The 48,512-nt window shown below is 63.5% G+C and carries 47 protein-coding genes (1 of these 47 running past the window's edge); 42 read left to right on the forward strand and 5 right to left on the reverse strand.

Annotated features, from left to right (window positions below; translation table 11 throughout):
• From AACZ17_RS07370 to AACZ17_RS07545, 36 genes are all read left to right on the forward strand, one after another.
• Window positions 1-234: the final stretch of a CoA-transferase gene (locus AACZ17_RS07370; protein ID WP_290743146.1), read on the forward strand. The gene continues 639 nt to the left of window position 1, outside the view; 234 of the gene's 873 nt are visible here — the last part of the coding sequence; its start codon lies beyond the left edge, outside the window; the stop codon is at window positions 232-234.
• Between the two features lie 21 nt (window positions 235-255).
• Window positions 256-1,059 carry a ketoacid CoA transferase gene (locus AACZ17_RS07375; RefSeq protein WP_290743149.1) on the forward strand — a complete coding sequence of 268 codons (804 nt, stop codon included), beginning with the start codon at window positions 256-258 and terminating at the stop codon, window positions 1,057-1,059.
• Window positions 1,060-1,068: 9 nt separating this feature from the next.
• Window positions 1,069-2,142, forward strand: coding sequence for a nitronate monooxygenase (locus AACZ17_RS07380; RefSeq protein WP_290743153.1), 1,074 nt, complete (start codon window positions 1,069-1,071; stop codon window positions 2,140-2,142).
• 27 nt (window positions 2,143-2,169) lie between these two features.
• Window positions 2,170-2,922: an enoyl-CoA hydratase family protein gene (locus AACZ17_RS07385; protein WP_290743156.1), complete on the forward strand. Its 753-nt coding sequence runs from the start codon at window positions 2,170-2,172 to the stop codon at window positions 2,920-2,922.
• 15 nt (window positions 2,923-2,937) lie between these two features.
• Complete coding sequence (locus tag AACZ17_RS07390) at window positions 2,938-4,101, forward strand: acyl-CoA dehydrogenase family protein (RefSeq protein ID WP_290743159.1); 1,164 nt, start codon at window positions 2,938-2,940, stop codon at window positions 4,099-4,101.
• 2 nt (window positions 4,102-4,103) lie between these two features.
• A complete protein-coding gene (locus tag AACZ17_RS07395) occupies window positions 4,104-5,150 on the forward strand; it encodes an acyl-CoA dehydrogenase family protein (RefSeq protein ID WP_290743162.1) in 1,047 nt (348 codons plus the stop codon).
• Between the two features lie 21 nt (window positions 5,151-5,171).
• Window positions 5,172-6,320 carry an acetyl-CoA C-acetyltransferase gene (locus tag AACZ17_RS07400; RefSeq protein ID WP_290743165.1) on the forward strand — a complete coding sequence of 383 codons (1,149 nt, stop codon included), beginning with the start codon at window positions 5,172-5,174 and terminating at the stop codon, window positions 6,318-6,320.
• Window position 6,321: 1 nt separating this feature from the next.
• A complete protein-coding gene (locus tag AACZ17_RS07405) occupies window positions 6,322-7,209 on the forward strand; it encodes an SDR family oxidoreductase (protein WP_290743168.1) in 888 nt (295 codons plus the stop codon).
• Window positions 7,210-7,219: 10 nt separating this feature from the next.
• A complete protein-coding gene (locus AACZ17_RS07410; protein WP_290743171.1) occupies window positions 7,220-8,386 on the forward strand; it encodes an acyl-CoA dehydrogenase family protein in 1,167 nt (388 codons plus the stop codon).
• Window positions 8,383-9,573 (forward strand): acyl-CoA dehydrogenase family protein, encoded by a 1,191-nt coding sequence (locus AACZ17_RS07415; RefSeq protein ID WP_290743174.1) that lies wholly within the window; start codon window positions 8,383-8,385, stop codon window positions 9,571-9,573. The genes AACZ17_RS07410 and AACZ17_RS07415 overlap by 4 nt, the downstream gene beginning before the upstream one ends.
• A 29-nt stretch (window positions 9,574-9,602) precedes the next feature.
• Window positions 9,603-10,394, forward strand: a complete 792-nt coding sequence (locus tag AACZ17_RS07420) for an SDR family oxidoreductase (RefSeq protein ID WP_290743177.1) — start codon at window positions 9,603-9,605, stop codon at window positions 10,392-10,394.
• Window positions 10,395-10,984: 590 nt separating this feature from the next.
• Entirely contained in the window at window positions 10,985-12,187 is a 1,203-nt protein-coding gene (locus AACZ17_RS07425; protein ID WP_290743180.1) for an acetyl-CoA C-acyltransferase, read from the forward strand.
• Window positions 12,188-12,280: 93 nt separating this feature from the next.
• On the forward strand, window positions 12,281-14,005 hold the full coding sequence (locus AACZ17_RS07430; protein ID WP_290743189.1) for an ATPase, T2SS/T4P/T4SS family: 1,725 nt from the start codon (window positions 12,281-12,283) through the stop codon (window positions 14,003-14,005).
• Window positions 14,006-14,030: 25 nt separating this feature from the next.
• On the forward strand, window positions 14,031-15,233 hold the full coding sequence (locus AACZ17_RS07435) for a type II secretion system F family protein (protein ID WP_290743199.1): 1,203 nt from the start codon (window positions 14,031-14,033) through the stop codon (window positions 15,231-15,233).
• A 58-nt stretch (window positions 15,234-15,291) separates the two neighbouring features.
• Window positions 15,292-15,726, forward strand: coding sequence for a type II secretion system major pseudopilin GspG (gene gspG / locus AACZ17_RS07440; protein WP_290743202.1), 435 nt, complete (start codon window positions 15,292-15,294; stop codon window positions 15,724-15,726).
• Window positions 15,727-15,733: 7 nt separating this feature from the next.
• The gene (locus tag AACZ17_RS07445) at window positions 15,734-16,207 is read left to right on the forward strand and encodes a GspH/FimT family pseudopilin (RefSeq protein WP_339638022.1); all 474 of its coding nucleotides are present in this window, start codon (window positions 15,734-15,736) and stop codon (window positions 16,205-16,207) included.
• A complete protein-coding gene (locus AACZ17_RS07450; protein ID WP_290743208.1) occupies window positions 16,194-16,583 on the forward strand; it encodes a prepilin-type N-terminal cleavage/methylation domain-containing protein in 390 nt (129 codons plus the stop codon). Before AACZ17_RS07445 ends, AACZ17_RS07450 begins: the two co-directional genes overlap by 14 nt.
• Entirely contained in the window at window positions 16,580-17,179 is a 600-nt protein-coding gene (locus tag AACZ17_RS07455) for a prepilin-type N-terminal cleavage/methylation domain-containing protein (protein WP_290743211.1), read from the forward strand. The genes AACZ17_RS07450 and AACZ17_RS07455 overlap by 4 nt, the downstream gene beginning before the upstream one ends.
• On the forward strand, window positions 17,179-17,934 hold the full coding sequence (locus AACZ17_RS07460) for a hypothetical protein (protein WP_290743214.1): 756 nt from the start codon (window positions 17,179-17,181) through the stop codon (window positions 17,932-17,934). Before AACZ17_RS07455 ends, AACZ17_RS07460 begins: the two co-directional genes overlap by 1 nt.
• A 5-nt stretch (window positions 17,935-17,939) precedes the next feature.
• The gene (locus AACZ17_RS07465) at window positions 17,940-18,950 is read left to right on the forward strand and encodes a general secretion pathway protein GspL (RefSeq protein WP_290743217.1); all 1,011 of its coding nucleotides are present in this window, start codon (window positions 17,940-17,942) and stop codon (window positions 18,948-18,950) included.
• On the forward strand, window positions 18,947-19,513 hold the full coding sequence (gspM, locus tag AACZ17_RS07470; RefSeq protein ID WP_290743219.1) for a type II secretion system protein GspM: 567 nt from the start codon (window positions 18,947-18,949) through the stop codon (window positions 19,511-19,513). Before AACZ17_RS07465 ends, gspM begins: the two co-directional genes overlap by 4 nt.
• Entirely contained in the window at window positions 19,510-20,151 is a 642-nt protein-coding gene (locus AACZ17_RS07475) for a hypothetical protein (RefSeq protein ID WP_290743222.1), read from the forward strand. Before gspM ends, AACZ17_RS07475 begins: the two co-directional genes overlap by 4 nt.
• A gap of 66 nt (window positions 20,152-20,217) precedes the next feature.
• Window positions 20,218-22,425: a type II secretion system secretin GspD gene (gene gspD / locus AACZ17_RS07480; protein ID WP_290743225.1), complete on the forward strand. Its 2,208-nt coding sequence runs from the start codon at window positions 20,218-20,220 to the stop codon at window positions 22,423-22,425.
• Window positions 22,426-22,448: 23 nt separating this feature from the next.
• A complete protein-coding gene (locus AACZ17_RS07485; protein WP_290743228.1) occupies window positions 22,449-23,120 on the forward strand; it encodes a hypothetical protein in 672 nt (223 codons plus the stop codon).
• A 76-nt stretch (window positions 23,121-23,196) separates the two neighbouring features.
• Window positions 23,197-23,646 (forward strand): hypothetical protein, encoded by a 450-nt coding sequence (locus tag AACZ17_RS07490; RefSeq protein WP_290743231.1) that lies wholly within the window; start codon window positions 23,197-23,199, stop codon window positions 23,644-23,646.
• Window positions 23,647-23,742: 96 nt separating this feature from the next.
• Window positions 23,743-25,305, forward strand: coding sequence for a hypothetical protein (locus tag AACZ17_RS07495; RefSeq protein ID WP_290743234.1), 1,563 nt, complete (start codon window positions 23,743-23,745; stop codon window positions 25,303-25,305).
• Window positions 25,306-25,385: 80 nt separating this feature from the next.
• Window positions 25,386-26,294, forward strand: coding sequence for a peptidylprolyl isomerase (locus AACZ17_RS07500; protein ID WP_290743237.1), 909 nt, complete (start codon window positions 25,386-25,388; stop codon window positions 26,292-26,294).
• Window positions 26,295-26,330: 36 nt separating this feature from the next.
• Window positions 26,331-27,524, forward strand: coding sequence for a hypothetical protein (locus AACZ17_RS07505; RefSeq protein ID WP_290743240.1), 1,194 nt, complete (start codon window positions 26,331-26,333; stop codon window positions 27,522-27,524).
• Window positions 27,525-27,562: 38 nt separating this feature from the next.
• On the forward strand, window positions 27,563-29,749 hold the full coding sequence (locus AACZ17_RS07510) for a glycosyltransferase (RefSeq protein WP_290743243.1): 2,187 nt from the start codon (window positions 27,563-27,565) through the stop codon (window positions 29,747-29,749).
• A gap of 11 nt (window positions 29,750-29,760) precedes the next feature.
• Window positions 29,761-30,867, forward strand: a complete 1,107-nt coding sequence (locus tag AACZ17_RS07515) for a hypothetical protein (protein WP_290743246.1) — start codon at window positions 29,761-29,763, stop codon at window positions 30,865-30,867.
• 11 nt (window positions 30,868-30,878) lie between these two features.
• Window positions 30,879-32,123 (forward strand): AmpG family muropeptide MFS transporter, encoded by a 1,245-nt coding sequence (locus tag AACZ17_RS07520; protein ID WP_290743249.1) that lies wholly within the window; start codon window positions 30,879-30,881, stop codon window positions 32,121-32,123.
• Complete coding sequence (locus tag AACZ17_RS07525; RefSeq protein WP_290743252.1) at window positions 32,120-32,818, forward strand: hypothetical protein; 699 nt, start codon at window positions 32,120-32,122, stop codon at window positions 32,816-32,818. Before AACZ17_RS07520 ends, AACZ17_RS07525 begins: the two co-directional genes overlap by 4 nt.
• 94 nt (window positions 32,819-32,912) lie before the next feature.
• On the forward strand, window positions 32,913-33,905 hold the full coding sequence (locus AACZ17_RS07530) for a glycosyltransferase (RefSeq protein WP_290743255.1): 993 nt from the start codon (window positions 32,913-32,915) through the stop codon (window positions 33,903-33,905).
• Between the two features lie 9 nt (window positions 33,906-33,914).
• Window positions 33,915-34,703 (forward strand): class I SAM-dependent methyltransferase, encoded by a 789-nt coding sequence (locus tag AACZ17_RS07535; RefSeq protein WP_290743257.1) that lies wholly within the window; start codon window positions 33,915-33,917, stop codon window positions 34,701-34,703.
• Window positions 34,704-34,706: 3 nt separating this feature from the next.
• Complete coding sequence (locus AACZ17_RS07540) at window positions 34,707-35,753, forward strand: phytanoyl-CoA dioxygenase family protein (RefSeq protein ID WP_290743260.1); 1,047 nt, start codon at window positions 34,707-34,709, stop codon at window positions 35,751-35,753.
• Window positions 35,754-35,777: 24 nt separating this feature from the next.
• Window positions 35,778-36,671, forward strand: a complete 894-nt coding sequence (locus tag AACZ17_RS07545) for a glycosyltransferase family A protein (RefSeq protein WP_290743263.1) — start codon at window positions 35,778-35,780, stop codon at window positions 36,669-36,671.
• Window positions 36,672-36,681: 10 nt separating this feature from the next.
• On the opposite strand, the gene AACZ17_RS07550 is transcribed toward AACZ17_RS07545, so the two are convergent.
• Genes AACZ17_RS07550 through AACZ17_RS07560 form a run of 3 tightly spaced genes read right to left on the reverse strand, consistent with a single transcriptional unit; the run spans window position 36,682 to window position 39,608 of the window.
• The gene (locus AACZ17_RS07550; RefSeq protein WP_290743266.1) at window positions 36,682-38,085 is read right to left on the reverse strand and encodes a sulfatase-like hydrolase/transferase; all 1,404 of its coding nucleotides are present in this window, start codon (window positions 38,083-38,085) and stop codon (window positions 36,682-36,684) included.
• Between the two features lie 9 nt (window positions 38,086-38,094).
• Window positions 38,095-39,282 carry an acyltransferase gene (locus AACZ17_RS07555; RefSeq protein WP_290743269.1) on the reverse strand — a complete coding sequence of 396 codons (1,188 nt, stop codon included), beginning with the start codon at window positions 39,280-39,282 and terminating at the stop codon, window positions 38,095-38,097.
• Window positions 39,273-39,608, reverse strand: a complete 336-nt coding sequence (locus AACZ17_RS07560) for an MGMT family protein (protein ID WP_290743271.1) — start codon at window positions 39,606-39,608, stop codon at window positions 39,273-39,275. Before AACZ17_RS07560 ends, AACZ17_RS07555 begins: the two co-directional genes overlap by 10 nt.
• A gap of 154 nt (window positions 39,609-39,762) precedes the next feature.
• Between AACZ17_RS07560 and AACZ17_RS07565 the strand changes: the two genes are divergently transcribed.
• A complete protein-coding gene (locus tag AACZ17_RS07565) occupies window positions 39,763-40,761 on the forward strand; it encodes a phytanoyl-CoA dioxygenase family protein (RefSeq protein ID WP_290743274.1) in 999 nt (332 codons plus the stop codon).
• 14 nt (window positions 40,762-40,775) lie between these two features.
• On the opposite strand, the gene AACZ17_RS07570 is transcribed toward AACZ17_RS07565, so the two are convergent.
• Together AACZ17_RS07570 and AACZ17_RS07575 are read right to left on the reverse strand one after the other, a co-directional pair.
• The gene (locus tag AACZ17_RS07570; RefSeq protein ID WP_290743277.1) at window positions 40,776-41,732 is read right to left on the reverse strand and encodes a phytanoyl-CoA dioxygenase family protein; all 957 of its coding nucleotides are present in this window, start codon (window positions 41,730-41,732) and stop codon (window positions 40,776-40,778) included.
• A gap of 40 nt (window positions 41,733-41,772) precedes the next feature.
• The gene (locus tag AACZ17_RS07575) at window positions 41,773-44,136 is read right to left on the reverse strand and encodes an EAL domain-containing protein (protein ID WP_290743280.1); all 2,364 of its coding nucleotides are present in this window, start codon (window positions 44,134-44,136) and stop codon (window positions 41,773-41,775) included.
• A 226-nt stretch (window positions 44,137-44,362) separates the two neighbouring features.
• Between AACZ17_RS07575 and AACZ17_RS07580 the strand changes: the two genes are divergently transcribed.
• The 5 genes from AACZ17_RS07580 to AACZ17_RS07600 form a co-directional block, all read left to right on the forward strand.
• Window positions 44,363-44,776 carry an FxsA family protein gene (locus AACZ17_RS07580; protein ID WP_290743281.1) on the forward strand — a complete coding sequence of 138 codons (414 nt, stop codon included), beginning with the start codon at window positions 44,363-44,365 and terminating at the stop codon, window positions 44,774-44,776.
• A 226-nt stretch (window positions 44,777-45,002) separates the two neighbouring features.
• Window positions 45,003-45,293: a co-chaperone GroES gene (locus AACZ17_RS07585; RefSeq protein ID WP_290743284.1), complete on the forward strand. Its 291-nt coding sequence runs from the start codon at window positions 45,003-45,005 to the stop codon at window positions 45,291-45,293.
• A gap of 50 nt (window positions 45,294-45,343) precedes the next feature.
• A complete protein-coding gene (gene groL / locus AACZ17_RS07590; RefSeq protein WP_290743288.1) occupies window positions 45,344-46,996 on the forward strand; it encodes a chaperonin GroEL in 1,653 nt (550 codons plus the stop codon).
• A gap of 296 nt (window positions 46,997-47,292) precedes the next feature.
• Window positions 47,293-47,844, forward strand: coding sequence for a hypothetical protein (locus tag AACZ17_RS07595; protein ID WP_290743291.1), 552 nt, complete (start codon window positions 47,293-47,295; stop codon window positions 47,842-47,844).
• A 163-nt stretch (window positions 47,845-48,007) separates the two neighbouring features.
• Window positions 48,008-48,512, forward strand: a 505-nt coding sequence (locus tag AACZ17_RS07600) for a hypothetical protein (RefSeq protein WP_339638033.1), incomplete at its 3' end; no start/stop codon positions are given.

A 48,512-nucleotide genomic window follows, 5' to 3' on the forward strand; every position in this document is an offset into this window, starting at 1 on the left:
TGGGAGCGCGCTGCCACCAGTGCCATCGTGGAGATTCCCGGCGGTGCTCACCCCACGTCATGCAACCCGCTGTACGGTTTCGATGTGGCGCACTTCAAGGCCTATAACGCCTCCGCCAAGGACGGTGGGATAGAGAGCTACCTGAACACATACCTGGGGGCCGATGAGGCCGAATACCAGCGCAACGTGGGTGGGCTGGATGCCATTCGCGCACTTGCGCTGCCCACCTACTGATACGCCCGGGGAGACTATCGCATGTCAACTGTAGCAACCGATTACACCCTTGCCGAACTGTGCATTGTCGCCGCCGCCGAAGCCTTCCGTCACGACGGGGAAGTACTGGCCACAGGTATCGGCGTGATTCCTCGGCTGGCAGCCAGCCTGGCCATGAAAACCTTCAACCCGGATCTCATGATGACGGATTCCGAGGCGTTTCTGCTCAGCGAACCCAACCCGCTGGGCAAGCGCCCGGCCGACTTCCAGCAGGCCAATGAAACATGGATGGGCTTTTCGCGAATATTCGATAACGTATGGAGCGGCAAGCGCCACGCCATGCTCGGGCCGACCCAGATCGATCGCTTTGGCCAGACCAATACGTCGGCGCTGGGTGGCACCTATCAGCAGCCCAAGGTGATGATGCTGGGCGCGCGCGGCTTTCCCGGCAACTCCATTTGCCACGCCAACAGCTTCTTTGTGCCCGGGCACAACACGCGGGTCTTCATGGACGGGGAGTGTGATTTCGTCTCCTCCATCGGTTATAACCCGGCGCGACTGCCGCGGGGTCGCTCGTTGGATGACGTTGACATCCGCCGTGTCGTGACCAACCTCTGCGTGATGGATTTCGGCGGACCGAATCACCAGATTCGCCTGCTCTCCCTGCACCCGGGCGTGACGGTCGAGGAGGTGCAGGAAAACACCGCATACCCCATTGCCGTCCCGGCGGAGGTGCCGACAACCCCGGCGCCGACCGTTGAACAGCTGGCGATCATCGCGGCTCTGGATCCGCACAACCAGCGCGCTGCACAAATCGCTGACAACCCGCCCGGAATCCGGGCCTGAGGCACTGCCATGCTCACCACTCGACTGACCGAACTGCTAGGCTGCCGCTACCCCATCGTGCAAACCGCGATGGGGTGGGTGGCGGATCCCCGGCTGGTCGCCGGCAGCTGCAATGCCGGCGGCTTCGGCTTCCTGGCCGGCGCGACCATTCCGCCGGAGGAGATGGAGCGCGACATTCTCCAGGTCAAGGCGCTTACCGACCGGCCCTTTGGCGTGAACTTCCACATGTATCAGCCCAATGCATCGGACATCATCGACATGGTGATTCGGCACGGGGTGCGCGCCGTGAGTTATTCGCGTTCGCCGGGCCCCGAGATGATTCGCCGGCTCAAAGACGCCGGCGTGATCTGCATGCCGACAGTCGGTCTGCCGAAACATGCGGTGAAAGCCGTGGAGCTGGGTGCGGACGCGGTCACTGTGCAGGGTGGTGAGGGTGGCGGCCACACCGGTGCGGTGCCGACAACGCTGCTGATACCGCAGGTTGTGGATGCCGTCGGCGCCCAGGTGCCGGTGGTCGCCGCGGGTGGATTCAAGGACGGTCGCGGTCTGGTCGCTGCGCTGGCCTGGGGCGCGGATGGTGTTGCCATGGGTACACGCTTCCTGCTGACCCGCGAGTCACCGGTGCCGGAAGCCACCAAGCAGCGCTATCTAGATTGCAAGAACCCGGCGGATATCATCGTCTCACGCGCCATGGACGGTATGCCGCAGCGCATGATCATGAACGAATTGCTGGCCGAACTCGAGCGCGCCTCCAAGCTGCGCAAACTGCTTATCGCCATGCGCAATGGTCTCGCCTTCCGCAAATACACCGGGGCGAGCGTGGTCAGCCTGCTGAAGTCCGCTGTCGCCATGAGTCGCAGTGACGATATGACCGCCGCCCAGGCCATCATGTCGGCCAACGCACCGATGATTATCCAGAAAGCGATGGTGGATGGTGAGCCCGCCCGCGGTGTGCTGCCCAGCGGTCAGGTGGCGGGCGTGATTGACACCCTGCTGACCTGCGAGGAGCTGATTCAGTCCATCGTCGATGAGGCCGAGGCGCGACTGCAGGCGCTCGCAGCCCGAGCCACCGTCAGCGCCTAATCCAACGTACCGACAGGTAGAAGCATCATGAGCAAACCGTTTCACACCACCATCGAGGCCGGCATCGCCGAGATGATCCTGGACAAGCCACCCGTGAATGCTTTCGACAGCGCCGGCTGGTTCGCCATTGCCGACGAAATCGATGCGCTGGGCCGGGACGACGCGGTGCGCGTCATATTGATTGCCGCCGAGGGTCGTGGCTTCTGCGCCGGAGTCGATATCAAGGAACTGGCCGCCGAGCCGACGCGCATCGTCGACGTCAACAAGGGTAACTACGAAACCTTCCGCGCCATCCATCGCAACCCGAAGCCGGTCATTATCGCCTTGCACGGTTTCGTTCTGGGCGGCGGCATCGGCATGGCAGGGGCCGCCGACATCCTGATTGCGTCTGACTGTGCCCGCTTCGGTGTGCCGGAAATCGACCGTGGCGCGATGGGCGGCGGAGCCCACCTGCAGCGCATGTTCCCGGTGCAGAAAGTCCGCTATATGTACTTCACTGGCGAATTCATCGACGCGCAGGAGGCCTACCGCCTGGGCGCCGTCGAGAAGGTGGTCACCCGCGAGGCATTGTTGCCGACGGCACGAGCCATTGCCGCCACCATCGCCAGCAAGTCACCGGCCATGGTGAAGCTGGCCAAGGAGGCGCTCACCGGCATCGAGGACGGCAACCTGGAGGACAAGTATCGCTGGGAACAGGGTTTCACGCTGGAGGCCTACACCGTGGGCGATTCCCAGGAATCCCGCGATGCGTTTGTGGAAAAACGCGACGCCAAATTCTGAACGCAGGACTGACACATGCAACTGGCATTTACTGAACAGCAACAGGCCTTCCGCAGCGAGATTCGCGCGTGGCTCAAGGCCAATGTGCCCGCGGAACCGCTCAGGACTTTCGATACTGAGGAGGGCTTCCAGCAGCACCGCGAATGGGAAGCGACCCTCAATCAGGGGCGCTGGGGTATGGTGACCTGGCCCGAGGCACTCGGGGGCCGCGGGTGTGACCTGATCGAGTGGCTGATCTTCGAGGAGGAATACTACCGCGCAGGGGCCCCGCTGCGGGTCAACCAGAACGGTATCTTCCTGCTCGGCCCCACTCTCATGGAGTACGGCTCCGAGGAGCAGAAGGCACGCTTCCTGCCAGCCATGGCAGAAGGCCGCGATATCTGGGCGCAGGGTTGGTCGGAGCCCGGTGCGGGGTCCGATATGGCGGCCATCCGCTCCACGGCCCAGCGCCAGGGCGACAAGTACATTATCAACGGCCAGAAAACCTGGTCCACGCGGGCCGTGTGGGCGGACTGGCTGTTTGGCATGTTCCGCACGGACCCCGAGTCGGAGCGCCACCGCGGCCTTACCTTTATCCTGGTGCCCCTGAAAACGCCGGGCATTACGGTACGGCCGATTCCCCAGCTGGACGGTCTGCCCGGCTTCGCCGAGATTTTCTTCGACAACGTCGAGGTGGATGTGAGCAATCGGCTGGGCGAGGAGGGCGCCGGCTGGGCGGTCGCCATGGCCACCGCCGGCTTCGAGCGCGGGTTGATGCTACGTTCCCCGGCGCGCTTTCAGGAAACCGCGCGCCGGTTGGTGGAGTTGTACCGGGCCAATGAGGCCAGCGTCAGTCACGATCCACAGGTTCGCGAAGCGGTGATGCGTGCCTATCTTGACGCCGAGAGCTATTGCCTGAGCACCTACCAGACGGCCTGCCGCCTGAGCCAGGGCGGCAAGATCGGCGCCGAGTCGTCTACCAACAAGATATTCTGGTCTGAGCTGGACCAGAATATGCACGCCACGGCCATGAGTATCCTGGGCGCGCGCGCCGAACTCCTGCCGCATGCGCCGGCAGCCAGCGGCGTGGGCCACTGGCTGGACGGCTGGCTGTTCTCCCAGTCGGGCCCCATCTACGCCGGCACCAACGAGATTCAACGCAACATCATCGCCGAGCGCATGCTCGGTATGCCGAGGTAACCATGGATTTTACGTTCAGCGAAGACCAGTTGCTGTTTCAGGATTCCGTCCGCGGCTTTCTGGTCAATGAAATCACGCCCGAGCGGCTGCGTGCCGGCTGGGACACAGACACCGGCCGCGACCCTGCACTCTGGCAGCAGCTGGCGGAGCTGGGCCTCACCGCGCTGACCGTGCCGGAAGAACACGGTGGCCTGGGCATGAATGCGGTGGACTTTGTGCTGCTGGCCCAGGAGTGCGGTTACGTCGCCCTGCCGGAGCCGCTGGTGAATCATGCACTGGTTGCGGTGCCGCTGCTGCAAGATCTGGGTGGGGAACTGGCGGCACGCTGGCTGCCGCTGGCCGCCACGGGAGAAGCCCGCATCGTGGCGGCGGTGGAGCAGAATCTCGTGGTTGAGGATGCCCATGTTGCGGATCTCCTGCTGCTGGAGCGTGATGGGCAGTGGTATGCCCTGGAGCAGGGGCAGTTCAGCTGCGAACGCAACGAGAGTGTCGACCCCGGTCGTCGCCTGTTCTCGGTGGCCGTGCCAGCAGGCGCGACTGCAGTAGCCAGTGGGGCGCAGGCCGGGAGCCTGCGCAGTGCGACCCTGAACCGCGGCGCACTGGGGTGTGCCGCCCAGGCGCTGGGGCTGGCGCAGCGGATGATCGATCTTTCCGTGCAGTACACCGCGGATCGCAAGCAATTCGGCAAGCCGATTGGTTCCTTCCAGGCGGTCAAGCATCACATGGCCAATGTGGCGGTGCGCCTGGAGTACGCCAAGGCGCCCGTGCACCGCGCCGCCTACGCCGTCGCGGAAGACGCAGCGGCGGCCGGACTGGCGGTGGCCCAGGCCAAGCTGATGGCCTGTGAAGCGGCCAATCTGGCTGCCAAGAACAGCATCCAGGTGCACGGAGCGATGGGTTACACCTGGGAGGTGGACCTGCACATCTTCATGAAGAAAGCCTGGGCACTGGCCAACACCTGGGGTGATGCCGGCTGGCACAAACAGCAGGTCGCGGCGGCGATTTTCGCGGATGGCGCGGCACTGGGTGCCGGCGCCACCTTCCAGTAACACAGACGAGGACACAGAATCATGGCGGATGCCTATATTGTAGATGCAGTGCGCAGTCCGACGGGGCGCCGCAAGGGCGGGCTCGCGGGGGTTCACGGGGCGGATCTTGGGGCTCATGTGCTGAAGACCCTGGTGGAGCGCAATGGTATTCCGGACGCGGATTACGATGACGTCATGTTTGGTTGCGTGGATACCATTGGCCCGCTGGCCGGTGATATCGCCCGTACCTGCTGGCTGGCTGCGGGGCTGGATGAAGCCGTGCCCGGCACGACGATCGACCGGCAGTGCGGGTCCTCACAACAGGCGGTGCATTTCGCCGCGCAGGCGATCATGGCGGGTGTCAACGATGTGGTGATTGCCGGTGGCGTGCAAACCATGACGCAGATCCCCATTTCCTCGGCCATGCTGGCAGCGGAGCCATTGGGTTTCTCCGATCCGTTTTCGGGGAGTGAGGGCTGGGTAGCCCGCTACGGCAAGGTACCCGTGTCGCAGTTCAACTCCGCGCAGATGATCGCTGACAAATGGGGCTTCAGCCGCAGCGATATGGAAGCGTTTGCATTGCAATCCCATGCCCGGGCACTGCAGGCCATCAGCGAAGGCCGTTTCGCGCGGGAAATTGCGCCGTTGGCCGGCGTGGAAATGGACGAAACGCCGCGCCAGACGACCATGGAGAAAATGGCCGAGCTGCAGCCGCTGCAGGAAGGGGGGACGATCACGGCAGCCGTCTCCAGCCAGACCTGTGATGCCTCCTCCGCGATGTTGATCGTCTCCGAGGCCGCCCTGAAACGCTACAACCTGACTCCCCGGGCACGGATCGCGCACATGAGCGTGCGGGCAGCGGACCCGATCTGGATGCTCACCGCGCCGATCCCTGCGACGGAGTACGCGCTCAAGCGCGCCGGCATGCGCCTGGCTGACATCGATCTGGTGGAGATCAACGAAGCCTTTGCGTCGGTGGCGATGGCGTGGCTGCAAGACACGGGCTACGACTCGGCCAAAACCAACGTAAACGGTGGCGCCATTGCCCTTGGGCATCCGCTGGGCGCAACCGGTACCAAACTGATGACCACCCTGCTACATGAACTGGAGCGCAGTGGCGGCCGCTACGGCCTGCAAACCATGTGTGAAGGCGGTGGGCAGGCGAACGTGACGATTATCGAGAGGTTGTGACATGAGCAGGATATGTGAAGGACGCGTGGTAATTATCACCGGTGCCGGTGGTGGGTTGGGTGCTGCGCACGCGCGGGTGCTCGCCAGTGAGGGCGCCAAAGTCGTGGTCAACGACATCAATGAGACGGCGGCGCAGGCTGTGGTGGATGATATCCGCAAGGCAGGCGGTGAGGCCGTGGTAAATACATCGGATATCACCCACTACGACGACAGCCTGAATGCGGTGAAACAGGCCATTGAGACCTTCGGTGACCTGCATGCCGTCATCAACAATGCCGGCGTCAACCGGGATCGCATGTTCGCCTCGATGACCGAGGCCGAGTGGGACACGATTATGGCGGTGCACCTGAAGGGGCATTTCTGTATCAGCTCACACGCGGTGCACTACTGGCGTGGTCAGTCAAAAGCGGGCAACACCGTCGATGCGCGCATCATCAACACCACCTCCGGAGCCGGCCTGCAGGGCTCGATTGGTCAGTCAAATTACGCAGCGGCAAAAGCGGGCATTGCCGCGCTGACCCTGAACCAGGCGGCGGAGCTGGCTCGCTACGGTATCACCGCCAATGCTGTGGCGCCGGCGGCGCGCACGGGCATGACCACCGCTGTGGAGGAGATGGCGCAACGTATGGCCAAGCCCGAGGACGGCAGCTTTGACTACTGGGCCCCGGAAAATGTGTCATCGCTGTTTGCCTACCTGGTGTCCACCGAGTCGTCGGCGGTGACCGGCCGCGTGTTCGAGGCCGAGGGCGGACGCATTTCCATCGCCGACGGCTGGCGCTCCACGGAGCCGGTGGACAAGGGGGATCGCTGGCTGCCGGAGGAAGTGGCGGGTGCGGTACAGCAGTTGCTGGCACGTGAGGTGCCGGCGCAAAAAGTCTACGGCACCTGAGGCAGGTCGCATGGAATTTCGTTTTACCGAAGAGCAGCAAATGATCCGCGACACCGCCGAGGCGTTTCTCGCCGAGGTCTCCACCCCCGCCGCCGTGCGCGAGGCGATGGTGACCGAGCGCGGCTACAGCGAAGCGCTCTGGCAGCAGATCAGTCAGGAGATGATGTGGCCTGCCCTGCACATCCCCGAAGCTTTTGGTGGCCTGGGGCTGGGGTTTGTCGAGCTGGCGGCCATGCAGGAGCAGATGGGTCGCACGTTGCTGTGTGCCCCCTTCCTGTCCACCGTGGGTTTTGCGGTCAACGCGCTGCTGGTCGCCGGCAGCGAAGCACAGCAGAGCCACTACCTGGGCGAGATTGCCAGCGGCAAAACCGCCACCCTGGCGTTTATGGCGCCCGGGAGTCGCCCCGATGCTGACGCCATTCAGGCGACCTGTGCCGCCGATGGTGACGGTTTCCTGTTGAACGGTGAGTACCGCTACGTTCTTGACGGACACACCGCCGATATTCTCGTGCTCGCCGCGCGCGACCCGGGGAGCGCGGGTACGGCAGGCGTCAGCCTGTTTGTGCTGCCGGCAGACACGGCGGGCATCAGCCGGCAGTGGCTGCCCACCATGGACCAGACGCGCAGGCAGGCGCGTATCGTGCTGGACAAGGTGCGGGTTGAAGGCGACGCCTGCATGGGCGCAGCGGGTCAGGCCTGGCCCGCGCTGGCGAAGATACTGGACCTGGCCACCGTGGCGCTGGCTGCGGAGCAGGTGGGTGTCGCGCAGCAGTCGCTGGACAGCTCGGTGGCCTACACCACGGAGCGTGTGCAGTTCGGGCGTACCATCGCCTCCTATCAGGCGATCAAACACAAGGCCGCCGACATGATGCTGAAGGTCGAGGCAGCTCGCTCCGCCGCCTATTATGCGGCCTGCATTGCCGATGAGGCGCTGGCCGGCAGGCCGCTGGGTTCCGGCCTGGCGGAGGCTGCGAGCATTGCCAAGGCCTACTGCTCAGAGGCGGCATTTTTCAATGCCGGTTGCGGTATCCAGCTGCACGGCGGCGTCGGGATCACGGCAGAGTACGACATACAGCTGTACTTCAAACGCGCCAAGTCAACCGAAACCCTGCTGGGTGATGCAGCCTGGCACCGTGAGCGACTCGCGCGGCAGCTGCTTGATGGAGGTGTTGCATGAAATTGAGTTTCAGTCCCGAGGACGAGCTGTTCCGCGAAGAGGTGGTGAGCTGGCTGGCCGACAATCTCTGCGGTGAGTTCGAACCCATCCGTTTTCGCGGTGGTCCGGGCGACGAGCATTCCTTTGTCGAGGAGCGCAAGGCCTGGGAACAGAAACTGGCGGAAGGCGGCTGGACCTGTATCGGCTGGCCAAAGCAACACGGCGGCCGCGCTGCCACTGTGGAACAGCAGGTGATTTTCAACGAGGAATACGCGCGCGCCGGCGGCCCGGGTCGTATGGGGCACATCGGCGAGACCCTGATGGGGCCAACGCTGATTGCCTTCGGCAGCGATGCGCAGCGGGAGCGCTACCTCCCGGGCATACGGGCGGGCCGCGAGTTCTGGTGCCAGGGCTATTCCGAGCCGTCTGCCGGCTCCGACCTGGCCAACGTGAAAACCCGTGCGCGGCTGGATGAAAATACGGGGGAGTGGCGCATCAGCGGCCAGAAGGTGTGGACTTCGCTGGCCCATGAATCCCAGTATGTGTTCGTGATCGCCCGCACCGATCCCGAGTCCGTTGCCCACAAGGGGCTCGGCTTCTTCCTGGTTGCCATGGATCAGCCCGGCGTTACCGTGCGCCCGATCGAGCAGCTCACCGGAACCAGTGAATTCAACGAGGTCTTCTTCGACGACGCGGTCTGCGCTGCCGAGGATATCGTGGGCGCTCCCGGCGAGGGCTGGAAAGTGGCCATGGGGCTGCTGGGCTTCGAGCGCGGCGTGTCCACGCTGGGACAACAGATGCTGTTCCAGAACGAACTGGACGAAATCGTCCGCGTGGCCAGGGCGAATGGCGCGGCGCGTGATCCCGCACTGCGCCAGCGCATTGCCGAGGCGCATATCGGCCTGCGCATCATGCGTTTCAACAGCATGCGCATGCTCTCTGGCGGTGGCGATGACGGCAGCCTGCAAAAAGAGGCGATGATCTACAAGCTCTACTGGTCCAGCTGGCACCGCAACCTGGGCAAACTGGCGATGGATGTGCTGGGCGCAGAGAGCGAGATTGTTCCCGAGGCGCCCTACGGCCTCAGCCGCCTGCAGTCGATGTACCTGTTTACCCGCGCGGACACCATTTACGGCGGCACCAACCAGATCCAGCGCAATATCATCGCCGAGCGTGCACTCGGCATGCCCCGCGAACCTCGCGGCTAGGGCCTTGCGGGCCAAAGGAGACAGACAGCATGGCATTGAAAGAACCACCACCCTACGTCGCCGGACACAACCTGCTTGCAGGCAAGTCGGTGCTCATCACCGCAGCAGCCGGTGCCGGCATTGGCTTTGCTGCGGCCACCCGTGCTGCCGAAGAAGGCGCCCGCGCGGTCATGATCAGCGATATTCACGAGGGCCGACTGGCGAAAGCCGTTGAGCAGCTGAAGGCAGACACCGGCCTGCAGGCCGTGTACGGAAAACTGGCGAATGTGACGGTGGAGAGCGACGTGCAGGCGCTGGTGGATTTCGCCGAAGACACCATGGGTGGCGTTGACGTCCTCATCAACAACGCAGGTCTGGGCGGCACCCGGCTGCTGGTGGATATGGCGGATGACGAGTGGAGCCGCGTGCTGGATATCACGCTCACCGGTACCATGCGCATGACCCGCGCCATGCTGCGCAAAATGCAGCCTCGCGCTGCCGGCGTTATCGTCAACAACGCCTCGGTCCTTGGATGGCGCGCGCAGAAAGAGCAGTGCCATTATGCCGCCGCCAAAGCCGGGGTCATGGCGCTCACCCGCTGCGCCGCACTGGAAGCGGCGGATCACGGCGTCCGCATCAATGCGGTATCACCCTCCATCGCCTTCCATGAGTTCCTGAAAAAAACCACGCCGATGGAGCTGCTGGAGGAACTGGCGGCGAAGGAGGCTTTCGGGCGCGCAGCGGAAGTCTGGGAAGTCGCGAACGTGATGATGTTTCTGGCCTCGGACTATTCGGGGTACATGACCGGGGAGATTGTGTCCTGCTCCAGTCAGCGGGCTTGAGGGGGGCGCGTGATGGTGGGTTGTGTCGCTGGTTTATGGTGAGGCGTGCCGGAGGCCGTAGGGCCGGGGCGCCGGTCGGGACTCGCCGTGAATACGTCCCTGTAGGCTCGAAGCAAACATCCCTGTTTGCTACGGTCCCGCCCGGCGCTCCGGCCCCACAGCCTCCTACCGTCCCTGCCAGTTCGTGAGTGTGGTGTTTGGTGGTGTTTTGGGTTTGTTCAGGCGTACGCATCCGCAGCCTTCCTGTAAGTCAGGAGTGGATGCGGGGTTGCCCCTGACAAAACTCTCGCTCGCATGGATGCGAGCGCGAAGCCCCTATGGATGGGTTCACGGCGTGTTTTGTCTGGGGCAACCCCGTAGCCACTCCGGAATGAGGCACCACCAGCCACCCCGGATTGAGGCACTACCAGCCGCTCCGGCTTGAGGCACCGCAACCGCTGCGGATTGAGTCACCACCAGCCCTCCGCTTGAGGCACCATCAGGCGCAACGCGGCAAACACCGGTCGCAAAGCAATTTCAGGCCCGTCGCAGTACAATCGCCAACTCGACACAACAACGTAACAGTCACAACAGAACCAAGGGAGTACATCATGAGAGATGCAGTCATCGTCAGCACCGCCAGAACCCCCATCGGCAAGGCCTTTCGCGGCGCCTTCAATGACACTGAAGCACCCGCGCTGGGTGGCCATGTCGTGCGCGCGGCCGTAGCGCGCGCCGGAATCGACCCCGGCATGGTCGACGACTGCATAATGGGGGCGGCGGCACAGCAGGGTACCCAGGCCTACAACCTCGGCCGGCTCTGTGGCGTGGCGGGTGGTCTGCCCGACAGCACCGCCGGAATGACCATGGACCGGCAGTGCTCCTCCGGGCTGATGACCATCGCGACAGCGGCGAAGGCCATCATGTGCAATGAGTACGACGTTGCTGTTGCCGGTGGCCTCGAGTCCATTTCCCTGGTGCAGAACAAGCACAAGAACAGCTACCGGAATGTGTCCCAAACGGTGCTGGAAGTATCGCCCAAGGCCTACATCCAGATGATTGAAACAGCGGAGATCGTTTCCGAACGCTACGGCGTCTCTCGTGAAGCACAGGACGAGTATTCCTTCCAGAGCCAGATGCGCACCGCGGCGGCGCAGAAAGCCGGGCTGTTCGACGCCGAGATCGTGCCCATGGCATCGACCAAGGCGGTGTTCAACAAGGAAACCAAAGAGACCACCTTTGAGGCGGTAACCCTGGAAAAGGATGAAGGCAACCGTCCTTCCACCACGCTGGAGAGCCTCAACGCCCTGGAGCCCGTGTTCAAGGACGGGCAGTTTGTGAAGGAGGGCCGCTTTATCACGGCGGGCAACGCCTCACAGCTGTCGGACGGCGCCTCTGCGTGTGTCCTCATGGATGGCGCGCTGGCGAGCAAGCAGGGTCTGCAACCGCTGGGGATCTATCGTGGCCTGGCGGTGGCGGGCTGCGGCCCGGATGAGATGGGCATCGGTCCGGTGTTCGCCATTCCCAAGCTTCTGCAGCGCCACGGTCTGAAAATGGACGATATCGGCCTGTGGGAGCTGAACGAGGCCTTCGCCTGTCAGGTGCTGTATTGCCGCGACAAACTGGGTATCGATAACGACCGGTTGAACGTCAATGGTGGCGCCATTTCCATCGGTCACCCCTTCGGCATGAGCGGCGCGCGGATGGTCGGGCACGCCCTCATCGAGGGCAAGCGCCGTGGCGTGAAATATGTGGTGATCACCATGTGTATTGGTGGCGGCATGGGCGCCGCCGGGCTGTTTGAGGTCGCCTGATCCACACCGGGCCTGTGCTACAATCCGGCGCTTGATGGAAGCAGATGGTGGTCTCAACCGTCTGTCATAAATGAAGGCAAGCGGCGGTAGAGCATGATCAGGATTGGTGAGCTGCTGGTCCAGCAGGGCAAGATATCGGAGCGCGATGTCGAACGCACCCTGTTGGCCCAGAGCGAAATGGGCGATCGCTTCGGCCAGGTGCTGGTCAAGCTTGGCCTGGTATCAGAGCTGGATGTGGCGGTGGCGCTGAGCGAACAGCTCGGTATTCCGCTTCACCCGGCTACCGAATACCCCCAGGAACCGGTGCCGCTGGAGGGCGTGGCCCAGGAGTTCCTTGTCAACAACCTCGTTGTGCCGGTGGCCGCCGATGCCGACGGTGTCTGTTTTGCTGCGGCCGTACCACAGGACCCTTTTCTCGCCAAGGCGCTGTCCATGGCGCTGGACCGTCCCGTGCGCATCGTTCTGGGGCTGGAAAGTGACATCGCGAGGGCCCAGCAACTGCGCCTGCAGGGCAGTGAGGACGCCGACGAGGAGGGTGCCCTCGGTGACCAGTTCGCCGGCCAGTCCGACGACGACTTTATCGAGCATCTGCGCGACCTCGCCAGCGAGGCCCCGGTCATTCGCCTGGTCAATCAGCTGATTCACCGCGCCGTGGATATGGGCGCCTCCGACATTCACATAGAACCCTTTGAAGACGGGCTGCAGCTGCGCTACCGGGTCGACGGGGTGTTGCAGGAACACACCGACACGCCCACGGCGGGATTGGGGCAGGCCATCGCATCGCGCATCAAGCTGCTGGCGCAGATGAACATCGCCGAACGTCGGCTGCCCCAGGACGGGCGCATCATGATCCGTGTGAAGGGCCACGAGCTGGACCTGCGTGTGTCCACCATCCCCACGGTGCACGGTGAAAGCATCGTGATGCGCGTGCTGGATCGGGGCAATATCCGCCTCAGCCTGAGTGACATGGGCTTCAGTGCCGATACTCTCGAGCGCTACCGCAAACTGCTGGCCAGCCCCCACGGGGTACTGCTGGTCACGGGCCCTACCGGTTCCGGTAAAACCACCACCCTCTATGCCTCGCTGGCGTCGCTGGACTCAGAGCGTCTGAAAATCATCACGGTGGAAGATCCTGTTGAATACCAGCTGCAGGGCGTGAACCAGATTCAGGTGCAGGCCCAGATCGAGCTCAACTTCGCGCGCGCGCTGCGCGCGATCCTGCGCCAGGATCCCGATATCATCATGATTGGTGAGATGCGCGATACCGAGACTGCACAGATTGGGGTGCAGTCGGCGCTTACCGGCCACCTGGTGCTTTCCACGCTGCACACCAATACGGCCGCCGGGGCCATCACCCGGCTGGAGGATATGGGCGTGGAGCGCTACCTGATCACGTCTGCGGTGAACGGTGTACTGGCACAACGTCTGGTGCGCACACTCTGCACGCACTGCAAGGTCCCGGTGGAATTAACGGCCAGCGCGGTGCAACGCTACGGCCTTGCACCGTTCATCAGCCAGCAACAGGCCACCACCGTGTATCAGGCCCGGGGCTGCGACCACTGCCTGCAGACCGGTTACGCCGGGCGCACGGCGATTCACGAACTGTTCTGCCTCGACGAGGAGATTCATCGCGTCATTATGTCGGGTGCCGACGCCACCCTGCTGCACGCGGCGGCCCGGCGGCAGGGCATGATCACCCTGTACGAAGACGGGCTGCGCAAGGTGGTGCGTGGCGAGACCTCGCTGGAGGAGGTCATGCGGGTCACGCAGGACCAGAGCGAAGCCGGGGCTTCCGCGACCGGCGCGGATGCCGCCTGAGCGGCTGTCGGGTGCGAGGCTAGGCATGGCGCATTTCAGCTACAGGGCCATCGGGCGCGACGGTAAACCGCTGGACGGCACGCTGGAGGCGGAGGGCCTGGACGTGGCCTCCCGGCTGTTGCGCGCCCAGGGGCTGACCCTGCTGGCACTTGAAGAGGGCCAGGGGAAAACGAATCAGCCCGCGGCGAGCAAACCGGTCAAGCGTGACGACGTATTGTCGACCACCAGTGAACTGGCCGTCCTGCTGCGTGCCGGCCTGCCGCTGGACCGGGCATTGAAGGTGCTCATCGATATGGCTTCGGAGCCCGCACTGGAAGCGCTGTTGCAGGACCTGCTGCGCGAGGTGAAGGCGGGCAAGGCGCTGAGTCAGGCGCTGCTGCCCCACCAGGCAGTATTCGGCAACTTCTACATCAATATGGTGCGTTCCGGGGAGGCCAGCGGCCAGCTCTCGGCGGTCCTGGACCGTCTGGTCGAGTATCTGCAGAATGCCAAGGCCAACCGCGACAATGTGGTATCGGCGCTGATCTACCCGGCGATTCTGCTGGTGGTCGCCGTGCTGTCCATCGTGCTCATGCTGGGTTTTGTAGTGCCCCAGTTTGAAACCCTGTTCGAGGACATGGGCGAGGCGCTGCCGCCGCTCACGGCGCTGGTGGTGGGCGCCGCGGATTTCATCGCGGGCTACGGCTGGTTGCTGCTGCTGCTCGCTCTGGGGGTCGGCTGGTGGGTGCGCAACTGGCTGGCGACCGAAGCGGGGCAGGCGAGCAAGGATGCGCGACTGCTGAAAATGCCCGTGGTGGGCGGGATACTGTTCCAGTTTGAAGTGTCCAAGTTTGCCCGCACGGTGGGCACCCTGTTGGGCAACGGCGTGTCCCTGCTCAAGGCGATATCCATCGCGATCGATACGGTGGATAACCGCGTGGTCAAGCAGGCGCTGCAGGTGCTGCCGCCGGCTGTAAAGTCCGGCAAGCGTATGTCGGTGGCGCTGGAGGAAACCGGGCTGTTTACCCCCATGGTTGTTCAGATGACCCGCGTCGGCGAGGAGTCGGGGCGCCTTGACGCGATGATGCTGGAACTGGCGCGGGTATTTGATGGTCACGTACAGGCGGGGGTGAAGCGCGGCCTGACCCTGCTGGAGCCGGTGCTGATTCTGGGCATGGGCGCCATTATTGCCGTCATCATCATTGCGATTTTGCTGGGTATTCTGTCGGTTAACGACCTCGCGCTGTAAGTGGCGCCGGATGTGCCCCGCATCGCTCACTATTCATTCTGTTAACGAGGACAAGCACATGATTTCACGACGCAGCCGCGGCACACGGCGCACTTCAGCCGGTTTCACGCTCATGGAGCTGCTCGTCGTGCTGGCGATTCTGGGGCTGCTGATGAGCCTGGTGGGCCCGAGGGTATTGAATCAGCTGGGTGGCGCCAAAACCAAAACGGCCGCCATTCAGATCAAGGACCTCGAGCAGTCGCTCGAAATGTACAAGCTGGACGTGGGGCGCTTTCCCTCAACCAGTGAGGGGCTTGAGGCGCTGGTCAGCAAGCCGGCCAGTGCCGCCGGCTGGAACGGGCCCTACCTGAAATCGGCGGTGCCGCTGGACCCGTGGAACCGGGAATACCAGTACAAATCACCGGGCGAGCATGGCGAGGTCGATATTTTCACCTACGGTCAGAACGGCACGCCGGGTGGTGACGGCGAAGACCAGGATGTGGGCAACTGGTAGCGCCACCGTGAGCCGCTGCGCTGCCCGCCTGCGTTCGCGACGTATCAGCGGGTTTTCTCTGCTGGAACTGATGGCGGCGCTGGCCATCGCCGGCCTGGTGATGGCGCTGGCGGTGCCCTCCACCCTGCGCATGTACGACAACATTCGCTACCGGCAGGCGGTGCGCGACGTTGTTACCCTGTTCGCCAGTGCGCGCTACGAAGCGCTGCACAGTGGGCGGACGCAAACGGTGGAGGTTGATCCCGAGGAGCGCAGCGTGCGCTTCGCGAATACTGTGGAAGTGCTGCCGGGGAGCGTGGCCATGACCGTGCACTCCGCCAGCGAGCTGAACCGCGGCGGCGTTGGCGTGATTCGTTTCTACGCCGAGGGCGGTGCCAGCGGTGGCGGTGTCGACATTGAATCAGCAACCGGTGCCGGCGTCAGTATCACGGTGGACTGGCTGCTGGGTTCGGTGACGCAGGAAAGCTATGCGGTACGTTAGACGGGGGCAGGGGTTCTCCCTGCTGGAAATGCTCGTCGCCCTGGCCATTCTGGCGCTGTCACTGGGCGCGCTGTACCAGGCCACCAGCGGTGCTACCCGCAACGCGCGCTCTGCGGAGAAGTATGCCTACGGCGTAGAGCTGGCACGCTCACTGGTCGCTGAGTATGCGCAGGTGCCCGCCAGCGGCCTGAGCACCCAGGGCGAGACAGCGGGGGGCTTTCTCTGGCGCGTACAGGCTCGCCCGGCGCAGGCCGGTAGCGGCAGCCTGCCTCCCGGTGCGGTGCAGGATATCGAGGTCGCCGTGAGTTGGACCGACGGGCCCAAGGCGCGCCGGGTGCTGCTGAACTCCGTGGTCGCCGGGGTAGACCGTCAGTGAGCGTGCTGCGTCGCGAAGCGGGCTTCACCCTGGTTGAGGTGGTGGTGGCGCTGTCGGTGCTGTCACTGATCATGCTGGCGACGGTGACTGCACTGCGCACCTTCGCCAACACGCAGCAGTCGCTGGACCGCATGATGGGCCGCGTCGACGAAGTGCGCACGGTCAGCAGCCTGCTGCGGGACCTGGTGGACAGTGCGGCCCTCGGTGCCGACGGTGGCGAGGGTCTCACGCTGGGTGGTGGTGCGCGGGACGCAGCGTATTTCTCGGGTACGGACGGCGTGCTCATGTTCAAGGCAAACATCCTCTTCGGTGAGCGCTTCGGCGGCCAGTACGTACTGCGCTTCAGTCGCGAGGAGGACGCGCTGGTGATGCGCTGGCACACCGCCAAGGGTGATGCGCGGGCGATTGACTGGGCGCAGGCGCCGTTCCGCAGGCTGGTGGCGCAGGTCGATCTGTTTGAGGTGGCCTACCGTGCGGTCCCCGGCGCGGACTGGGTGCCGGAGTGGCGTAACGGCGGCGTACCGGTGGCACTGCGGCTGCGCCTGCGCGCTGCAGGGCGCTTCTGGCCGGAGCTGATCATGCCGGTGCCTCGCTGATGTCGCTCGCGCCTGGGGAATATTCACCGCCGCTGATCCGTCAAGCGAGGAGTCAGGGCGGAGTCGCCCTGGCGATGGTGGTGTGGTTTGTCGCGGCCATGTCACTGCTGGTGGTCGGCATCGTGTCCGAAGTGCGCGTCGACACGCGCATGGCGCAGACGCACATTGCGCGCGCCAAGGCGATGGCGGCGGGCGACGGCGCGATTCATCTGCTGCTGTCACGTCAGGCGCTGCTGCGGGAGGCTCAGGGCACCCCTGGCGGTACCGGCCCGGAGCCAGTGCTGGAAGCGGGCTTCATGCTCGGTGAGCAGCCGGTGCAGGTGCGTATGGTGCCGGTCTCACGGTTGCTGGATATGCGCAGCGCACCGGCCGAGCAGCTGATGAACCTGTTTGCCGGGCCCGGCGCGCTGCAGCGTGAAGATGCCCAACGACTGGCCACTGCTGTGGTACAGTTGCGCGGTGGCGGGGTTGCGCGGTTCGCTGCGGGTTCCAAGCCGCTTGCGGTGGAAGACTGGTTGCAGGTGCCGGGGTTTGACCGCGCACTGCTGGATGCTGTTCGGGACCACCTGCGCATGGACGCTGAAGCCGCATACCGGCTGGACGCCGTAATGGAATACGATGGCCGGCGCTGGTTGCGCAGGCGTTGGGTAACACTGCAGGGCGGTTCGGACGCGAGCGGTTTTCCCTGGCGAGTAACACGAACCGAGGCGCCGAGGGTGCTTGACGACAGAATCAAAACAGCTGGGGCACGCTAGGCGCTATGCTTGATCAATCCCGACAATGGTACCTCTTCGGCTACGATATGCGCCGCATTGGGCATCACTGGCAGGTGGCCTGGGCCGAGTTTCTCTGGGGTGACCGTTCTCCGGTGCGTGCGCGCCTCGACGACGTGGTGCAGGTGGAGGGAGCGGGTGTTCACGGTAACTTCCACGCCGGCGCACCGGTGCTTGCGGGTGAGCCGACCTGCTCGGCGATTGTTCTGCCGGATTCACTGGTGCTGTTCAAGACCCTGCAACTGCCGCTGGCTGCAGAAGATGAGCTCGACTCGGTGATGCGCCTGGAAGTCATGGCCAACAGCCCCTTTCCCGCCAGTGATACCGCAGCGGGCTGGGCGCTGAGCCAGCGCGGCGAGAAGGGCCTGCAGGTGGAACTCGCCATTGCATCGCGCAGTGCGGCCATGCGGCACCTCGGCCAGCAGCACGATGTCCATGATGTGCAGGAGCGCGAGGTCTGGGCGCTGGCCGGAGAACGGCCGATCGTATTGCGCGGTTTCGGTGAGGGTGCGCGACTGGCACGTTACCAGCGCCGCCTGTTGCGCATCGCGCTGCTGCTCGGCGGTGCCCTGCTGCTGTTGCTGCTCATTCTGGCGCTCGCCGCGGGCGGCACGTATTTCAGGTTACAGCAGTACGAAACCCTGGCGACCCGGGTCGAGCGCGAGGCCGCGGATGTCACCCGCCAGCGCCAGTCGCTCTCCGTGGCCAACCAGACGATTCTTGCGGTCAACGATGTGCTGCGCGAATACCCGGACCCACACCGTGAGCTGGCGCGCCTGACCGCGTTGCTGGGGGACGAAGCCTATATTGTGCAATACACCCAGCGGGGGCGTGACCTGCGCCTGCGTGGGCGCGCCGCGGACGCCGCCGGCGTGGTGCAAACCCTGACGCGGGAAGCTGCCTACGAGGAGGTGGCAGACCAGGGCATCACCGCAGTTGGCAACAGTGGCATAGAGCAGTTCAACGTCAATGTGCGCCTGCGCGAGGGCGGGCAATGAACTGGTTGCGCGGCAACCCCCGTTACGCGGTGATGGTGCTCGGCACGCTGGCGCTGCCCGCGCTGCTGCTGTTGTACCTCGCCATCAGCCTGTTCGGCATGCGCAGCGCCTACCAGCTGCAGATCGAGCGCCTGGAGCCGCGCATTGCCCGGCTACAGGGCTTGCTGAACCGGGAAGAACAGGTGCGCGAGGCGGCGCAGGTTGTGGGTTCCGATGTGCTTGATCTGGTCTACCCCGCAGCGGATGACCCCGGCACGGTATCCGCCAACCTGCAGAAGAATGTGCGCGAGATCCTGGGCGCTGCGGGTCTGTCGGTCAGCAACAGCCAGATACTGCCCGTACGCGAAAAGGATGGTTTCGATCACATTGCCGTCAAGCTGACGGCCTCCGGCGGCCTGCCTGCCCTGGATACCGCCCTCGCGGACCTCAATGCCTACCTGCCGTTGTTGCTACTGGAGTCCATCGAAGTGTGGCCGAATCGCAACCGGGCACGTGGCGACGAACCTGAAGCGCAGACCATCACGGCAACGGTACAGGTCCTGGCCTTGCGAGTGCGCTCATGAGGCATCTGGCTGCAGCAGTGAACCGCTATCGTGTGCAGCACGAGCCGCAGCGCACGGAGCGCCGCGTAGAGCTGCTGGTACTGCTGCTGGGATTGCTGTTGCTGCTACAGCTCTGCTTCTTTTTACTGCGCGTGCTGTTGCCGCCGGCTCCTGAGCCCATCGAACCGACGGCGGCCTCGTTGACCGTGGCTGACCGCATTGCCGGGCGCCTGCTTGATACCCGGGGAAGCGCTGAACTGCGCGAGCGCCCGCTGTTCTGGGAGGGGCGCCGCCCGGTTGACGACGGCGGGATGCCCAGTGGTGAGACGTCGACGCAGAAGGCGTCGCCGTTAAAGGCTATCCGTTTGCTGGGGATATATGGCGGTGGCGAGAGCGGCGGTATCATTGTGCGTGTGGAAGGTAAGCAGCAGCGCCTTGCCGTGGGTGATGAACTCAGGGGCTGGACGCTGGAGTCGATGGACGGTGGCGGCGCCACACTGAGCAGTACACGCGGCAGCCGCGAGCGGCTCGAGCTGGAGCGTGCGCAGGGCGCGTCGCCGATCATCACTCCCCCGCAGACCGGTGGCGCACCGGGCTCGGCCCCCCAGAGTCAGGCCGCAGACGGCCTGGATGAGCTGACCCTCGGAGGTCGGCGTTGAACAAGGTTTGTAGAAACAGGGCCGCGCAGCGGGCGCTGACGATAATGGACAGGTCAAGGAAAGGTTATGTTGCGACGGTTCTCTAGATTGCTGGTGCTGGTGCCATTGCTGACCAGCTGTGCGCTGCTGGACAATCAGTACCGCGGCGAACCCACCGAGCCATCTGCCGGCGCACCGGCTGCGGCGGCACAGGAGCCGGCGCTGTCACGCAGTGCCGGTGAACTCGCCGAGTCGGCCGAAGAACGGGTAAAGCCGGTTATCTATCGCGGCAGCGACCAGCAGGTTCGCATTCCGGGGAAGCGTGACGCGGTACGCCTGGTCGGTGATGCCGTCAGCCTCAATTTTGAAGACGCACCTCTCAGCGAGGTGGTGCACGCCGTGCTCGGCGATATTCTGGGCCTGGACTACATTCTCGACGGCCCCGTAGCGGGCACGATCACCCTGCGTTCGCGCACGCCGATTCCCCGCGACCAGTTGCTGACGATCCTCGAATCCCTGTTGAGCGCCAACCAGATGGTGATGGTACGTGACAGCCAGGATCGCTATCTGGTTACAGGCGCGCAGCAGGCGAGCCGTCAGGCACCGCGGCTCTCCAACCCTCGCGATCCCGGTGCGGGTTACAGCACCGTAGTTGTACCACTGCAGTACATCAGCGCCAGCAATATGGCGGAGATACTGCGCCCGGTGGCGGACGAGCAGGCCTTCCTGCGTATCGACAACACGCGCAACCTGTTGCTGCTTGCAGGTACACGGATGCAGATCGACGGCTGGCTGGACATGGTGGACACCTTTGATGTCGACCTGCTCAAGGGCATGTCGGTGGGCCTGTTCACCCTGGAGCACAGCCGGGTAGGAGAAACGGCGACTGTGCTGCAGGGCATGCTCAGAACCGGTGGCAATGGCGACGAGGAGGTGGGGCAGCTGGTGAAGATCATCCCCATCGAGCGTCTGAACAGTCTGCTGGTGGTGACTCCCCGCTCACATTACCTCGATACCCTGGGCACCTGGATAGAGCGGCTGGATTCGCGCCCGGATTCCAAATTTGAAAAGCGGCTGTTCGTCTATCCCGTGCAGAACACCACGGCCTCGCGGCTGGCGGAGCTGATCAGCAACATTTACGCCGGCGGCGCCAGTGCCACCGGTGGTGTTGCCGGCACCGGGGGCGGCTACAGTGCGGATCGCGAGGTCGCGCCCGGGCTGTCTATGGAATCCATCGGTAGCGCCAGTGGCGGAGCCAGCGGTTCGGGTTCTGGCAGCTTTGGCAGCAGCGCGAACAGTGCGGGTGACAGCGCGGGATTCAGTGCCGATTTTGGCAGCGCCCCGGGCACTTCCTCCAGCGCCGCCACCCTGGGGGGTGAGGAAGGCCAGGGGGTTGCCGATGTACGCGTGGTCGCGGACGAGGAAAACAACGCCCTGATGATCTACGCGACGGGCAAGCAGTACGACCTGATCAAGGACGCGCTGCGGCAGCTGGATGTCATCGCCACCCAGGTGATCATCGAGGCCAGCATTCTGGAGGTCAGCCTGACCGATGAATTGCGCTACGGACTGGAGTGGACCTTCAAGAACGGCCTGGGTAGCGACTACGACGGCTTCGGGCAACTGGGAAACAGCGCCGGCGGACCCTCGGCGACGTCACCCGGGTTCTCCTACACGGTCACCAACTCGCTGGGTGATATCAGCGCGGTGCTGAACGCGCTTTCGGAGGATTCGCTGATCAACGTGATTTCCTCGCCTTCGGTCATGGTGCTGGACAATCATCCTGCTTATATACATGTGGGTGACCAGGTGCCTGTGCGACAGGGTACGTCCTCCACCGACGGTGGCACGGTCACCGAGAACATCGTCTACCGGGATACCGGTGTGAAACTGATGGTACGGCCCTCTGTGAATGCGGGCCAGCTGGTGACCATGGATGTCGAGCAGTCGGTGACGGATGTCGGTAATGTCGATTCCGCCACCGGCCAGCGCACGTTCCTCGAGCGCAATATCATGAGCCGGGTCGCCGTGCGCAGCAATGAGTCTGTTGTGCTGGGCGGCCTCATCCGGGAAAACGCTACCGCGACTGATTCCGGAGTGCCCCTGCTGCACCGCATGCCAGTGCTGGGCGCGTTGTTCGGCACGACCTCCGAGAGTAACCGGCGCACCGAGCTACTGGTGATCATCACACCGCGGGTCATCAACAATGAGCAGGAGTTGCGCGATGTCAGCCGCGAACTGCGCTCGCGGGTGCGCAATATGGAATTGATCAGTGCCCCCCTGGTGGCCGAGTAGACCGGGTGCTGGTTTCGATCCACATGCCGAAAACCGCGGGCCTGAGTTTCAGGGCGGCGCTGGAGACGCATTACGGTGCCGGCTTTGCCCCCGACTATGCCGATTATCCGTTGGCCAGCCCGCTGCCCGAGCGGCATGCGGCAGCCCTGGAGTTCAGTCTCGCGGCCGAGCCCGCTGCCTACCGTGACGTCGGCTGTATCCACGGCCACTTCCTGCCCATCAAGTACCTGTTGTTGGCGGATTACATGGAGTGCCGGTTCGTCACTTGGCTGCGCGAACCGCTGCAGCGTCTGGTCTCCCACTATTATTACTGGCAGCGCAGCTATGATCCGGCAGCGGACGACACCTCCAGCCTGCACCGGCGTGTGGTTGAGGAGGCCTGGACGCTGGAGCAGTTCTGCCTGGCGCCGGAGCTGCGGAACGTGTATAGCCAGTTCTTGTGGGCCTTTCCGCTGCGAGCCCTCGATTTCGTGGGAATTACCGAATATTTCGCAGAAGATTTGCGTGATTTTTCCACACAATTCCTGGGAATAAATGTCGAGGCGCAGGTCGTCAACGCCGCAGAGCTGCCCGCGGGCCCCGAGCAACTGGCGCCGGCGCTGCGCCAGCGGGTGCGTGAATTTCATGCCCAGGACCTGGCGCTCTACCAGTGGGCGCTGCAGAAACGCGAGGCCCGGCGGCGCACACAGGGCTGAGCGCTACGCCCTTTCCGTCCCTTCCACCGGCGCGGTATAATCCGCGCCCAATGCAACAAAAGGTAATATTTTCATAATGTTAGATGCAATGTATCGAATCTCCGCAGCGCTGCTGATGGCCTGTGTGCTCACCCTTGCGAGTGGCTGCGGTACCGCGCCCGGCAAGCCGCAAACCCTCAGTCCGGCCGAGGTGGCGGCACTGGAGGATCGTGTGCGCGGGCGCTGGCAGGCGATCATCGACAGGGACTTTGAGGCGGCCTATGAGTTCGCTTCACCTAATTACCGAGCTGTTTTCTCCAAGAGTATGTTTATTCGCAATTTTTCCTATTCGCTGGATTGGCAGTTGACAGCTGTCGAAGTCCTTGCCTATGATGCCGAGGCAGCTGTGGCGAGTGTGGCGGTTCGGGTCATGTCCAAGCCGATCAAACAAACCTCGGTGTCAGCTCAGTTCGGGTTTATGCCTTCAACTGTTCGCGAGCGATGGGTTAGCATCAATGGCGAATGGTGGCATAGTGCCAGTGGTTGAGAGGGCACGTTGGTTGACAGCTAGCTGCAGTTAGCAATAATAGCGCTAGCAATCTGTACTTTGGTTGTGAAGTAAAAACACATTAGGAGTCTCCTTATGAATGCAAAGTTTAAGCCTCTGGGTCTTGTTGCTGCAGTAGCAGCCGTGACCGCGGGTTACAACGGCGTCGCAAATGCACAGTCACTGGCTGCTGCAAGCGACCTGGGTAACCTGGCACTGATCCCTTACTACACTGTCCGTGACGGCAACGTCACCGGCGTTCACATCACCAACACGAGCGATGCCACCCAGGTTGTTAAAGTACGCCTGCGTCGTGGTACCGACTCTATGGACGCCCTGGACTTTAACCTGATCCTGTCCCCCAAGGACGTATGGACCGGCTTCCTGGCGGCTGAAGGCGAGAATGTTGTCTTCAACACCACCGATAACTCTTGCACCGCGCCCGCAGCGGCCAACGGCAAGTTCACCATGCCCGGTATCTACCGTGCAGACGCTGATGAAGGCTACATCGAAATCATCGGCATGGGTCAGCCCACCAGCGAAACGGCTCCGATCGCGGTTTCTGCCAAGCACGCAGCGACCGGTATCCCGGCTGACTGTGCTGCCGTGCGTGACAACTTCTTCGCTGGCGGTGTAGCTACCACCACCCGCGGTGTTGTAGATGGCGTATCTACCGTGCAGCGTATTTCGTCTGCCGGCACCACGCTGGCACTGAACGAGTACGACGCACCTGAAGACGTGCTGAAAGTCTCTTACTTCATCCGCGACGCAAGCAGCGGTCGTGAATTCGGCAACAGCGCTACGCACATTGCCGGCTTCCTGACCCAGGCAGCGATCACCAACCAGCAGTTTGGTCTGTTCTCTGCCGACCTTCTCGGCTTCGACTACCCCGACCTGAACGGTGGTATTCCTGAGCAGGGCGACCGTGGCCAGTTCTCAACCCTGCGCAGCATCTTGGGTGGTGCGTCTGTGATCAACGACTGGTCCGCCAACGCTGACCTGAACGTGGGTACCGACTGGGTTATCACCTTCCCGGGCCAGTACACCATGCTTGACCTGCCGCACTACTTCGGCTCTTTGCTGACTGCAGGCACTGACGACGCAATCCCCTGTAACGCTGGTGCTCCGCTGGCTACAGGTGTATTCGCTGGTACCACTGGCGCGTGCGACCACCGTGACATCCCGGCCGTAGCATCGTTTGACGTGTACGATCGTGAAGAGCAGCAGCGTTCACAGCCCGATGGTGAACTGGTTGTTTCTCCGCAGCTTCCCGGCCTGACGGTTCAGACTCTTCTGCCTTTCGAGGTTAACGTCGTGCAGTGGGGCCCTGAAGCCGTACTGGGCAGCGAGAACTCCGATATCACAGTTGCTGTACCGGAAAGCCCCTTCGGTTGGGCTGAGCTGAACGTAACCAGCGCGGCCAGCAAGGTTCAGGCAATCTGTGACGCGACGGCTGATAACGGTCTGCCCGCTGCCAGCCTGGCAAATGGCGCTTCTGGTATCGTTGCCGCGGCAACAGCATACGGCTGTGACTCAACGGGTGTGAATGCTGACGAGATCCCGAAAATTGGCTTCGTAGCTTGGGAGCGTAGCTTCCCCGGCAACCCGGATGCCAACTACGGTCGTATCGTTGAGCACTCTTACGGTAGCGCACCGTAATAGCGTCTTAACGCGCTGTTGTAGTAAAATGAAGGCCGGCACCGCAAGGTGCCGGCTTTTTTATTGCCAGAGGTTTATGCATGTCCCTTACCCGTTTTTTCAGCTGTGCCGCGCTGTTGCTGTGTATCACTGTGGGCGCTGCTGCCGATGATCCGGTCGCCATTGCGGATGGCGAAACCCGTATCAACCGTGCCGAGCTCGAACAGATCATTTCCCGCTGGAGCGCGGAGATGCGCTCTGCGGCCGCCAACGACCTGGGCGACCGCATGGAACTGCTCAACATTGCTTATATGAACAAGCGCCTCGCCGAGTCCGTCGACGGCATGACGCCGGAGACCCACGGTGACGACTACTGGAAACTGCATTTCCAGTTGCAGGGCCTGAAGCGGCGCTTCGCCATCGAGCAGCTTGTAAATTCGATCGAGATCCCCGACATGTCGGCCCTTGCCGAAGAGCGCTATGCGACCGACAAGGACAAGTTTGCCCTGGTGCCGGAGAAGCGCCTGACCTCCCACATTCTGTTTATGTGTCCCCCGGGCCAGTGTGACCGCGAGGCGGTTCGGCCGGTGGCTCGTGAGGTGCTCGCCAAATTGCGTGAAGGGGCGGATTTCGAGGCCCTGGTTGCGGAATATTCCGAGGATCCGGGCTCCCGCGACAAGGGCGGGCGCTTCGAAAAGTGGTTCAGCCTGGGTGAAAAGGGCGTAGAACCCCGCTACACCGGCGGTGCCTTTGACATTGCCGAGGTGGGTGGCTACTCCGACCTGGTGGAGACCCAGTTTGGTGTACACATCATCCGACTGGACGATATCCAGCCCGAGCACTACCGCACCTTTGAAGAGGTGCGCCCCGCGATCCTGCAGAGCCTGAGAGCAGAGTACCAGAAGCTGGCGGTACAGGATTTCGAAGCGAATCTGATGATCTCCGACGAGGGGTATATCAACGGGGACGTGGTGGACGCGTTATTGGCGCCCTACAAAGCGACGCCCTGATCAGCGGCGTGATGCTTGCAACCGGGTATAGGCGTCATGCCTCCCGCTAGTCCGCTGTCCGGCGCGCCAGTGTTACTGTTCGTGGTGGGAATGCACCGCTCCGGCACCTCGGCGCTGTGTGCCGCACTGCACGCCTGCGGTGCGACCTTCGGCGACCGTTTGCTGGCGCCCATGGCCGGCGTGAACGACGAGGGTTTTTGGGAGGACATCGATGTCGTGGCGGCCAACGAGGCATTGTTGGCGGCGGCAGGGATGCGCTGGTATGCCGTGTCCCGAGGCGCTGAGTGCCGGTGGCCCGAGGAGGCCCTGCAGCGCTTTCAGGCCTGTGCTCAAGCCATACTGCAGCGCGGCTTTGGCAGTGGCCCTGTGCAGGTGGTCAAGGATCCACGCCTCTGCATCACCTTGCCGCTCTGGTTGCTTGCCTGCGCTGACCTGGGCGTGGCCGCGCAGGTGTGCACCGCATCCCGCGCGCCGATTGAGGTGGCGCAATCCCTGCAGCGGCGCGATGGTTTTCCGCTGGGCTATGGTCTGCGGCTTGACCTGGCTTACCGCCGCGCGCTGGATGCGGCGGTACCGCCATCTGCACTTGCGGTCAGCTTTCCGGAATTGTTGCAGGACGCGTCAGGGGTCATGTCGCGGCTGGCAACACAGCTGCCCCTGCAGGCGGGCGAGGATGCCGTAGCAGCGGCTGTGAGAAGCGACCTGCGGCACCACAGTGCCTCGGGCGCCGTCGGGTCGGGCGCCGGTGCGTCGGGCGCCGGTGCGTCGGGCGCTCTCAATCTGCTGGAGCAGCCGGTGATTGCCGCCAGTGAGCTGGCAGCACTGGAAGCGGCGATCGAGCGGCAGTACCCCGTTGCGGGGTTGCTGTCTGAGTGGGCCGAGGGCTTTGTAGCGCGCGGCACACAGCTGACTGACCTCGGTGAGTCGCACACTCGTGCACTTGCGACCATCGCGGAGCGCGATGCACAAATTGCCGATCTGGATCGCCGACTGCAGGAAACCGGCGCCTGGCTGGAGCGCGCCCTGGCAACGGTTGAAGAGCGCGACGGGCAGATCGCAGAACTGGACCGCAGATTGGCCGACATTGGTGACATGCACAGCCATGCGCTGCAGGTGATTGCTGAGAAGGATCGTGAAATTGCCGACAAGGATAGTGAGATCGCCGAAATCTATGCCACCCCGGTGGTCGGCCGCATTCTGCGCCGGGTGCACCGCAAACGTGAGCCGTAGTCCGGGCGAACAACGCAGGGCGGTCAACAGGAGTGAGCGTGCGCAGCGTTGACATCGTGGTGCCGGTCTATACCGGTGTGGAGGAGACAAGGCGTTGCCTGGAAACCGCGCTGGCGACGGCGGATCCTGCCTGGGCGCGTCTGGTGGTGGTCAACGACGGTTCGCCGGACCCTGAAATCACCGCCCTGTTGCGTGATTTCGCAGGGCAGCATAACGGCGTCGTGCTGCTGGAAAACGCGCAGAATCTGGGCTTCGTCGCGACGGCCAATCGGGGCATGCAGTACGATGCGGAACGCGATGTCGTGCTGCTGAACAGTGATGTCGAAGTGGCCAACGATTGGCTGCACCGCCTCCGGGAGGCGGCCTACCACCATCCCCGGGCAGGCAGTCTCACACCCTTCGCCAACAACGCCACCATCTGCAGCTTTCCCAATTTCTGCAAGGACAATGCGCTGCTGTTCGGTCTTGATGTCGCAGAGATCGACCGGGTGTTCGCGGAGCAGTTCAGCGCGGCTGATGCCTTCGAGGTGCCCACGGGCGTCGGCTGCTGCATGTACCTGCGGCGGGATTGCCTGAACGAGGTTGGCCTGTTCGATGTGGCAACCTTTGGCCGCGGCTATGGCGAAGAGAACGACTGGTGCCAGCGCGCGCAGCGTGCCGGCTGGCGCAATCTGCACCTCGCCAACTGCTTTGTCTACCACAAGGGTGGAGTGAGCTTCGCCGACGAGCAAACGCCGCGCGTTGCCAAGGCCATGGCGCTGCTGGATGAGCGCTACCCGCGGTATCACGCGGAAATTCAGGCCTTCATCGCGCGTGACCCCGCGCGCGGCGCACGTACCGGCGCCCTGCTGGCCCTGCTGGCCGGGCAGCCGCGGCCCAAAATTCTCTGCCTGTCGCACAAACTCGGTGGCGGTGCGCAACAGCATGTCGATGAATTGGCCAGCCTGTACGCGGCCGATGCCCTGTTTGTACAACTGACGCCCGCAGTGGAGGGGCAGACGGTCACGCTGAGTGTGTTTGACGCCGGTGTGCGCCTGGCCGACGGTCTGCACTTCTCGGTGGACGACGAGTTCGATGCGCTGGTGGCACTGCTGCGCGAGCTGGGTATCGGCCGGGTACATTTCCACCACACCATGGGGCTGCACCCGCGGCTGTGGGTGCTCGCCAGTGCCCTGGGCTGCAAGCACGATCTCACCATCCACGACTATTACCTGATCAACGGCAACCCGACGCTCACGGATGCGGATGCGCGTTTTGTCGGTGACGACGCCAGTGATTTTGACCAGCGCTGTGCCGGGCACTACCCGCTGCCCGAGGGTGTTTCTGCGGAACAGTGGCGTGCCAGCCAGGGGCTGCTGATCGAGCAGGCTGAGCGCGTGATTTTCCCCTCCGCCGATTGCGCCGCGCGCTTCCAGAGGTTCTTCCCGGTGCGCAACGCCGTGACCGCCTGGCACCCGGATTTTCTCGCCTCACAGCCTTATCCGCAGCCGGGCTGGCGGCACCTGCCGTCGCGGCCGTTGAAGGTGCTGGTGGTGGGGGCAATCAGTCGAGAGAAGGGCGCTGATGTGCTGGAGTCGGTGGCCGATGAACTGGCCGCGAGCGGCCTGGTGGAGTTCCACCTGCTGGGTTATGCCTATCGTGCGCTGGGCCGGTCGGTAGTCACCCACGGTCCCTACGCCAACGCCGAGGCCTGGAGCCTGATTGAGGCGATTGCCCCGGATGTCGTGTGGTTTCCGGCCCAGTGGCCCGAGACCTACAGCTACACCTTGAGCCTCGCCCTGCACCTGGGCTTGCCCGTCGTGGTGCCGGACATCGGTGCCTTTGTCGAGCGGGTGTCGGGCCGGCCCCTGAGTACCATCATGCCCTGGAACACGAGCACCGCACAGTGGGTTGAGCTGTGGCTGCGCTTGGCGCGCGGCGAACAGCCCGGCAGCGCGCCCCCGAGCCCGGTGGCGAACCCTGACGCAAGCTTCTATGCGGGCGGCTATCTGGCGCCCGTGGTCTCCCGGAAGGGGGTGTTTGCGCCGGGGCGCATTGCCTCGCTGGCGGCCAATCTGCATGCGGGCACGCCGCGCCTGAGTCGCTCAGAGCGTCTGCTGGGGTTGATCTGGCGCATCAGTCGGCACCCCCTGGTGGCCCGGCTGGTATCCTGGGTCCCCTTCCGGGTGCAGCAGGCGATCAAACGCCGGCTCTCTGCCCGCCCCATGCACGATATCGTGCGCTAAGGGAAGTCGTTATGGCCACCGTTTACCTTCACATCGGCGCGCCGAAGACGGCCACATCCAGCCTGCAGGCGATGCTGGCCGCGCACCACGACGACCTGCTGGCTGCGGGTATTCTCTACCCCGCGACCTGTCGCCACGGGGATGCGCACCATGTGCTGGTGGCGGACCTGATCGATAAGTACCAGGCCAACCCGATGCCGGACATCTGGTACGGCGATTTTCCCCGGGGCCAGGCCTGGTCGCGCCTGCGGGCCGAGCTTGCGGCCGCCGGGCCCACCGTGCACACGGCCATCGTCAGCTCGGAACTGTTCTTTGGCCAGTCGATCAACATCGAGCGGATGCTGGGCGATATCCAGGCGGCGCTCGCCGGCCACGATGTGCGTGTCCTGATGTACCTGCGACGCCAGGACCAGCTGTATGCCTCGTTTTATAACCAGGACGTCAAGGGGGCGCGGCAGTGGCCGGGCAGCGCCTACGAGTTCTATGAGACGCACCAGATATTCCAGCGCGACTACGACCAGGTGGTCGATATGTGGGGTGCCGCATTCGGTCACGCCAATCTCCGCGTGCGCCCCTTTGAGCCGGCGCAGTGGCCCGGTGGCGACATGGTCAAGGACTTCTGCCAGGTGACCGGGTTGCCACCGCTGCGTGCTGTGGGCGCGGAACCCAACGACGGCCTGGGTGCCAACCAGCTGTATATCAAGCGCTGCCTCAACCACATGGGATACGACAAGGCGGACAACGACCGCGTGGTGGGCCTGCTGCTGAACCTGTGTAAAGAGTCGCCGTTGAAAAGCGTGCGCTACGTCAATATGGGTTGCTACGGGCGCCTGCGCGAGCGCTGGACCCGGACCAACCAGCGCCTCGGCGCGGTGGTCGGTGACGGCGGCAACTTCTTCCAGGCGCCGGTACCGGAGCCCGCCGCAGTGCCCGAATACGCGCTGGACCGCGCTCTCCTGGGGGATTTTCTGCAGCGGCTTCTGGCGGCCGGCCTCGGCGGGCACCTGGGCAGCCTGCGCGGGCTGTTTGCCCGCGCGGCGCTGCTGGTCATCGCCGAGCAGGGCCTGTGGGATGCGGTATCCGGCAGTGATAGAGTGACCTTCGAGTCCTGGGTGTAGGCGCGACAGACATGAACCTGGAAAGCAGCGGCTGGCGCTCAGCCGTGTTCAATCGGCGCATGCTCATCTGCGTGTTCACCGGGCTTGCCTCGGGCATGCCGCTGTATGTGCTGCTGCAGCTGGTTCCGGCCTGGTTGCGTGACCAGGGGGTTTCCCTTGCCGAGATCGGCCTCTTCGCGCTGGTCGGCATACCCTACGTGTGGAAGTTTCTCTGGGCGCCCTTGATGGATCGCTGGATTCCGCCACTGCTGGGCAGGCGTCGCGGCTGGATGTTCCTTTGCCAGTTGGCACTGATTGCGTCCATTGGTGTGCTGGGCGCCTTTGATCCGCAGCAATCCACCTGGGTGATCGCCTGGCTGGCCTTTGGGGTGGCGTTCTTCAGCGCCAGCCAGGATGTTGCGCTGGATGCGTTTCGCCGCGAAATCCTGCCCGACCGGGAACTGGGCCTGGGCAACGCGATTCACGTACAGGCCTACCGCATATCGAGCCTGATACCGGGCTCCCTGTCGCTGATCCTCGCGGATATTCTGCCGTGGAGCACGGTGTTCTGGATAACGGCCGCGTTCATGCTGGTGGCGTTGTGCATGAGCCTGCTGGTTGCCGAGCCAGACTCCGAATTACCGACCGGCACAGGGCTGCGCGAGGCGGTGGTAGCGCCATTCTCGGAGTACCTGCAGCGCCGTGGCTGGACGGGCGTCTGCCTGGTGATTGGCTTCATGGTGCTCTACAAGATCGGCGACAATATGGCGACGGCCCTGGCAACCCCGTTCTATATCGATATGGGGTTTTCCATGACCGAGATCGGCGTGGTTGCCAAGAACGCGGCCCTGTGGCCGGCAATCGTGGGGGGCTTGCTGGGCGGTGTCGCCATGCTGCGCCTGGGTATCAATCGCTCCCTGTGGGTTTTCGGTGCAGTGCAGCTGCTGAGCATCCTCGGCTTCGCGGTGTTGGCCGGCAGCGGGCCGCTACTCTGGCTGCTGGCGGTCGTCATTGCCTTTGAGTACCTCGGTGTCGGCATGGGCACGGCGGCCTTTACCGCCTTCATTGCCCGTGAAACCAGCCGCACCTACGCCGCCACGCAGTTTGCGCTGTTCACGGCCATCGCCGCACTGCCGAGAACCTTTGCCAATGCCAGTACCGGCGTCATTGTCGAGGCGGTGGGCTGGCAGTCGTTTTTCCTGCTCTGCACCCTGCTGGCCGTACCTGGCATGCTCTTGCTGCTGTGGGTGGCACCCTGGCGGGAGGCGCCGGCATGACGGGCCAACCCCGGCGCGTGATCGCCATACTGGGCATGCACCGCAGTGGCACCAGCTGCCTCACCGGCTCGCTGCAGGAAGCGGGCCTGGAGCTTGGCGAGCACCACACCTGGAACCCCTACAATCGCAAGGGCAATCGCGAGAACCAGGATTTTGTCGACCTGCACGACAGTATCCTCGCGGCGAATGGCGGTGCCTGGGACAGCCCGCCGCGGACCGCAAACTGGTCCGACGCCCACCGCGAGCGGGCCCGCAGCCTGCTGGCCGAGTATGCGGGGGTGGAGGCACTCGGCTTCAAGGACCCGCGATGCCTGCTGTTGCTGGCCGGCTGGCGTGAGCTGGTTCCGGGGCTGGAGCGGGTCGGTATATTCCGCCACCCGGAAGCGGTTGCAGCCTCCCTGTTGAACCGCAGCCAGATGCCGCGGCAGCAGGCGCTTGCGCTGTGGTATGCCTACAATCGTATGCTGTATCGGGAATATCGCCGCAAGCCCTTCCCATTGCTGTGTTTTGACGATGGGGAGGCCCTGTTCAACCGCAATGTTGATGATGTGATTGGCCGGCTGCGCCTGCAACCCGTTGCGGCGCCCACCCGGTTTTATGACAACACCCTGAAAACCTACCAGGCCAGTACACAGCCGCGGCTGCCGTGGAAGATTCGCTACCTCTACTACCGGTTGCGGCGGGTGAGCCTGTGAGGCGGGTCAAGCCTGCCCCCCTGACGGCGTGGCGGTATGGCAGCCAGTCCGTTACTATCTGCACACGCCACCGGGGCCGCTGAACGGATAATAAATGCTGGCACGTTTCCTTAAAAAAGATGATCGCACTGCGCGCGCCAGGGATGTGCTCAGCGTCAGCTTTGTGGTGATCGTCTATGACATGCAGCAGCAGGCGGAAAACACCATTCGCTCACTGCTGCCGGGCTATCAGCTGGGGGTCAGCGGCGATGAATATGAAGTGATCGTGGTGGAGAATGCCTCTGCCAACACGATGCGTCGTGAGTTCCTGCAGAGCCTGCCTGCCAACGTGCGCTACTTCCTGCGCGAGAACCCCGAAACCAGCCCGGCGAGAGCCATCAATTTTGGCGCCGAGCAGGCCCGGGGCGAGAATATCTGCGTCATCATTGACGGCGCGCGTATGCTCACGCCAGGTGTGGTGCGCACCATCCTTATGGGGCATCGCTTGAGTGACAGCGCCGTGGTGGCGATTCCCGGCTACCACCTCGGCCGGGAACTGCAGCAGGAGGCGGTGAACAGCGGCTACAGCCTGGAGCAGGAGCGCGCCCTGCTGGACTCCATTGCCTGGCCCGAGGCGGGCTATCGACTCTTCGATATCGCCTGTTTCAGCGGCTCCAGCGCCCCCGGACTTTTCATGCCCAACAGCGAAAGCAACTGCATCAGTATTCCCCGCGATATCTGGCGAGGCCTGGGCGGCTATGATGAGCGCTTCAACCTCCGCGGCGGCGGCCTGATCAATCTCGATTTGTACAAGCGCGCCTGCGAATACCCGGGGGTGCAGCACATCATCGCGCCGGGTGAGGGCACCTTCCACCAGTTCCACGGCGGCGTTACCACCGGTGGCCAGAGTCGCGAAAAACGCGAAGCGTATATCGAGCAGAGCAAGGCCCAGTATCGGGAATTGCGCGGTGAGGAATTCGTCAGCCCCCGCAGCCAGCCCCTGTATCTCGGTGAGATTCCCGAGCAGGCGCAGAAATTTGTGCATTACTCGGCGTCCCGTGTGCTCCTCGCGCGCGGGGAGTCCCCCCTGACCCACGGCCCCGCCTGAGGACACCCAGTGAGCAGCAAGATTTACTTTCCACCGTCACTCCAGCGCTTCGAACCCCGGCGCATGGTCTTCAGCACCTGGGTCGACCATCTGCCCTTTGCCTACGACCTGGTCACCGCCCTGCGGCCCCGGCTGGTGGTGGAGTTGGGGGTGTACAACGGCTTGTCCTTTTTCACCTTCTGCCAGGCCATGGTAGAGAACGATATTGACGGCGTCGCCTACGCCATCGACTGCTGGGAGGGGGACGAGCACACCGACGCCTACGACGATTCGGTATACCAGGATGTACAGCAGCATGCGCGGGAGCACTACCGCGGCATTACCTACCTGCTGCGTATGTACTTCAATGAGGCGCTGCGCCATTTCGAGGACGATAGCATCGACCTGCTGCACATCGATGGACTGCACACTTACGAGGCGGTCCGGGAGGACTTCAGCAACTGGTACCCGAAGGTGCGCCCCGGTGGCATCGTGCTGTTTCACGATGTGATGGCCAGGCTCAAGGATTTTGGCGCCTGGAAGTTTTTCGAGGAACTGGAAGCGAGCCACGGTGAAATTTTCAAGTTCAATCACGGGTTCGGACTGGGTGTCTTGCGCAAGCCCGGAGGCACGCCGGTGCAATCCGAGCTGACGGAGCTGTTGTTTTCCGGCGACCCGGAAACGGAGAAGCGCCTGCGCCAGTTCTACTCTCACGCCGCCCACTTCCTGGAGGCGCGCCGGCAGGCGAAGCGCTTCAAACCCAAGGACAGTGCCTATGCGCCCAAGGGGGGGCAGGGCAAGCAGGCCGGAGAAAGCTGAGCGGTGTCTGTCGCTGGCGTGACCCCCGATGCGCTGCTGGCCCAGGCTCTCGCCTTTCGCGAGCAGGGCGATTGGGCACAGGCGTTGGCCGCGCTGACCCGGGCCAATATTCAGCGCCCTTCGGCGGATGTGCAGCAGCAGCTGATTGACTGGCGTATCGAGGCGGGGCGCTCAATGCCGGCGCCTCCCGAAAGCGCACCGCCGGTAACAGCGCCGCTGGGCGCGGTTGGCAGCGTGGGCATCCCCGAAATCGCACCCTCTGAGCTGAGCGCTGCGCGGGTGCGGGAAGCCGTGTATTCCAGCGGTGCGTTGATCGTCCGTGGTCTGCTCGAGCCGCCCACGGTCGAGACACTGCGCCAGCAGATCGAGCGCGTGGTCGGGGCCCGGGAAAATCCCGATGTGTTTCCCCCTGTGGAGCCGCAGGCGGCCTGGTATGTGCGCTCCCCCGAGGCCTGGGGTGCGCCGTCACAATTTTTTCGCCGCCCCGGGCAGACCGTGGAAAGCAGTTCCATCTGGGTCGCCGATTCACCGCGCATGGCCTGTGAACTGTTGGCGCTCTACGAGTCCCTGGGCCTGCCGGCGCTGTTGGCGTCCTATTTTGGTGAGCCCGCTCGACTGTCGGTCAAGAAATGGGTGCTGCGCAAGATGGCGCCGAAGAAAAACGGCAATGCGGGATGGCACCAGGATGGCCGCTTTCTGGGTGAAGACATTCGCTCCCTCAATCTGTGGCTGGCGCTGAGTGACTGTGGTGGCGATGCGCCTGCCCCCGGCATGGATCTGCTGGTCGACGGGCCTCGGGAGATACACCCCACGGGCACCGACGGCGCCTGGTTTGACTGGACGGTGGGGCCGGAGCGGGTGGCCCGCCTCGCCACGGAGGCATCGATAGTCCAGCCGCGTTTTGCCCCGGGTGACGCCTTGCTGTTCGATCAATACAGTCTGCACCGCACCGCGCTCGAGGATCATCACAGCGCGGTCCGTTATGCCATCGAGGCCTGGTTCTTCGCCGCCTCTACCGCACCCGCGCGGCAGCAGCCGCTGTTTATCTGACGCCTGGAGCACCACCGACCTCCCATGCAACTGTCCGTGATTGTCATTGCCTATGCCATGCAGCGTGAGATTCCGCGGACGCTGCAGGCCCTCGCGCGCAGCTACCAGACGATCGGAGCCGACCTCGACTACGAAGTCATTCTGGTGGACAACGGTTCACCCCGGCCGCTGCAGGTTGATGGTCTGAATGACGACGTGCCCGTGCAATTGCTGCGTATCGACGATGCGCTGGCGTCTCCGGCCCAGGCCCTCAACCGCGCGGCAGCGCTGGCGCGTGGCGAGGTGCTGTGCCTGATGATTGACGGCGCGCACCTGCTGACGCCGGGCGTCTTCGAGTGGGCCCTGCGGGCTTTTGCCGCCTTTCCCTGCCCGGTGGTCGCGGCGCGCTATTTCTACATGGGTCCGGGAGAACAGCCCGAGACCGTGCTGCAGGGCTACGACCAGAACGCGGAGGATGCCCTGCTGCGCCGCATCGACTGGCCGCAAGACGGCTACAGGCTGTTTGAGGTGGGTACACCCCTCTCGGGCGGCGCCGCCAGCATTACCTGGTTCAATCGCATGTTCGAATCAAACTGTCTGTTCATGAGCCGGGAACACTATTTTTCAGTGGGCGGCAGCGATGAGCGGTTCGACCTGCCCGGTGGCGGTTTTCTCAACCTCGACTTGTACAAGCGCGCGCTGGATGCAGACGGGGCGGTTTCGGTGCAACTGGTGGGGGAGGGCAGCTTTCATCAGGTGCATGGTGGCACGACGACCAATAGCGAGCGCGTGGCCCGAGAGGCAAAACTGGCCGGTTATCGGCAGCAGTACCAGGCACTGCGTGGACACGACCAGCTGCTCAGCGACAAGCCACTGCATTTCCTCGGGCACCTGCCCACGCAGGCGTCGAAAATACATTTGCGCAAGCGCCAGCGATAACGCCCTCGCCTCAGCGGGCGGGGCTCCGCCACAGCGGCGGCACAGGGCGCGCCAGCATGGTCTGCAGTGTGTCCACATTGGCATCAAGCAGCCCACGGTGGCGGGGTTCAGCGGCAAGATTGTGCGTTTCGCCGGGATCGGACTCCAGATCGTACAGGATGTGCACGTTGGCGACGGTGTGCCAGATATGTTTGTAGCGACCCCGGCGCAGCATCGGTGACCCTTCGAGTGTGCCACAGAAAACTGGCCTCTCGGGTACGGGAGCGCGCCCTTCAAGAACGCCCCACAGGCTCTGTGAGTCCAGATCACTGCACGGTGCGGGCAAGCCGACGCGCTCAAGCACGGTAGCGACAGCGTCAAAGCTCTGTACCGGCTCCTGCACACGGCGGCCGCCGCTGACCCCGGCACCGGCCATGAAGAAAGGCACGCGTGCGATGTCGTCGAAGGGCAGCCAGGGAATCTTGCCGAGATAACCGCGATGCCCGCCGTAGTCGCCGTGGTCGGAGAGGAAGATTACCAGTGTGTTGTCGAGATCCACGGATTGCAGCAGCTCACCCACCATGTCGTCGACGTGATTGATGCCGGCACGTATCGCCGCCAGGACTTTGGGAAGGTGGTCCGCAGCGTGGTGATCCACACGGTCCGGCTCGAAAAAGGTGCCTCGCGGGTGGCGCACGGTGATGTTGGAGAACGGCCAGGGCAGCCCTGCATTGCTCTCCATGCCCGATTGCGGCAGTACCTGATCCTCGGGTCGAAAACGGGAGGCGTAGGGTTCGGGGGGGCTGTAAGGCGTATGCGGGTCCGTGTAGGACACCACGGTGAACCACGGTGAGTCCCGGCGCGCCGGGTCCTGCAGAAACGCCTGTGCGTGGCTTGTGATCCAGCGTGTCGGGTGCCACTCCGCGGCATAGGGAAAGACGCGCGGTATGCCCGGGCGCTGAAAACGCAGATCCTCGCGCCCGGAACCCGTGATCCAGTGCCGGTAGTCGTCGGCCTCATCCCGTGGGTAGCCCGCGGGCAGGTGCTCGCACATCGCCATGGTGTCGAAGCCGTGCTGCGCGCGTATCGGCGAGAAGTGCATCTTGCCGAACAGCGCCGTATCGTAACCCACGTCCCGCAGTGCATGGGCGAGTGTCCAGTACCCTTCTGTCAACGCCAGGCCACTGGCCGTCTGCGCCCGCGGTCGACGGCCCCCGCCGGTGGGTACGCGGTGCGGCAGCAGCCCGGTCAGCAGGGAGGAGCGGGCGGGAATGCAGGCCGTGTCGCTGCTGTAGGCCTGTTCGAAGATGACACCGCGGGACGCCAGGGCGTCCAGGTTCGGGGTGTCAGTCACGCCGTCCCCGCGACCGTAGCCCAGGGAGTCGTAGCGCTGCTGATCGGTCATCAACAGCAGAATGTTGGGGGTGTCTTGCATGGGGTGATTCTACACGGGCAGCGCGCGTTTGCGGCGCAGGAAGGGTTTTTCCACCCAGTGATAGCTCGCCAGCGACAGCGCGAGTGCCAGCGCCAGTGCTGCAGCGGGTACCAGGTACAGCCAGACGGAAGCCTGGTACGCCTCAGGCCCCATGGACTCACGCAGGGGATAGATCAGGTAGAACAGGACCGGCACATGCAGCAGGTAGAGCGAGTAGGAGAGCTTGCCAACCACTGCCAGCGCATTATTGACCAGCAGGCGCTTTGCGGGCAGTTGGCCCAGCAGCAGGCAGAGTATGACCACCGCCCAGAGCGCCGCTTCGTAGCTGTGGTGCAGGTGCCAGCTCACTTCCGCCGCGCCCTTTGCCATCTGCGTGACCGCCAGCAGAATGCGTTCCAGCAGTGCCAGGGCGAGCAGCAGCAATGCAAGCGACAGGCCGGCCAGCATTCGGCTGCGCTGCCGCAGGATGGGCGCATCCGCAAGGCGCAGCCACGCCGCCGCTGTAGCGATACCGATCAGAAAAGCCGGCGCGCGGGCAAACAGGGATTTGCTGAGCAGGAAGGTTTTTCCATCCGCCATCTCGCCAACCACCACCAGCGCCGTATAGGCAGCGGCCCAGGCGAGCAGCAGGACGATGCAGCACAGTCGCCCGCGCGGTCCGGCTGTCCAGAGCAGCATACCCAGCGGTAGCAACAGGTAAAACTGGATCTCCGTCACCAAGGTCCACCACACCACGCTGTAGGGGAATGCCTGGAAACCGACGAACTGGAACAGGGCCGCCCGCGTGATTGTCGCGGTGTCTCCCGTGAGCAGCCAGGTGACCAGCAGGGCAACATAGTAGAGCGGCAGGATGCGCAGTGCCCGCGCCTTGAAGTAGGCCCCGAGCAGGGGTTTTGGCTGCCCCGGGTCGGCGGCGTGGCGCAGCCAGGGCAGGGACAGCAGGAAGCCGCTGAGTACGAAGAAGAGGGTGACGCCTGTGTTGCCGCCGGCGATCAAACCGATGCCCGGTGCGGGGTTGCCGGGGACCTGCAGGCCGCTGAGCCCCCAGGCGTGAAACAGGAAGACCAGCAGAATGGCCAGGCCGCGAATGCAATCCAGTTCCTGCAGGTAGGTACGACGGTCGCGCAGTCCCTCGGCGAGATCCAGCGAAGCCGGAACTCCAGCTGTGGACGCGGCCGCCCCGGCGGTCAGCGACATGCGTCACCCGGTATCCACCGGTAGGTGGCGAGCGCGATACGGTCGCCGCTGCGCACGGTGACGCCTTCTTTTTCGAGTCTTTTTCGCTGCAGCCTGCCCGCGTCCGAGGTTGAGGGAAGGGACAGCTTGCCGGCACTGTTGATGACCCGGTGCCACGGAACGCGGGTATCCGATGGCAGCTGGCGCAGCGCCCAGCCAACCCGGCGGGCCGCCCTGCCAAGGCCGGCAAACCGCGCAATGTCGCCGTAGGTGGATACACGGCCTTGCGGGATGCTGGCGACCACGTGCCAGATGCGTTGGTTGGTGCCCTGCGGGTCGGTTTCCACGGACGGTCTCTTCCTGTGCCAGAGGCGTATGGTGGTATTTTTCGCTGTCCCGAGCAAGCGCTGCGGCGGGCGTCGGCGGGGCCTGTGCAGCGGCTCTTTACTTCGGCCCGTGCTCTGGGCAAAACTGGCGCCGATACAGGCGCCGTGATGGATCATGATCTCCGAAGAACCCGATTATCTGCCCATGAAGGTGGCCAATGCACTGCTCTCTGACGGCCCTGCCCTGCAGGCGCAGATGGCGGAGGACGGCTATCTCTTCTTTCGCGACCTGTTGCCCACCTGCGTGCTGCATGCCCTGCGTGAGGAGGTCACGGGGATTCTCCGTGACATCGGCTGGATCCGCGGCGGGCCGGAGCGTCTGGCGGCGGAGTCACAGGTGCTCCCGTGTCGCGAGGGCGAGCCCCGGTATTTCGAGGCGCTGGACCGCATTCAGTGTCTGGAGCGATTTCATGCGCTGGCCCACGAGCCCGCGCTACTGCAGCTGATGACACGGTTGCTCGGAGAGGGCGCCTTTCCGCACCCCCTCGGCGTGATGCGCCTGGTGTTTCCGGATAACCCGGAGGTGACGACACCCCCGCACCAGGACTACCGCAATAACCAGGGGACCCCGCGCCTGACGGCTGCCTGGATACCCCTGGCAGATTGCCCGCGCCACTGCGGTCCGCTGGCGATCCTGCCCGGCTCGCACCGCAGTGGTGTCCTGCCGCTGTCCTTTCACCTGGGGCCGGGCAATCGCCAGGCCGTGCTGCCTGAGAGCCTGATGCACACTGCCTGGGTGACGGAGGATTTCCGCGCCGGCGACGTGTTGCTGTTCCCTGCGCTGACGGTACATCGGGCACTGCCCAATCAGCATCCGACCCGCATGCGGCTGTCCGTGGACTTCCGCTACCAGCCCGCCGGCGAGCCTCTCACCGAACAGTGCTTGCGGCCGCATTTTGCGCGCCAGTCCTGGGAGGATATCTACCGTGGCTGGAAATCAACCCGACTGCAATATTATTGGCAGGAGCGGGACTACAGCCTGGTGCCCTGGGATGAGTCCCTGCACGCGCTGCCAGCCGACCACTGGGACCAGGCGTTGCGCGAGGACATGATCTATGAGCGGACGCGTCAGCGCCGTTTTCGCAGTCGCAATCGACCAGACCACGAGGATTGAATGCGGCCCCGGCGTTACCAGCGAATCGGTACCTGGTTCAGAGGGGCTGCGCTCTCCCCGAAAAACCAGGTTTCGATCGCATAGCGCGGGCGCTGGAAGTCCGTGCGGTATTGTGTTCGGTGCAGGAACAGGTGATCGAACAGCAGCGCGTCACCGGGATTGAATACCGGCGCCACCGGCGGTGTGCGCGGGAAGTGGCTGGACACCGACTCCGGGCTGACTGACCAGTCGAAGAGCGCGCCATCGGCGGAAACAATGCGCTGCAGGCGCGCGGGTACAACATCCATGCCAGGGGCGCCGGTTTCGCCGCCGCAGCGGGTCAGCGGTATCCACAGGTTGATGCTGTTGATGTACTCGCCCATGAAGGCGCCATCCTGGTGCCAGCCCGCCTGGTGCACTGGCAGCCGGGTTTTGCGCAGCACCCACTTCTTTACCGACAGGCAGGGGGCCTCGCCGAGGTAGTCGGTGAACAGCGCTTTCAGGCCGAGGCTCCCGTACAGCTCCAGCAGGCTCTCGGCTACGCAGGGTGCTTCCGCGCACATGGCGGACCCGGAGTCGCGGTGAAAGGCGCGGGAGCGGCCCAGCTCACCGCCAGGCATTTTTTGGCGCAGGATGTCGGGCGGGTCGAAATAGCAATCGTGCCTGTCACCGGGGGAAGCGCACGCCGTTATGACCCGGTCAATCAGGTCGCGCAGTGCCGGGTGCAGGGACGCCGGGACCAGGTCGCGGACGATAACGGCGCCGTGGGTCTGTATGCCGTGACGCAGTCCGGCGGCGGACAGGGCGGCGGCGGACACCTCCGGCAGGCCGTTGCAGAGTGCCGGCCTGTGCCCTTCCTCTGGCGCGGTTGCCGGGGGCCGGGGTGAAGGTGGCGCTTCCTGCCAATGGCTGATCCGGGCGCTCAGTCGCTCTGCATCCTGTGCCCGGATCCGCCTGAACGGCGCGATAAACTCTGGCTGTGGGGTGTGCATGATCACTCTCCGGTACGAGGGTGCGCAGCGTGTCTGGCGCCTATATCTGGTAGTGTACCGGCGTCGGGTGGCTGTCGTGAAATTGTTGCGCCCAGGCCAGCGCATGCGCCTCCTGCAACGGCCTGCTGTAGAAGAAACCCTGGCCCAGGTTGCACCCCATGGCAATCAGCTTCTCCTGGGTCTCGCGGTTCTCGATGCCCTCGGCAATCACCCGGCGGTTGAAGTTTCTCGACAGGGCAATGATGGATTTCACGATCATCTCGTCCTCGGGGTCGTCCAGCATGTCGGCAACGAAGGACCGGTCGATCTTGATTTCCTGGGCCGGCAGGCGCCGAAAATGATCCAGTGACGAGTAGCCGGTACCGAAGTCGTCCAGTGATACCTCCACGCCCAGCTCGCGACATTCCAGCAGGGTCTCGATGATCTTGTGGGCGTCGTCGAGGGCCGTCGTTTCAAGCAGCTCTATCACCAGTCGTGAGCGCAGTTCTACGTCGCAGTCCTGCAGAGCCTGTCTGAGGTCCTGCACAAAGGTGCTGCCAAGAAAGTGCGTGGGGCTGAGGTTGATGCTCAGTGTGTAGGGCAGGCCGGCGCGTGCCCAGCGCTGCAGCTTTTGCACCGCCTCGGCAATGACGAAGCGCCCCACCGTGGCCGCATACTCGGTTCTCTCCAGCTGTGGCAGGAAGCTGATCGGCGACAGCAGGCCCTCATCCGGGTGATTCCAGCGTATCAGGGCCTCAAAGCCATCAACCCGTCGCGCCGTCAGGGTGATCTTGGGTTGCAGGTAGAGTTCGAGCTGCCCCTCCTGCAGGGCGAGGGAAATGTTCTCCAGGATCTTGACCCGTTCTGCGCGGTACTGGTTGGTCTCGAAATCGAACATCTGGTAGCGGTTCTTGCCGGCGTCCTTCGCCGCATACATTGCCTGGTCCGCATGCCGGAGAAGCAGGTCAGGGGCAGCTTTGTCCTGGGGATAGACCGTCACACCCATGCTCCCGCCGAGCGTCAGCACCTGATTCTGGAGGCGGATGGGTTGGCGTATGGCGCCCAGGATGCGCTCGTACACCGTATTCTCTTCCACGTCCCGGATGATGGCCACGAATTCGTCGCCCCCCAGACGGGCGACAATATCATGTTCGCGCAAAGCGTTTTTCAGGCGCGAGGACACAGCACTGAGCACCTTGTCCCCAACGGAATGGCCGTGGGCGTCGTTGATTTCCTTGAAGCCATCCAGGTCGATAAAGCAGATGGACAAGGTGCCATTGCGGAGTTCAGCCTGCTTCAACTCATCGTCAAACAGCTCGGTCAGGCGCCGCCGATTGGGCAATCCCGTGAGCGCGTCGTAGTTGGCGGCCTGCTCGAGCCCCCTTTGGTGATCGAGCTTCTCCTGATACAGGCGTTTGTGCTCGATCAACTGGCCTACTGTCTGCAGCAGTGGGTCCAGATGATGCGCCGCTTCGGTCGTGTAGGCCTTGCGCTGTGCCGTCAGTCCCACCAGACCCACGCGGTTGCTGCCGGAGAAAATGGGAATACCCAGTTGCGGCCAGACCCCGGTTGCCTGCCCATCGGGACTGTCAGGGGAACCGGTATCGTCGGTCCCATTCCTGATCACCATATCATCGGAGGCGAGGGCGAGGGCAATCAGGGTATCGAACTCTTCGAGGGTTTCACCGTTGGCATCCGTGGCATCTTTGCCAGCCGCTCGACGGATGGTCTCTGTCGTCGCACCGATCTTCAGGTATCGCCTGTTCCGCCTGTCCAGCAACACCTCCCCGATGAAACCGCGCTCGCTGCCAGTCAGCTCCAGAAGGTCGGCCAGCATGAGGTCGAAGGCAGCGTCCTGGTAGGCCTGCGCATGAAACGTATTCTGCGCCCGGTGGATCGCCCGGTTGAGCCGGGTGATCGGCACGGCCGCACGGGATTGAGCTTCTTCCGAGGTGCGTTCGAGCTCGTCCTCCAGAATGTCTGCGAGGTGACGCAGTACGTCGAGTTCCTGCAACGGTATCTGCCGCGGTTGCGGATCGATAATGCACAGGGAGCCCACTTTCATGCCGGTGGGTTCGCGCACAGGCACGCCGGCGTAAAAGCGGATGTGCGGAGCGCCTGTCACCAGGGGATTGGCGCAGAACCGCGGATCGCGCGAGGCGTCTTCTACCAGCAGTATCCCGTCCTGGTGCACCGTGTGGTCGCAGAACGCCATGCAGCGAGGCGTTTCGGTGACCTCCAGCCCGCGGCGCGCCTTGAACCACTGACGGTTTTCGTCCAGCAGCGAGAACAGCGCGATGGGGGTTTTATAGAAGCGACCGGCGATTTCCACCAGCCGGTCAAAACGACGTTCTGCGGCGGAGTCGAGTATGCCCAGGCGGTGCAGGGCCGCAAGGCGACGCTGCTCTTGCGCTTCGGGGGTCATGGGGTAAAGCCCGCTTGACGGCCGACGGTGGCCTGCCAGGGTTGCTTGTTGAGTAGCCACGCCGCGCGGCAGGGCCGAACCTTGCCCATGGGCAACACGTTCCTTATGTCGGGGAGCGGAAGTGTAACAAAATCCGTAAGCGGGCGGCTATCGCTTCCCGGGAAGCCTCGCTCCCTGCATTGCATTTGGGTTTTGCGTCCCCATACTTGCTGTGAGGAGAATGACTATGCGCCTACTGATACTCTTGCTGCCCTGGTTCGAGCTTTTTACCCTGATCCAGCTGGGGGTTGAAACCAGCGCCCTGACGGCGCTCGGCTATGTGCTCTGCACGCTGCTGCTGGGTCTCTGGTTGCTGCGCCGGCAGGGCCTGGACATTTTCCAGCGTCTGGTGGCGGCCCAGCAGGGTGTTGTGCCCGGTCCGCAACTGTTGCTGGACGACATGGCGCTGGGGCTGGCTGCCGTATTGCTGATGGTGCCCGGCCTGTTGTCGGATGTGGCGGCGCTGGTGGTCATGATCGGGCCACTACGACGGCGCCTCGCGCGCTGGCTGGGTGGGCCGCAGGTAGAGACCTATCGCCCGGAGCAGGACCGGGCCGGGCCAACGACGCTGGAGGGCGACTACCGCCGGGTAGATAAGTAAGTTTCTAACCCGTTGATAAATATTGAAAAAGTGCCTTTATCCCGGTTGTGGAGTGCCTTCACTGGAGGCCGCGGCGGGGCGCGTTGACATGAATTTGGCACTCTTGAAAAAAGAGTGCTAAAAAATCCCTTGAAATCCTCCCTTGCGCCCCAATATCCCGAGCAAGCCCCGACGGGGTCTGCCCGAAGCGGGCCTGTATAACACTGTAATCAGGAGAACGTGATCGATGAAAATTCGTCCGCTGTACGACCGTGTGGTCGTTCGTCGCAAGGAAGAGGAAGAAACCACGGCCGGTGGCATTGTCCTGCCGGGTTCTGCCAAGGAAAAACCGAACCAGGGTGAAGTCATTGCGGTTGGCGACGGCAAAGTGCTGGAAAACGGCGAACTGCGTCCCCTGGCCGTCAAGGTGGGTGACAAGGTTGTGTTCGGTCAGTACGCCGGCAGCAACACCATTGAGGTTGACGGCGAGAAGCTGATCATCATGGGCGAGAGCGAAATTTTCGCGATCGTCGAGTGAATGTGAACCCGTTACCCAACAATCAAGTTTCGAGTTAAAGGATTCTGATCATGGCAGCTAAAGATGTAATTTTCGGCGACGACGCGCGTCAGCGCATGCTGAAAGGTATCAACGTACTGGCCGATGCAGTCAAGGCCACCCTGGGCCCCAAGGGGCGCAACGTGATTCTCGACAAGTCCTTCGGTGCCCCCACCGTGACCAAGGACGGCGTATCCGTGGCCAAAGAGATCGAACTGAAAGACAAGTTCGAAAACATGGGTGCGCAGATGGTCAAGGAAGTCGCCTCCCAGGCGTCTGACCAGGCCGGTGACGGCACCACCACAGCGACTGTGCTGGCACAGGCGATCGTCAATGAAGGCCTGAAGTCTGTGGCCGCCGGTATGAACCCGATGGACCTGAAGCGCGGCATCGACAAGGCCATCGCCGCAGCCGTCGCGCAGATCCAGGACGCCGCCAAGCCCTGTGAAGACAGCAAGGCGATTGCCCAGGTAGGCACCATCTCCGCCAACAGTGATCACGCTGTGGGCCAGATCATCGCGGAAGCGATGGACAAGGTCGGCAAGGAAGGTGTGATCACCGTTGAGGAAGGGTCCGGCCTGGAAAACGAGCTGGATGTGGTTGAAGGTATGCAGTTCGACCGCGGCTACCTCTCCCCTTACTTTATCAACAACCAGGAGAATATGAGCGCCGACGTCGAGTCGCCCTTTATCCTGCTGGTCGACAAGAAAATCTCCAACATCCGTGAAATGCTGCCGCTGCTGGAGCAGGTCGCCAAGTCCTCACGTCCGCTGGTCATCATTGCCGAGGATGTTGAAGGTGAGGCGCTGGCGACGCTGGTGGTCAACAACATGCGCGGTATCGTGAAAGTGGCGGCCTGTAAGGCCCCCGGCTTCGGTGATCGTCGCAAGGCGATGCTGCAGGATATCGCCATCCTGACGGGCGGTACCGTGATTTCCGAAGAAGTGGGCATGGATCTCGAGTCCGCTACCCTGGAACACCTGGGCAGCGCCAAGCGCGTCACCATGGACAAGGACAACACCACCATCATTGATGGTGCTGGTGAAGCCTCAGCCATTGAAGCCCGCGTGAAGGAAGTGCGTGTGCAGATCGAGAACACGTCCTCCGATTACGACCGCGAGAAACTGCAGGAGCGCGTAGCCAAGCTGGCAGGCGGTGTTGCGGTGATCAAGGTTGGCGCAGCCACGGAAATCGAGATGAAAGAGAAGAAGGCCCGCGTTGAGGACGCCCTGCACGCGACCCGTGCAGCGGTGGAAGAAGGCGTGGTAGCCGGCGGCGGCGTGGCACTGGTGCGTGCGGTGGATGCCATTCGCGACCTCAAGGGTGACAACGAAGACCAGAACCACGGTATCGGTGCTGCCCTGCGTGCCATGGAAAACCCCCTGCGGCAGATTGTTGCCAACGCCGGTGGCGAGCCCTCTGTAGTGCTCGACAAAGTGCGCCAGGGCAAGGGGAACTACGGCTACAACGCGGCGACCGGCGAGTACGGCGACATGATCGAGATGGGTATCCTCGATCCTGCCAAAGTGACCCGCACGGCGTTGCAGGCTGCCGGTTCCGTTGCGGCGCTGATGATCACCACCCAGGTGATGATTGCCGATGCACCGGAAGACAAGTCTTCTGGCGGCGGCATGCCCGACATGGGTGGCATGGGTGGTATGGGTGGCATGGGCGGCATGATGTAAGCCGGCCACTCCCAAAGCCCTGAAAACCCCGCCCTGTGCGGGGTTTTTTTTTCTTCGTCGGGCACTGTCGCCAACCGAAGGCTGTTGTGGTCCCTGGAAAAGAACTGCATGCAACCCGGTCCGCTGAGTATGCGATGGTGTCGCCGGCACAAAAACGAACCCAATGCAAACACGAGGCGTCTTGCGGGCGTCACGAGCGCGTGGGAAGAATCCGCACAGACAACGCATCTCGCGTTGCGGCGGGTTCCGGCCAGCATCCGGCGTGTGCATCTAGGGACTGGCAGGGAGAGGGGCGAATGCATCAAAAAGAGCAGGGCCGGTTCTACTGGGTGGCTGGGTTACTCGTGCAACTCCTGGGGGCGATGGCCGCGTTTGCGCAACCCACGCTGATTACGCCGCTGGATGTGGCCCGATCGCACCAGTTTTCCTCCGTAACGGATGATCACTCGCAGTCCGGGCTCTATGACGTCAAGAACCCCCTGGAAATTCACGTGCGGATTCATCACCTGCACGTGCCCAAGGAGGGATACGCCACAATCACTTATACATTCGCCCAGGAAAATAAGGATAGTGCGGTGATCCGCCGTGGCCGCGGTGAGCAATCCATCGCCACGCTGAACGCCAGCCGTATCCTCAGCGGGAAGGCCTTCGCAAACATGGACATTTCCAAGGGCGCGAGGGCGGTGCTGTACGGTTGGCCGGCCACCGAAGCCAACATCACCCTGTCCAACTTCCTGGTGGACGAACTGCACCTCCTCGACACGGGCCAGTGGTTCTCCATTCACCAGCCCCAGAACAACGTGTCCAAACATAACAAAGCAACGGGCCCCCGTCTCGAGCCTCGCTAACCGGCTCGCAGGCGATGGCGAACCTCCCGATTTTCGCCCAGTGGGCGACCCAAGGTGGATAAGACGATGGCCCGTTTACTCCTGCATTTCGTTAGCACGCTGTGCGTTCTGCTCGCGGCGATATCGGCACCTGCAGCCATCCCCCCACCTTTGAGCAACCCGGATGTGTCGCCTGAACCGGCACTCGGGGCCGAGCACCACGGTGTACGATGGCTTTGAAACTGCCGTCACCGACGCGGGCAATCGGGTACGCACCACGCGCGTGAACGCCCTGGGTCAGATTGTTCGCGTAGTCGATCCGCAGAGCCTCGTCAGCGAGTTCGAATACGATGCGGTGGGTAACCGAACGCTGGCCACCCATGCCGTGGGTACGGTGCACCAGAGCAGCGTGGCCTATGATCACGACCGTCTGGGCCGTCTCATCGAGGAAGATGACCCCAACCGGGGTGTGCACACCTACACCTACGATGCCCTGGGTAACCGCCTCACCGAGGTAACACCCAGGCTCGCCGCCGCGGCACAGAGCATTGCCTACCAGTACGATGTGCTGAATCGCCCCGTCAGCCGTACCGAGCCGGAGGGAACGACCACCTGGGCCTATGACGATGTGACTGCGGGCAACCTCGGCCTCGGCAAGGTCCACGAAGAGAGCATGACCGGCTACAGCA

It is taken from the genome of uncultured Haliea sp., assembly GCF_963973825.1.
In the GTDB taxonomy this organism is placed as follows: domain Bacteria; phylum Pseudomonadota; class Gammaproteobacteria; order Pseudomonadales; family Halieaceae; genus Haliea.

Coding starts and splice junctions, on each gene's coding strand:
- AACZ17_RS07375 (WP_290743149.1), top strand. CDS start 256: ATGTCAACTGTAGCAACCGATTACACCCTTGCCGAACTGTGCATTGTC.
- AACZ17_RS07380 (WP_290743153.1), top strand. CDS start 1,069: ATGCTCACCACTCGACTGACCGAACTGCTAGGCTGCCGCTACCCCATC.
- AACZ17_RS07385 (WP_290743156.1), top strand. CDS start 2,170: ATGAGCAAACCGTTTCACACCACCATCGAGGCCGGCATCGCCGAGATG.
- AACZ17_RS07390 (WP_290743159.1), top strand. CDS start 2,938: ATGCAACTGGCATTTACTGAACAGCAACAGGCCTTCCGCAGCGAGATT.
- AACZ17_RS07395 (WP_290743162.1), top strand. CDS start 4,104: ATGGATTTTACGTTCAGCGAAGACCAGTTGCTGTTTCAGGATTCCGTC.
- AACZ17_RS07400 (WP_290743165.1), top strand. CDS start 5,172: ATGGCGGATGCCTATATTGTAGATGCAGTGCGCAGTCCGACGGGGCGC.
- AACZ17_RS07405 (WP_290743168.1), top strand. CDS start 6,322: ATGAGCAGGATATGTGAAGGACGCGTGGTAATTATCACCGGTGCCGGT.
- AACZ17_RS07410 (WP_290743171.1), top strand. CDS start 7,220: ATGGAATTTCGTTTTACCGAAGAGCAGCAAATGATCCGCGACACCGCC.
- AACZ17_RS07415 (WP_290743174.1), top strand. CDS start 8,383: ATGAAATTGAGTTTCAGTCCCGAGGACGAGCTGTTCCGCGAAGAGGTG.
- AACZ17_RS07420 (WP_290743177.1), top strand. CDS start 9,603: ATGGCATTGAAAGAACCACCACCCTACGTCGCCGGACACAACCTGCTT.
- AACZ17_RS07425 (WP_290743180.1), top strand. CDS start 10,985: ATGAGAGATGCAGTCATCGTCAGCACCGCCAGAACCCCCATCGGCAAG.
- AACZ17_RS07430 (WP_290743189.1), top strand. CDS start 12,281: ATGATCAGGATTGGTGAGCTGCTGGTCCAGCAGGGCAAGATATCGGAG.
- AACZ17_RS07435 (WP_290743199.1), top strand. CDS start 14,031: ATGGCGCATTTCAGCTACAGGGCCATCGGGCGCGACGGTAAACCGCTG.
- gspG (WP_290743202.1), top strand. CDS start 15,292: ATGATTTCACGACGCAGCCGCGGCACACGGCGCACTTCAGCCGGTTTC.
- AACZ17_RS07450 (WP_290743208.1), top strand. CDS start 16,194: ATGCGGTACGTTAGACGGGGGCAGGGGTTCTCCCTGCTGGAAATGCTC.
- AACZ17_RS07460 (WP_290743214.1), top strand. CDS start 17,179: ATGTCGCTCGCGCCTGGGGAATATTCACCGCCGCTGATCCGTCAAGCG.
- AACZ17_RS07465 (WP_290743217.1), top strand. CDS start 17,940: ATGCTTGATCAATCCCGACAATGGTACCTCTTCGGCTACGATATGCGC.
- gspM (WP_290743219.1), top strand. CDS start 18,947: ATGAACTGGTTGCGCGGCAACCCCCGTTACGCGGTGATGGTGCTCGGC.
- AACZ17_RS07475 (WP_290743222.1), top strand. CDS start 19,510: ATGAGGCATCTGGCTGCAGCAGTGAACCGCTATCGTGTGCAGCACGAG.
- gspD (WP_290743225.1), top strand. CDS start 20,218: ATGTTGCGACGGTTCTCTAGATTGCTGGTGCTGGTGCCATTGCTGACC.
- AACZ17_RS07485 (WP_290743228.1), top strand. CDS start 22,449: ATGCCGAAAACCGCGGGCCTGAGTTTCAGGGCGGCGCTGGAGACGCAT.
- AACZ17_RS07490 (WP_290743231.1), top strand. CDS start 23,197: ATGTTAGATGCAATGTATCGAATCTCCGCAGCGCTGCTGATGGCCTGT.
- AACZ17_RS07495 (WP_290743234.1), top strand. CDS start 23,743: ATGAATGCAAAGTTTAAGCCTCTGGGTCTTGTTGCTGCAGTAGCAGCC.
- AACZ17_RS07500 (WP_290743237.1), top strand. CDS start 25,386: ATGTCCCTTACCCGTTTTTTCAGCTGTGCCGCGCTGTTGCTGTGTATC.
- AACZ17_RS07505 (WP_290743240.1), top strand. CDS start 26,331: ATGCCTCCCGCTAGTCCGCTGTCCGGCGCGCCAGTGTTACTGTTCGTG.
- AACZ17_RS07515 (WP_290743246.1), top strand. CDS start 29,761: ATGGCCACCGTTTACCTTCACATCGGCGCGCCGAAGACGGCCACATCC.
- AACZ17_RS07520 (WP_290743249.1), top strand. CDS start 30,879: ATGAACCTGGAAAGCAGCGGCTGGCGCTCAGCCGTGTTCAATCGGCGC.
- AACZ17_RS07525 (WP_290743252.1), top strand. CDS start 32,120: ATGACGGGCCAACCCCGGCGCGTGATCGCCATACTGGGCATGCACCGC.
- AACZ17_RS07530 (WP_290743255.1), top strand. CDS start 32,913: ATGCTGGCACGTTTCCTTAAAAAAGATGATCGCACTGCGCGCGCCAGG.
- AACZ17_RS07545 (WP_290743263.1), top strand. CDS start 35,778: ATGCAACTGTCCGTGATTGTCATTGCCTATGCCATGCAGCGTGAGATT.
- AACZ17_RS07550 (WP_290743266.1), bottom strand. CDS start 38,085: ATGCAAGACACCCCCAACATTCTGCTGTTGATGACCGATCAGCAGCGC.
- AACZ17_RS07555 (WP_290743269.1), bottom strand. CDS start 39,282: ATGTCGCTGACCGCCGGGGCGGCCGCGTCCACAGCTGGAGTTCCGGCT.
- AACZ17_RS07565 (WP_290743274.1), top strand. CDS start 39,763: ATGATCTCCGAAGAACCCGATTATCTGCCCATGAAGGTGGCCAATGCA.
- AACZ17_RS07570 (WP_290743277.1), bottom strand. CDS start 41,732: ATGCACACCCCACAGCCAGAGTTTATCGCGCCGTTCAGGCGGATCCGG.
- AACZ17_RS07575 (WP_290743280.1), bottom strand. CDS start 44,136: ATGACCCCCGAAGCGCAAGAGCAGCGTCGCCTTGCGGCCCTGCACCGC.
- AACZ17_RS07580 (WP_290743281.1), top strand. CDS start 44,363: ATGCGCCTACTGATACTCTTGCTGCCCTGGTTCGAGCTTTTTACCCTG.
- AACZ17_RS07585 (WP_290743284.1), top strand. CDS start 45,003: ATGAAAATTCGTCCGCTGTACGACCGTGTGGTCGTTCGTCGCAAGGAA.
- groL (WP_290743288.1), top strand. CDS start 45,344: ATGGCAGCTAAAGATGTAATTTTCGGCGACGACGCGCGTCAGCGCATG.
- AACZ17_RS07595 (WP_290743291.1), top strand. CDS start 47,293: ATGCATCAAAAAGAGCAGGGCCGGTTCTACTGGGTGGCTGGGTTACTC.